This window comes from Faecalibacterium sp. 9 (genome assembly GCF_048320955.1).
In the GTDB taxonomy this organism is placed as follows: Bacteria; Bacillota; Clostridia; order Oscillospirales; family Ruminococcaceae; genus Faecalibacterium; species Faecalibacterium wellingii.
The window spans coordinates 1-53,057 of record NZ_JBLWGB010000002.1; the positions used below are offsets into that span (position 1 = coordinate 1).

Genomic DNA, 53,057 nt, shown 5'->3' on the forward strand with positions numbered 1-53,057 from the left:
CACGATGCCGAGGGCGAAGGACTGCACCTGCTGCTTCTGGTCGGCGGTCAGGCCGCTGTAAATGGTGCTTGCGACCCACTTGCCGACGGAGAGCCAGTCCTGATTCTTGACGGCGGTGTACAGGTCATCGAAGGTGCCCAGCACGCCGGTGTTGGCGCTGTCCTGCAGCTCCTTCCACAGGCCGTCAAAGGTGTCTGCGCTGGACTTTTTGATCTGCTCGGCCACATGCACGGTGCCGTCTGCGGCGATGGTCTTGACCCGCTCGATGGTCACGAGGGCACCGTCCACCACGTCGTCGTAGGTCTCGGTGATGACCTGCTTCTGGGTCTCGGTGCCGTCGGTCAGTGTCTCGGTGATGGTCTGGGTGGTGGTCTTGACCCCGTCTGCCAGCGTCTCGAAGGTGGAGGTGACCGTCTTGGCGGTCTCCCGCACTGTCTCCATGGTCTGCTTGACGGTCTTGGTGCCGTTTGCCGCCACTTCCGTGATGGTCTTGACATCTTTCAGCACGCCGTCCACCATCTGCCGGGAAGTCTCGGTGATGACCTGCTTTTGCTGTGTCTTGCCGTTGGAGAGCGTTTCGGTGATGTTTTCGGTGGTGCGGGTCGTCTTGCCGTCGATTTCGGTCGTGGTGTCCGAGATGGACTTGACCACTTCGGCGGTGGATTTTTTGGCGCTTTTCGATGCTTTTTTGCCGGACTTGTCGATGGCAGCAGCGGCGTTGTTTGCCGACTGAGTAATCAAATTATCCGTCTCCTCCGCCTGCGCGCTTCTTCCTGACGTTAATCCAGCTCTTATTGCTGATGCCTTTCCCCAGCAGCGCATCGGCATCCGCTGGTCGCGGTTACCGTCCCGGCGCTCGTCGAGCCGGAAGAGGTAGAGCCAGAGGTGCTCTGGGTGATGCCGTTGACGGCGGCATTGCTGGCCGTGCCCACCAGATTTGCAATCAGGCCGCTGACCCACGAGGTCAGCCGGTTCCACATCGACGCGATGCCGTTGATGATGCCCTGAACGATATTTCTCCGATATCGCCCCGCTCGTAGGTGTTCCCGTCCCAGACGCCCACCAGCTTTGCCGCGCCAGCAAGGGCGGCTTCGGCCAGATTTTTTCAATGCTGTAGAGGATCAGTTCCACAAGGGTGGTAGAGCATGGCCGCGCCGCACTCGAAGTTCTTCGGCAGCTGGAAGTGGCGGCAAACTTGGCAATCGCCGCGCCTGCCGGACTCGATTCGAGTCCCAAGTGTCGGTGATTTCAATGATCGACTATGTCGATCGTCTGCAGGCCGGCGGATCATCATTGCGTCTGTGTGGTCACCGGGGTCACCGATAAATCCGGCGATCGTCTGGGCGGCGCTGGCGGTCAGGGTCCGGGATGTTGTCGACGAGGCCCTGTGCCAGCGCGCGGCACTTCAGCGGCCGTGTCCGGCGTGGCCGGTGTCCTTCCACGATGTCCTCAGCCAGCTGGGTGATCGTCTCCACGCCGGTGTTCATCAGGCCGGGCAGCTGCTCGGTAATGCCTGCCGCCAGATCGAGAGAATCTGGCCTGCGGGCCTGAAGCATGGCTTCGGGTCCGCCATCAGACAGGGCGGTGGTCAGCTGGGTGAGGCAGTTGCCCCACTGAGTGGCATCGGCTGCAGAGAGGATTCCAGCGGCCATACAGGGTGATGCCGAAGTTCTGGGCAGCGCTGGTCTGCATGGTCTCCGCCTTGTGCTGAAAGGTGTCGGTCATGGTCTGGTCGGCGGTCTCGGTAGCGCCTGCGCTGTTCTGCATCTGGCTGAGCGCATCGTTGAAATGTTTGGCCGCGCCGCCGGTTGCCATAGTCGACGATGCACCGGTGCCTGCTTCCGCACTCGAGCCAGCAGACCTGCAAAGGCAGCGCCGCTGCCGCCGCCGACGCTCTTGATTACGAAATCTGCAGAACATCGCCTAGGCTCTCTGCCCTACGAGCATTCAGCTGAGCGAAGCTCTGTGCCGGTATCCGTTTCTGCAAAATTTTGCCGACAGTAGAACCGGCATCGCCAAGTTCGTTGAAGACATGGACTTGGTGTAGGTGGTGGCTTCTGCCGTGGCAATACCATTTGCGGTCATGACGGCCAGACCACTGGACAGATTTTCGACGGTCACGCCATACGCTGCAGCCAGAGGAATGACCTTGCCGATGCTGGACGAAAGCTCATCCACGCTGGTTTTGCCCAGATTCTGGGTGGTCAGCAGCACATCCGTATACGTGGATGGCCTGGTCTGCACTGAGTCCGTAGGCATTCAGCGCGGTGGTCAGGATATCGACTGCCCGGGGACTTGCTGGAAGATGAAGCCAGCAGCAGACCAGCTTGGAAGCCTGTCCGGCGAAAGCTACGGCGTTTGCCGTATCCTGTCCGGCACTGATGGCCTGATCAGGCTGCTTCGGCAATGTCTGCAGCGGCAACGCCCATGCTGCCGGATGTATCAGGAACCTGCTACGTTCAGTTCGCCCACGGAGACTGCTTGCTCGTGTCGGCGATGGTGCCGACCTTGGCAAGGGCATGTCTGAACGATATAGAAACCAATATCGACCGAGGAAGTCACCAGCTCGGCCATTTTGCTGCTGGCCGATTTTACAAAGTCAGCAAATCGATTACCAGCAGCCACCGTCATGCTGGAAATGCCATTGGTAAAACCGCTGGTATCCAGTTTGGTGTTGCCGGTAACGTCAAAATCAAATGCCACTGTGTCCACCTCTCTCCATTCCAAAAGAGCGCGGGCACAAGGGCACAGGCTGTTATAACTTGATCTTTACCTCCCGCTTACAGGCGGGATTTTTGCATTTTACCCACAGGCCATGGGCGGATGCGGCATTTTCTGCCCACACCGGCAGCGCCCGCCCGCAGTATGGGCAGGGCACCGGGGCGCGGCTAGTGCCGGAACCGCGCAAGGAACGCAGCATCATGCTCTTCGACGGACACGACACGGGCGGCACCCCCTCTTCAGCTTCAGCAGGCGAGGGCAAAGCGCTCCTGCAAGTCGGCATCAGTGGGCACGCACGCTGCCCTCGTACTCGGACAGGTCCATGGTGCGCCAGCTCATGACTCTTGGCCATGAGGGTCTCCTCCGGCAGGGCCGCGAACAGCGCCCGGAACCGGAACCAGTTGCACCCGCTCCCGGGTCAGGTCGATGCCGTAGGCCTGCTGGAACGCCGCCACGATGTAACCGGCATCACACTGGTAGTCGAAGGCAAGACCGGAAGAGGGCGCGGTACTGCTTTCAGCTGCGGCGCTTTCGGCTGCTTTTTCGCCCGCCTTATAAAACTCGATCATGTACCCGTAGGCGTCGATCAATCTTCTGAGGGTCGTTCAGAAAACAGTGTGGGTCTTTGTAAAAACGCCAGAGGGCGCTGACCGCAAAACCGAGGGGGTCATCTCCTGTCTGGCCGCGCACATAGGCGTTCACCAGCCAGACCATGGGCCGGAAATCCGGGATGATCTCGTGTCCGTGCCACCGGGTGGGCAACTCGTCCAGCAGCAGGTCAGACATGGCGCTCGGATGCCAGCTGCAGAGCGTACTCTGCCAGCTGCTGCATGGCATCGGGGTCGTCCCGCAGGGCATTCACAGCCTGCCGGGCATCGATTCAGCTGGTCGGTCTTGCGGCGGGTCTCGGCTTCCGTGTCCGGCCAGAAAGTGTTGGTCTGGGTGATAGGCTGCTGCGCCGGGCGGCTTGCCACCTGCGGGTGGAAACCCTCGCTGCGGGACGCGGGTTTCTGCTTGCGCTGCTGCTGCTTTGCCGCTGCGCGCCGCTGCTCGCGGTTCATGGGCATTGCAGCCGCCTGCTTTACGGTGGCCTGTTCTGCGGCGATGGCTTCCTTGATGGCGTTCGTCACACGGACACAGGCACCAAATGTTTTTCCGTCAAGACCCAGACGTTCAGATGCACCCTCGCCCAGCAGCTCGTCGAAGTAGCCCATCATAAGGCGGCACTGGCCGCGCAGGATGTCGGCGGTGCCCGTATGCGAGCGCTTGCTCTCGCGGTCAGAAGCCGCCTGCATGTGCTGCTGTGCCGCGTCCATACGGTCGAGGTCGTTGGCGTTCAGCGCCGAAAATTCAAATTCCTGTCCCACAAATAACCATGTTTTGGCTTCTTCTTGGGCCGTGCCCCGGTTCTGCCCCGGAGGAATAAGCTTTGTTCACGGCATAAAAAATCCCCGTTCCGGTGTGGAGCGGGGACTGTGTTTGAAAAAAATCAGCCCTTGACGGCCTTGGCAGGCTCAGCGGACTGGGTGGCGGGGTTGTAGTCAAACTCCTCCGGCGTGCCGATGACCTTCACGTCGCAGGCAAAGGTGGCCTTGGAACCGGCTGCACCGCCCACGTCGCTGGTGACGATGATGGAAGCGCTGCCCTTCTCGCCCTTGCCGGTGCGAAGGCTGAAATAGATGTACGGCCTGATGATATCGCTGCCGGTACCGTACACGATCTTGTGGCTCAGCACAAAATTCTGAAAAGCATCGCCCACGCAGCGGTCGCCGTTGACGGTAAGGGTGCGCTGGGTGCCGGTCTTTTCGGTGACGTTGCCGGTGCGGATGTACTGGGCATCCTCGGTGGTGGCGTTCAGGGAGCCGGAATGCTCCTTCACGTGGTCGGCGCAGACGATCCACTGGCTTTCCTTGGTCTGGGTGCTCTCGATCTGGAACGCCAGCACAAAATCGTTCGCCGTCTCAATACCGGTATACGACGCGCTGGGCGTGATGCCGGACTTGGTAATGGCTTCGGATACGGTCATATCAAAACTCCTTTCATTTTGGCATGTAGTAGGTCAGGCGCATTTGCAGCTGCATCTTACAGCTGCCCGCGCTGTTTGTGACGATGTAGCCGCTGTTTGTCACGGCAATGCCGGTAGGGGTCTTGCCCTCGCCGCAGGCCGAGAGGTCGGGCAGGTTGTGCCGGGCGTCCTGCCGCATGACCCACTCGGTGAGCTGCTCAAAAAAGCCGCTGTTCTGGATGCTGACGGCATCCACCTCGCTGTACTCCCGGCGGCTGAGGAAGAGGTAATTCTTCGACATTTCCCAGCCGGAGAAATGCTCGGTGATGATGGAGATCACCGGGGCTGTCCTCGATGGAAAAGGCGGTGGATTCTTTCTTCCAGTCCGGCAATGCGGAATGCTGCGCCGGTGGCTTCCTGCTCGTCGGCGATCGAGCGGGCAGGTCTTGAGCCATGCCCGCAGGGCGGCAATGGTGGGCTTTACGGTTTCGCTCATTTGTTCCCTCCCAGAAACTGCTTTGCGGCATCATGGGCGAACTTTTCCAGCTCGTCCTTGTGGTCGGCAATGGCCCGCTGGCCCCGATCAGGAGCCGCGCAGGCCGTTCTCACCATGCAGACCCTTGCCCTGTTCATGCAGATAATACTGCCTGCGGGCATAGGGCGTATTGTACACCAGCAGACCTTCCTTGAAGTCGGATGCCTGATTCACGCTGTTCTTCAGCGTGCCGGTGTCAAAGGGCACATAGGGGTCTACCGTTGCCGCCACTTTCTGTGAAAAGGCAAACTGCAGCTTTGCGAACCGTGCATCCATGTCGGCCTGAAAGCCGGGCCGGAACGTCACCTTGAAATCAAAAACCGGTGCGCTCATGCGATCAGCTCCCTTCCACATGCCAGTGGGGCAGCAGCGGCTCCCGGTCGTCCGAGACAGCCGCCGCTGTGCAGCACAGGTGCGTTTTTTCAAGCCGGGCATACTCTTCGGCGGTCAAGGCAGGCACCGCGCCCTGCACCAGCTTCCAGCCGCGTTTCAGGGTCCAGTGCTTGGTCTTTTCCGCCGCAGACAGCGCCGCCCACTGGGCATAGGGCAGGTAGCCCACCGTACACACGCTGGCCGGGATGCGGATGTGGGTGGTGCGCTCCGGGTCTTTGGCGGTGCCGGAGCCGGAGGTGGAGCGGCATTCCCGCCAGCAGCACCCGGGGAACACCCAGCACACCGGCCTGTCTGTCTCGGTGGTCACATCGTGGATGAGGTTCACCACAGTAACGGCTGTCTGCATCACAAAATCCCCCTGTACAGCAGGTCGTGCGGGTCATTGCCCAGCGCGGTGCGGAAGACCTCGATAGGCTTCCTGCCGGGCGGCGGCGGTCACACTGGCATTGCTGCCAAAGGTGACGCTGTAGCCGTCGTTGGAGACGCTGGCAGCACCCGGCACAGCACCCGCCGCAGATGCAGCGGCCAGCAGGCCGACGATCTGCCCGCAGGCGTCCGCCAATGCTTCCCGGCAGGCCTCGCACCCGGCGGCGTGGCTCTCGGCCCGGCCAAAGGTGGCGGAATCGATCATGCGGGAAGCCCGGCTGCACAGCACACCGAACGCCGTTTCTGGCACCATGCCGCCCGCCGCCGTGTACTGGTCATAGGTGCAGTAGAGCATGGGGCCTCCTTATGCTGCGACGGCAGCTGCGGTCAGGAACGCAAAGGGGACTTTGGAGCGGTCGGCGTTCATACGGGTGGCAGGGTTCGGCAGTGCCCAGCCCATGCGCATGACCACACGCAGGGCCACCATATCCTGCTGGGCGAGGTTGTAAACGATCTCCTTGGTGGAAGGATCCTGAATAACGCCCTGATCCAGCAGCTTCACGGTGACGTCCTGACGGATGGAGTACACCAGCTTCTTGAAGTTGCCTGCGATCAGCTGTGCCTTGGAAGCATCAAAGCCGCCGTTATCCGGGAAGTACATCGGTGCGCCGTCCAGCGCGTAGGTGGTGGCACCCTGCATATCGGAACGGAACAGGGGACGGCCAGTGGTATCCACAAGGCCGCGCAGCTCTGCCTTGGCGGTCAGGTCGCCCACCACGGCGTCCACGCCGAAGCCGCCAGCCTCCACCTTGGAGAACAGACCGTCCTTGCCCAGCAGCTTTGCGTAGTCGATGGGGCCGGTGACTTTGTTCTTGGCCGCAAGGGTCAGAACATCGGTCGTCCACTCGGTGGGACGCTCGCCGCCGAACAGGATGGCGTTGTCGATCTTTGCGCCCATGGCTTCCCGGACGCGGGGCTGTACCTCGCCCATGATGTCAAAGCTGGAATCTGCCAGCACAGCCTCGGGCACAGGAACGATGACGGCCAGCTCTGCAGCGGTCATATACACGTTGTCCCATTCCTGCTTGCTGGTCTTTTTCATGCCGGTGTCACCGTTGACCCAGTAAGCCAGCGGCAGCATGGACAGCACGGGGATCTTGGTCTGGTTAGAGGTCATATTGGCAAGGCGGGTGCCCAGCTGCATGACGGTGGAGCTTTTGGGCACGTCCTGCTGGATGGTGTTCACCAGCTGCTCCCGGATCAGGGCCTCAGCCTTATTGCGAGCGATTGCATCAGTAGCCATAAGAATCAACCTTTCTGGCCGAACGCTGCGCGGAATGCAGCATTTGCGGCCTCATGTGTGTTTGCGGGCTGGCCGGGTGCGCCGGTCGCCGATGCGGAAAAACGTGCCATGCCGCCGTCCGGCAGAATGGCGCTGGATTACTCTCTTTGAAAGCCTTGACATAATCATCAAAGCCCAGAATCTCGCCGTCCTTCATAGCAAAATTCTGGGCCTTTGCCTCGGCAAGGAACGCCTTGCGGGCGCTCTCGCTGGAAAATTTCAGGCCGGATGCCTTGCGTTCCAGAGCGTAGCCCTTTTCGAGGGCAGCGACCTGAGTCGCAGCATCGGTCTTGGCCTGCTCGGCCTTGGCCTTCCACTCGGGGTCGTAGCCTTCCAGTTTGCTGTTTGCAGTGGACAGCTGTTCGGTCAGGGTGGTTTTCTCGGCCTTGAGGGTGGTGATCTCGTTCACCTTGGCCGTGATATCCGCGCCGTGCAGGTTCATGATGCTGTCCAGCTGGTCCGAGGTGATACCCGGAATGATCTTGCTCACATCTTCGCGTTTCACTTGCGATGTGCTCCTTTCTTTTGTCTGTTGGGTGGATAAGTCCCTGCTGTTTTGTATCGCGGTTCTCATTCCGCACGGGACAAGACGGGGTACGCGCCGCCTTCCGCTGTGGTGCCGCTTGCGGGAGTTGAACCCGCCACACCCGGATTAAAAGTCCGGTGCTCTTCCAACATGAGCTAAAACGGCATGAAAAAACCACTGTTGTGCCTTTTTGATGGCATACAGTGGTTAAAATGGGGCATTTCCGTGAATGAAAGCTTACTTTTTGGGGTGCGGGTGCGGCGTGTATTTGTCGTCCTGCGCCTGCTGCACGGCGGATGCAATCATGAAGAACAGCCGGGCGCCGTTCAGCAGAACGATCTCCAGCAGCGCGAGGATCATCAGAGTGATAAGAACTGTAGTAACCATAGTGTACCTCCTGAAAAATTGGCAAAAGAAAACCACCGTCCGGGTGGATGGTGGTTAAGGTTATTCGATGCCGGGCGGGAGCTTGCCAATCCCTTTCAATGCATCATAGGCACAGCGCGATGCAAGTTGCTCAGGCGGAACATCATTGTCGTATGCTTCACATTCTTCATCATACGAGTGGTCAATCGGATGTTTCAGCAATGTTTCTTGAAGCTCTTTAATTACTTCTGGTGTGAAATAATCACTCATAGAACCGGATGCCATATTTTTTCATCTCCTTGATTGAATCACGAATTATGGATTCGGCTTCCTGAAGCAGTTGTTCGTCAGGCAATTGTTCCCTTGGAATGTCACTCAATGCATTTACTTTTGTGAAAAGCCGGGAAGAAATAGCCTTGATGGTATTCGAATCATACTCTGATGTTTTCTCAATCGCGTAAATGTGCCCGTTATGACCAACTGCGGTCAGAAGTTTTATAGAATCGTCGTGTGCGAAGTTGTACAAATCGCCCTGCGAAAAAATACTGCAATCGGGATGGGTGTGAATGAAGATATGCGGAACCGCTGTTTTTGGAGGTTTCACGCTTCCGCCACGAGCGGGCCCGATGATATCCTTCGTCAGCGGCTTCATCTTGATGTCGAACACCCTGCCCACTTCAACATTTTCCGGCTGCTTTGAAGCGACCATGAGAAGGCGCTTGTGGGCGTTTTTCAGCTGTTGCTGCCCGGCGGCATCCAGTGTGTCACAGCTGAACGCCTTAACATTTGCGATTGACTGCATTGTAACAGGTTTTGGCTCCATGTTCAAGCTCGAATAAACAGAGGAGTTTTTCTTCGCCGCCCAATTCGCCCTGCTGGCTTCACTCCTGCCGAACTTCGGCACGCTGACACGGGCGCTGTCCACACGGCCACCCGTGGCCTGTGCAAACTCTGCAAGGCTTTGGCGGGCCGCTCTCAGGCGCACGGCGGCGTCGGTGGTGTCCAGCCCGGCAGCGTCCTCGGCCAGATACCGCTTTTTCCAGCGGCGGACGTTCCGCTCCCGGGTCCGCTGCATCTGGGATATCTCGTAGGCGGTGTACTTTTTGCCGTTCCATTCGATGTTCCGGGCGTTCAGCTCCCGCAGCTGCTCCTGTGTCCATTGGGGCGGGTCGCCCAGCTCCGGGAACACCGCGAAAAAGGTGTGGCGGCAGTTCCAGCCGCAAAGGCCTGCGCCGGTGCCGTAGCCGGTGGCGGCTTCAAAATCCGGGTAGTGTCTGCCCTTGTAGTCCACCGCGCCGCCCCGGTGGAAGCGCCTGCCCTGCCACTCTGCATGAGAAGGACGGGCACCGCCGTGGGCTGTCGTCTCCACAAATTCGCAGCCCATTTCGTCCATGCGGGCCACCTGCAGCTTGCCAGTCGTCTGGTTCACACCGGTGAGCACGGCACGGCGGGCGGCCACCTCGATGCTGTCCTTGTGGCCGCTGGGATAGGTGACCATGGGCATCTCGTCTGCAAGGCTGTCCACAGCCTGTTTGACGGCTGTTTTGTAGTCGAAGGCACCGGTGCTCACCTTGAGCCATGCAGCGTCCAGCGTGCGCTCAAAGGCCCCTGTGACGGTGTTTGCCGTGGTAGCGGTGAGGTTCTGCCATGTGCCGCAGGTCTGCCGGGCACCGGCATCAAGCAGGTTGTTCAGGGCGGCGCTCTCTTCAAAGGGCGTCGGCTCCATGTCGTAGTGGTAGTAGATGGCGTCCTCCCGCTCCATGGCTTCGGTGGCGGCCTGCAAAAGCAGCCTGCGGATGGCCGTTTCGCTCTTGCCGGTGTACTTCGCCAGCAGCTTCACCACGTCGTTGCGCAGCGCCTCGGTCTGCTGGTAGCGCCACAGCTGCCAGTTAGCAGTAGCGGTCACTTTGTCCATCTTGCCGATGCGCCGGGCAACGTCCTGTAAGATCTCGTCCTCGACCTGCTGCCAGAGCTGCACAAAGGCGTCCGGCATCTGGTCGAGGTAAGACGGCGGCAGCATCAGGCACCCCCGAAGGTGAGGGCTTCAGGGCTGCGGTTCTCAGCAACCGCTTCGGCGGCAATGGCCTTGGCATCGTCCTCGCTGTAGCCCTCGAACTCCACCAGATACCGCCAGAAGGGGAACTTGCCTGCGGTAACGTAGCCCCAGTACATCTGCTTGCGCTCCTTGGGGTCAGAAATGATGCTATCGTCAAAGTCAAAGGTCACGTTGCAGTCGCCCGGCGGGGAAACGGCTGCGCCGCTGTTCCACTGGGCATCCAGCAGCTTGCTGATGGAGTATACCAGATCGGTCAGCGCATTGCCCAGCGCCCGCTGCAGGTCCTTGACGGTAGTGTAGCTGCGCTGCTTGCTGCTCCTGATCTCCTCGGCGGTCTTGTCCACGTTCTGCGGGTCGGACAGGGTGCCGTAGGCAAGGCCGCACTGGAACTCCACCCGCTTGAGCATGGTATCCATCCCCCGACGATAACTTTCATCCCGCAGGGCAGGGGCAAAGGCTTCGTAGAGGTTCCGGCCATTGGCCCCGATGCTGCCGTTCAGCCAGCTGCGGTAAAGGCGCTCAAGCCGCTCCGGAAGATGAACATTTCCGTCGGCATCGGTACGCAGGGCGGTCTGGTCAACGTCAATGGCCAGCTGCCCGCCGTCATACTCCCACAGCAGGCGTCCATATTGCTCGTCAACGTCCCGGATCGTCTCGACAGCCGCCGCATAGACGCTCACACCCAGCGGAGAATGCCGGTCGGAAGAGTTGCCGCCAGATACCCTGAAATAGCCCCAGAGCGGGCGGTCTACGCCGGAAAACTCAGTGTGCGGGGAGATCGCGGCCCATTCCGGCACATCGGTCAGCGGGACTTCAATGCCGAGGTCTGCACTGGTCATGGAACGGAATGCCTTGACCGTGATGCTGTACGTGCTGCCGGAAAACTCGTGATCTTCAAGACGAGTGTAAATGCGGTTGCCGCGCACCAGATGGTCATAAAAAATAGCCCCGGTCATGCGGCCAGAGCTGTCAAAGCGGGTAGGGCAGAAGCAATCCCCCTGCACAGCATCGATCTGGATGCGTCCCTCTGCATCGAGGAAGGGCCGGAACAGGATGCCGCCCAGCGCACAGCCGTATTCCACCGGGGTGCGCAGATCTGCAATGAAAGGCTGCAGCATAGTGTTGATGCTGTCGGCGCGGGCACTGCCAGAAACAAGACATTCCATTTCCAGCGTGGTCAGACGGGCCAGCTCCGATGCAACGCTTTTGGGCAGACCCAGACTGTGAAGGGGGTTCTTTCCACCATGACACCACGGCCCGCCACTGTCGTACATCTGCGCCCACAGGACAATGGCATTCTCCATGCTGTCGGACACGCTGACGCTGACGGTGGTATTTTCACCGAACAGCAGCCGCGCTTTCTCCCGCAGCCAGAAAAGCAGTCTGTCAAACATTACTTTCGTCTCCAATCTGCCCAGCGGATCAGCGGGGCCAGTATCGTATAGCAGAAATAGCGGATGTCGTCCATGGCGTGGTCGTTCTCCTTCACGACGCGGTCCTCTTTGGCTTTGTCATCCCACGAGTACAGGCCGAACTCCCGGCGGGATGCCGTGCAGCTTTCGTGGATAGTCACAAGCCCGGCCTGCATCAGGGATGCCACGCAGCGGATGCCGTTCAGTACGTCGTTATCAGCTGGGATAACCAGATACTTGCCGTGCCGCCGGATGGTCTCGATGAAGGAAGCAGCGGACGGGTCAACCACCACCGCCTGAATGTAATAGCCCTTGGTCAGGCGTTCCAGCTCGGCATAGTGCTCTTCGTCCGTGCGCTGCACACGCTCGGCGCGGCTGTCAAAATAGCTTTCCTTGATGCGCAGGGCCTTGCCATCATGAATGACCCACAGGCCCATGCTGCAGGGGTTGTGGGTGCCGTAGTCGATGGACACGTAAAACTGCCCGTCGATGTGGGAAGCATCACCGTGAAAGAGGTAGGTGTCCTGCCCGGCGGAGAAGAAGGGATACACAAGGCCCTCGGCAGCTTTCCTTTTACCGAGGATATCACGGGCATACCAGACTGTGCTGCGGTCGTAGGTTGCAAGCACGGCCCGGAGCTGCTCGTCCGAGATGCTCATATTATCGGCAATGGTGAAATGTCCGTAGTTAAAGCCGTATTTTGGGTTCTCCGTCTGCTTCTTTTCGTGCAGATTCAGGATGTTTTCGTAGTACCAGTGCCCCTCCGCCTTGGGATTCAGGTCGTGAAACACCTTTCTGTCCGGGCTGGACAGGGTACGGTCGAATACTTCCTTGATGAAAGTTTCGCTGCATTCATTGGCTTCGGTGATGTACGCGGTGCCGTAGGTGTTGCCCTTGATCAGCTTTTCGTCACCGGCTTTGCCACCACCAGACACCAGCACCACTTTTTCGCCGGTGGCAGTCTGGATGTACAGACAGTCGCGGTTCTGGTAGGTGCCCTCACGGCAGCGGCCCTCAAAATAGTTTTTCAGGCCGAAGCCGTCACAGTCCAGAATGTTCAGCCGGGCCGTCGCAGTGGATACGCCTGCAATGAGGTGTATTCTGCTGGGATGCTTTTCCAGAATGGTGCAGTAGGCCATGGTGATAAGAACGTTCTTGCCGCCACGTTTGCCGCCCTCTGCCACGTTGAACCAGTGGTCGAAGCAGTTCCAGAAGAAACGCATCTGGTTTTCAGAGAATGGTGCTGGAATGTTCATTCTTCAAAGTCCTTGATATCGCGGTTGGGAACGGGCCGCTGCAGCAAGTCGGCAAGGGTCTGCATCTCGGTCTTTTGAGCCTCGGCTGCACTCTCCACCGGCTTGTCCTTCCACTTGTCCGGCTTCCGGTTCTTCAGGTAGAAGATCTGTGCCGTGGTGTTGGCCGGTACAACGACCTCTTCCTCTGCATACTCGATGTGTTCTTTTTCCAACCGTTTCTTGCCGTCTACCTTTACGGTCTTGACTTTGACAGGCTTTTTGACCGTTATCTTGCGGGTCTGGCAGCTCTGGAACAGCTCATTCTCCACGATGTAGTCAGCGACGTCCCGGCCCTTTTTTAGTGCTTCCGAAAATTCAGGAAATCGGTTTTTCCATTCGCAGAGGGTCGATATTGAGCAGCCTATATTCTCGGCAATCTGCTTGTCTTTCAGGCCGTCTTTTGCCCATCCGCGAAGCAGTGCCAGACCTTCCGGCTCTAACCACTGCTCAAACTTACCTTTGCGGCCAATCGCAACTCACCTCCAAATGCTTTCAAGGCGCTTGCCCACCAGATGGTACAGCAGAGCGCCCACCAAAAGAGAAACAGCCTCGCCCGCTGCCACGCACACAGCATTCAGCAGGAACGGAGAACCGTACACGATGGACAGCTCTGCGCCTACTACGATACCGTTGAACACAGCGCCAAACAGGACAGTCGGCAGCGCCTTGCCGCACTTGCGAGCGAAGGAACCGACAATCAGATTTGCCAGAGAACCGACAATGACATCAAGGATGCCCAGCGGGGAGGTCAGGTTTGCCAGTGCGCATCCGAGGGTGTAACCATAGACTGCGAACGTGTTGTGCATACAGAACAGCAGGATAACCTCGGAAATCCTGCACTGAATCTGTCCATAACTCAGGGGCGCGATAGCCACGCACAGGACATAATAGATGGCCGCAGTCATGGCGGCATAGATAAGGGGCTTGATTTTACTGTGCAGCATAATCAGTACCCCCCCCCAGAGAATTTTTCAGTCGGGTGGTTGCAGTAAACCAGTAACGTTCGTAGTATTCCTGCATCTTCATTGCCTCCTTATATGCAGCTTCCCACTGCCGTTGCCGCATGATAGTGCGCTTCTCGGCAGTATCTTCGTTTTTCAGCTTTCGGCTTCCCAAACGGCCATATAGAACGCCCTGCGTCCAGCTGGAACTATCCACATAGTCAAAGGGAACCTTCTTCAAGATGTCCTTCCGGGTCATGCCCAGACAGTGAACACGGCAGTTGTGCTGCCACGCTATCTTCAAGAATTGCGCATACTGGTCATCTTTGATGTCCTCATTTTTGAACCCAGTAATTGCAATGACCCTGCCGCTGTACTCTTCGCACATCCGGTAGAAGTTTTCTATTCCGCGCCCTTTGTGCCAGACAGGAATAATCTTGTCCGTTTCCTGTTCCAGCCGTCTACGCAGCTTTATGACGCGCTCAAGGCCGATGACCTTGTCCACGTCCATCTCAAAGTAACCAACGATTTTGTTACAGTCATTTTCACGAATGAAACGCGCATAGGATTCCGTGTATTCTTCCCAGTTGAGTTTTGTCTTGCCCTTCTGGAAGGTGTGCGCACCGGAATCTATCATGATGCGCTCGCTCTGCTCGATGATGCCCAGTGCTCTTTTGGGGTTCTTCGGGATGTAGTAGTAGGACATCAGGTTATAGTGCATCGACCCCAGTTCATCCAGACGAGCGTTGTTGTTTTCCAAGGAGCTGAGAAATATTTTCAATCCTCACCGTTTTGTTCATCTCCAGCGACTCCTTCAAATTTTTTGAACTTGGCTTTCAGGTCGATGTGGCCGCAGCAGGGGCAGATCAGCTTGTCATCGTGCGGCTCGTCATAGCTGCTGCGAAGGTCGGTCGAATCGTCAAAGATATCGTCCGGGGCCTCGCTGTCGAAATTGAAGTCGAAATCTCCGAAATCAACCTCGGCAAGTTCCTGTTCCAGCTTGGAAAAGTCCCAGCCGGTCATTTCGCCGGTCTTGTTGGCAAGGATGCGGTACTTCTGTTTCTGCTCCTCGGTCAGACCGGTGTAGCGCACCACATCGGCGGTTTCCACATGGAGCTGCATCAGAGCCAGACGGCGGGTGTGTCCGCTGAGGATGACGTTGTTCTCGTCCACCTCGATGGGGTCCAGCGCGGTACACTGCCGCATACTTTCCGCACAAGCGTTCACAGCTTCCGGGGAAATGACGCGGGGATTGTTCTCATAGGGAACCAGCTCCGACACCGGCAGTTTCAGCAATTCTTTCGTAATCATTCTGCCATTGTCCTCCTTGCTTGCGGGTAAAACGAAACAGAGGGTCGCCCCACGATGGGGGCAGCCCTCTGTTTTTCGGTGCTGCCTTTCGGAATCGAACCTTCCATGTCTACACACATGAACGCGCTCCAAATTGCGCTAGGGCAGCATATAGAGCCGTTGGCCGGATTCGAACCGGCACCATTCCGCGCCAGCCCGCTGCGGTGATTGGTCGCAGTTGCCTGTCATGGAATGTATCATCAATGTTGACCCGCCTGCAAAAGCGGCGCTCTGCGTTGAGCTACAACGGCATATAATATCCCCGCGCCGCGGTGGTCGGGCGCAGCTTGGGGAATGGACACACACACCAGCGGGACCAACGTCATAACCCGCTTTTGGCGTTCCGGGGCCTCCGTCTGAAATGCGTGTTGTTTCTATCCGCGCTCCCTCGTGGGGGGTGACGGAAAGTCTAGGAGGATGCCTGTGTGAGAGAAAAAGAAAGGAATGTGCCGCGTATGGGTAACGCGGTCAGCTCCCGGTGGTTTATGAGGCCATGTGTCCACTTCTGCTTACGGGGTCGGCAGGATTTCAAGCGCCGTGCCGCATTGCGCGGTTGCGCTTATGTCATTCTATCATGCCTCCCAGTCTGTTGGAAGTCCAGAGACATAACAATATCAGTCCGGGGTGATGTAGAAAATTTGAGAGTTATTTTTGCGCGTATTGCTCATTATGCACAATCCTTGTTGATGTATGGCCAAATTTCGGCCAGCGCTTGCAGCCCTTCCCGGATTGCGTCCGAAACTGTAGAGCGAGAAATGCCCAGTTCGGCAGCCACGTCATCGTAGGTTTTGAGTTTGAAATAGCCGTCCTTGTCTGTTGTTTCGCACTCGATGTAGTAGGCCCGCACAGCATCGGCCATGCGCAGCGTACTGTCATCTTCGGCGCTCACGATGCAGAACACGCGGGAAATTGCCTCAATGCGGCGCTTGACCAGCTCCGATTCCATGCGGCTCAGTTCGCGGTTCTCACTGTCCATCTTGCAGACGGCATCCAGAATCTTGTCACCGTTTCCGGCAGACATGGGCATCCCGCTGAAGCTCTGGGTCACTCTGGTTGCTGCGTCACGCTGCTTGGCCATCATTTCGTGCTGGATGTTCATGCCCTCGGCCAGATCGCGCAGCTTGCGGAACCAATCCTTGACCTCCATAAACGCGGCCTCTCTTGCCGGGTCCTGTGCTCTCCATGCTCTAATCTCCATATACACCCCTCTTTCTGGTCATGGCTGCGAGCCGGTCACTTTGCGCCAAAGATTTCCCGCAGCGTGTCGCTGAAGGTCTTGCGGGTCTGTGCAGGCTGCACCTGAACGTTCTTGCCGGTGGACTTTGCGATGGCCTCCGCGATGTCCTGCGCCAGCTTTTCCGGTACGCAGCTCTCCGCGTCAACGCGAATCTGGCAGTCGGGCGCGGGCATATTCTTTTCCAGCTCTGCCACGCGGCGTTCCAGCTGTCGGATGCGCTTATTTTCTCTCTTGCTCATGTGGTAACTCCTTTCGTCACACAAATTCTTTCGGCGGGGTCTCGTAGGTCTCGCCGATTTTCTTCCACAGGTGGAGGCAGTACGGATGGGTGTCAACGTACTGGCTGCGCGGCGGGTGGAACTGCACCACGCATTCTTCCTCGTCCCAGAAGATGTCCTTGATAAGGCACATCTCGTCCCACGTCGGGCAGCGGCGCGGGAGGCTCACGCTGACGTGTTCCCAGCCGCCGCCCCACGATGCAACGATGCCCACAGTCTGCGGCTTATACTGTGGGTGGACGAGGTAGGCCATGAAGCCGTCCCAGCCCTCCCGCACGATCATCAGGCGATGGTTCTTCTTGATTTCTTCAATCGGGCGCATTCGTTTCAACTCCTTCCAAAAACAGCAGCACTCCCGGCGCTGCGACCCGGACGCGGTAGGCTCCTACATCTGCCGGGGTTATGTACTTCCGGCCAAACACGTTCTTCATGTCTTCCCAGATCAGCCACGGAATGCGGTAGAACTCCCGGCCATTGAATGAACACAGAACGAACGCGATACCACCCAGCCGTGATATCCGGCGCAAACAGGCGGCTTGCTCGGCTGATACGCGGTCGGACAACAAACGACCGGTGTCGGTGTGTTTCGCCTCGAAAACGACAGCTCTGCCGCCTGAGAGAACGCCCTTGTAGTCCGGCTGTGCCTGCTTGGTGTAGCAGGCGAGGAACCTGCCGGAACGATCTGCGCCGCCGAGGGGCTTCATCGGCTCCGGGGTTTTCTCGATGTCAGCCCGCCCGATTGCGCGGTAGTAGTCACAAGCAGAGCTGATGATAGCCTCAAAGCCCGCGCCCTCTGCCCGGCTGCGATCGCCGATATAGCTGCGGCGAATGCTGGCTGCTGTCTTAACCTTCATTGTCCTGCCTCCAATACTCCACGAAATAGGTCAGGGTGGACTTGCCGCCGCGCTTCTCCTTGCCCATGCGCACGGTGTAGCCGTTCATGGCAAGCACGACAACGAGCACCTTTCTGTCCTCGACCTTGTCACAGTCGATTTTGTAATGCTCTGCCATCTTGTCCTCCTTACTCCTTCAGGCAGCTGGCAGGCTGCTGGAGCCACTTCAGCGCCTCTTCCTCGGTCGGTACCCCATCCGCGCACATCTGGTTCACGACAATGGGGATAAGGCGCTTGGCCAGTTCCTCGTCGTCCATGTCGCAGATGGCATCCGCAATGGTGTCCTCGTTATGGGGCATGATTTTCAGCGACAGTCTGACCACCGTGCCGTCCCTGCGCGTCCAACTGCTGATGATACCGGCACAGCCCAGCTTCTCGCAGGCTGTCAGCATGGTATCGCGAGCCTCTTCCAGAATTTTGTTGTCCATTACCGATACTCCTTTCCGGTAACCCTGTCCCGCAGCGGGATGCGGCCAATGATGTCGAAGCCGGACCACTCTGCGATCTGACGCAGCATCGGCACCAGAATGCTGATTTGCAGCAGCCGGGCGGCCTCTTTCTGGTATTCTTCCTTGCGGATGTTCCGCATCGCGGTGCCGGGGGTCGGGTCAGCGTAGTGCTCGGCGTTCCGGCTCATGTTGTCATTGCTCATGTTCAAGCTCCATTCTCCAACAGGTCAAACAGAGTGGGTGCATCCTTTTCCGCATCCGCAGATTCCAGATAGCCCACGCCGTCACGGAAATAATCCGGGTTCAGCTCCACGCCCTTGCCTCTGCGGTTCATCTTCACGGCCTCATACGGCACAGTGAACAGCCCCGCAAAGGGGTCAGCTACCAGCTCGCCCTCGTTGCTGTACCGCTCAATCAGGCGCTGCACGATGTCGATCTGAAGCGGGCAAACGTGGAGGTTCTGCCGCCGCTGGCTCTGGGTGGTGTTTAGGGTGCGCATCCGGTTGATATCGTCCCAGACGGTCATGTCCCACGAGCCGGGAGCGACCACCATGAACGTGGACGGCAAACGGCCATCCTTGTCCAGACTTTCCGCGAGCTTGACGTGTTCCTCGTAGGAGTAGACGCTGTTCCGGCTGAACTTGCGGTATACGTTTTGCAGCTTGGAGGTCGGGATTTTTTCCAGTTCCTCGCGGGTGAAAGGCCGGTCGCCGCTGCTGCGCCAGAATGCGTGAGCGTCAATTTGCCACTGGGCGCGGGTGTATTCCTCTTTGGACTTCTTCACCGGCGTATCGGCATATCCACGGCTGCAATCGGTGGGCAGCTTGCGGAACAGCAGGATGTATTCTGGGCAGCCAACACCCATCTTCGTGCCGTCCTTGCACTGCTCCGTCCATCCCAGACGGTAGGTCTGGTTATTCTCCCGGACAACGTCCGTGACAACCGTAATCATTCCGAAATAGGCGAACCCATGCTTCCGGAAATGAGCGATACAGTCCGCGTGAAACGGCTCAATGGTCGGCGCTGCAAGGCCGGTGACGTTGGCGAACTCCACGCGATCTTTCACATGGATTGCAGCCACGCGACCCGGCTTCAGGGTGCGCAGCAGTTCCGGGGTCAGATAGTCCATCTGACGGAAGAACTCTGCATCATCCGGGTTATGGCCGAAGTCATTGTACGAGGGCGAATATTCGTAATGGTTGCCGAACGGGATACTAGTCACATACAGGTCAATGCTGTCCGTTGGCCAGTTCCGGACTTCTTCCACACAGTCGTTGTTGATGGCCGTGTAATTGTTTCCCTTGACTTCCACTCTCTCACATCCTATCGTTCTCTTCAGGGTCTCAAGCGCAAGGCTACCGAGACCGTATTCTTTGATGATTTCCTCCATCTGCTCGCTCAGTTCATCGTACTGTCTCCACTTGCGTTGCAGCGCCAGCAGCACCTCCGTCTCCGTGTCCATGTACAGGATGTCGATGATGACCGGGGACTTTTGCAGGAAACGGTAGATGCGGTGAATGGCTTGAATGAAGTCGTTGAACTCGTAGTCGATGCCCATGAAAATGGCGCGGTGGCAATGGCGCTGGAAATTGCAGCCGGAACCGGACAGGCTTTTCTTGGTTCCGAAGATGCGGGTGCGGCCCTGTGCGAAGTCCATGACCCGCTGCTCTCTGGTTTCCAGCTCCATGCTGCCGTAGATATCGACCATCTCCGGCACGGCCTTTTTGAGCGCCTTGCGCTCGTCCTCCAAATCGTGCCAGACCACAAAATGCTCGTCCGGCGGTGCCTCCGCAATGATGCGGGCTACCTCGGCGGCGCGAATATCGATGCTGTCCCTTTTCTCCTTGGCTGCATCCGACAAGCCCATGGCGGCATCATGGCCGAGCTTCATCTGGCCGTCCGCTTCAAACTCGGCGGGCCGGTCAAGGCTGTTCAGCTTGTGGTATCGGATATCCATCGGCGGCAGTGAATAGCCGTCATCCGAGAATCCGAGGTCGCTCGGCTTTTGCAGGAAAAGGCCCCAACTGGCGCACCAGATCCAGAACTCGCGCTCGCGGCCAGGATACAAGGTCAGATTGTTGGCCTTGGTGCTGTCCCTCTTGAAAAAGCGGGTCAACGCCTGTCCGGTGTCCATCACTTCCAGAAAGCCCGCATAGTGAATCAGCTCTTTGAACCGGTTCGGGGCCGGGGTCGCGGTGTTTGTCAGCTTATATTTCACGCCCTTGAACTTGAGCATGAAGCTCTGGTAGGTCTTGCTGCCGAAGCTGCGCAGCGTTGCAGCCTCGTCCAGACTGACCGCCGTGAAGCGGTGCGGGTCAATATCGCCATCGCGAACCCTCTCGTAGTTGGTCAGGATGATGGGGGCCGTGCTGGCCTCCACCTCGGCCATGGTCTTGCAGTAGGGCGGTTCTTCCATTCCCAGCAGATTGACCGCATCTGCCCGGAACTCCGGCATTACGTTCAGCGGCATCACAATGAGTGTCTGGCCTCCCTCGTGCTTCTGAAGGATTCTGCACCATTCCAGCTGCATGACCGTCTTGCCCAGACCGAAGCGGGCAAAGATGCTGCGCCGACCGCCGCGCAGCGCCCACAGGACGCTCACGCGCTGGTGATCTTTCAGCACCGGGTTGACCTCTGCGGGGTCAATCTCAATGCCTGACAGGGGCGCAATGTCGATTTTGCGCTCCAAAAATTCTTTGTATGTCACGTTTTCATCTCCCATATATTGCGAGCCGTTACGCTTTGGCTCTCCCCACAAAAACGCCCGAAAACAGGCGGTTCCCGATTGTGTAGTGATAATACCTGTGTCCGTCCGGAATGGTTTCTTCCGTGCTCTCTGCCGGTCTGAGCACCAGAGGATGGCCTGCCACCTGCACAACGTACTCGCCGCCGGGGACAAGACGCTGCATCCAGCTTTCGGCGGGTGCAGCGTCCGCCCGGTCGCCGTCCATACAGCAGACCGCCACAGCGGGCAGCGCCGGGGCCAGCATGGTGAAGAATGAAAGCTGTTCAACGTCCATTGCAGTGGGCCACCTCCACCTTGCGGATTTTGCGGACCGTGATAGTCCAAGCATCTGGCCAGCGGTCGCGGGCGTGGTAGATGCCCTGAATCGCTGCGTCGCCCTCGTCGTCGGCCTCCAGCTTCAGGCAGTGGATTTCATCCCTGCCGGGTGTATGGCATTCGACGGACACCTTGAACTTAGGCATTTGCGGCCTCCAGTCTCACCGGTTCCGGGCCGCCGCGCAACTGGGCGGCCTCCTTTGGCGCAGTCTCGATCTCTTCCCGCGACTGTTTCAAGAACTCAATGCGCCGGTATGTAAGATCGGGAGTTCGGGCCAGCTCCTCCAGCCCGCCGACGCTTCCGATGTAGACCTTCGCCGCCGTCGGGAGCTTGTCGAACAGCTCTTTCAGCTCCTCGCGCCCGTCGCTGCGGATAGGCCGCCCGTTGTCGTCAACTCCGACGACCATCGGGCATGTGCGCCAGTACAGATACCTTTGCGCCTTATGCGAAGCTTCCGTTATAGCATCCCACTCCGCCGCCGGGTCAAGGCTCTTGGAAAGCTGCTTGAAGATATCCGCGACCGAGATCGGGTAGACGCAGACGCGGCGCGCCGCGAGATACGCCTTCTTAACGACCTCGCCGGGGTAGTCCCTGAACTGGTATGTCCACTCGTCGATCGTATCTTCCAGCTCTTCGTCGGTCAGTGGCTTCATCATCTGCTTGTAAAGCGTCGCGTTCCTCAAAATCAGCTCCGCCACCTCTTCCTTGGTCATGTCTCAAAACCCCTTTCTTTGTCCATGTTGCCCAGTACGCGGGCAAGCTGGTCTCTCGTGCTTTCTGACGGCTGCCGTGGGCTGCTGCCTCTTCCGGTCGGCCTCTTGTGGTTCTCGTCGCTCGCGGCTGCATCTCCGGGTGTATGTATTCCGCTATGCTGCCAGTTCGACAAGATCCCGTTGATATAGTTCCATGAGCGCTTCCCGGATTCTGCCGCCTTATTGATAGCCAACAGAATCATCTCGGTGCCGAATACCTCTCGCCAGCCTTGCAGCTTATCCAGAGCAGAGCGCGGGAAAGTTCCAATAACTGCTTCATACTGCTGGACTATCCTTGCAAGGTCTACATCCGCCGAACTCTGCGTAACAACAACAGTAGTAGTATCTGATACTTTAGTATCAGTTGTACTTTGTACTTTGTACTTTGCACTTTGGTTTTCATGGGTTTCTTTGGGTTTTGATGGGTTTTCTTCGGTTTCCATGGGTTTCTCCAAAAACCCATCGGTTTTTTTGGGTTTTTCCGATAACCCACCGGTTTCTGCGGGTTTTCTCGGTCTACCACCTTTGCGGCCATTTTCACGGTTTGCTTCAACAGTACGTTGGTAGGTTTTTACATTTTCGTCCAGAAACTGGCGCATAGATTCAAAGGCCAGCTGTTCGATAGGCTCCGATAAATCCGGCTCTGTGCCGCTCTGGACATACCCGGCCATTGCAAGGAACACTTCCCGGAACGCCTTATCATCCAGAATGCTCAGGAGCTTGAGCTTGTCGAACGGTATCAGCAACCCTTTCGGGCGGGCATTCTCGGCTTCGTCCGCCATCTGCTCACCTCCTTTCTCTCAACGGTGAATCAGAACGGCAAGTCGTCCGTGTCCGAGATCGGGCGGTCATCGCCGTTGTAGTCGGGCACTGCCGCCGGGGCGGGTTGTTTTGCCGGTTCCGGCAGGGAAGCGCTCTGCGGCGGCTGAGAGCCGGTATCAAAGGGTGTGTCGTTCTCCACCGGTGCAAAGTCATTGGTTCCTGCCTGTCCGGTCGGCTGCATCATGTCGATTGCCATCTGAACCCATCGGGCAGCAACAAGCCCACCAACGACAACGCCCTCGACGTTATGCAGGTTCCAGTAGGTTGTACCGTTCGCGCCGGTATTGCTTTTCAGCTCGCCGCCGCAAATCTCGACAAAATCGCCCTTCTGAAGGAGGCCGTCCCACTTGTCGAGATCGCTCCAAATACAGCACTCGACAAACATATTGCTCCGGTTGCCGGAGGCATCTTTTGTACTATGAGCCTTGACGCTCAAGCTGAGGAACGGCTTTCCGGTCTTCGTTTCCTTTAGACTAGGGTCGCGAGAGAGGGTTCCTGTGATCTTCGTCCCGGTCTTTGTCTGAATAATCATTCTGCATCACCGCCAAACGGATCATCGTTGGTGTCGGTGGTTTCAACTGCAAACGGTTCGGGCTGCTCTTTTTTCGGCTTCAGCTTGCGGGGCTGCATAGCGCCGATTTCGGGCTGCTCGTTCTCGACCTCGCGGTAGGATGCTTCTGCAGCTACCGGAACCTCGCTCTCATCGTAGAGGCTGCCAAACGTGGCCGGGAAGGATTCGCGCAGCGCGTGGACAAGGGCTACCTTACGAATCATCGTTGCAGGCTTCGTTACCCACAGGGATTTCTTGGTGTCGTACTCGCTCAGTTTCACTTCCTCGTAGAAGGGGCGGCTGCGGTCCTTACGGTAGGCTTTAGCCCAGCCGCCGACCAGCTTCTCGTCCTCGTAGACGATGGATCCTTCGCGGTGGATGAGCTCACCAACTTCAGGAACAAAGACAATCACGCCAGCCTCAAAGCCATCATACTGCGGGTGCGCCTCTGCCATCTTCATGTAGCAGGTCTTGCCCAGAACAATGGTACTGGCCGTATCACCGTTCTTGTTGTCATAGTGGATGAGGTAGGCTTCCTTGGTGAAAGGGTTGAGGTGGTACTGCTTGCACGTTTCCAAGAAGATACGGCACTCTGCAATGGTAGCTTCCTTGCAGATGAAGTCGCGCACATCATCAAAGGTGACGGTGAGGTGCTGGCCGTCCATGCTCTCGATTTCGACCGGCTTGGATTCTGCGACCGGCTGCATCGCTTCGCTCTGCTTGACCTGAGCAGCGAAGGAGCGGCTCTGAACTGTGGTAGTGGTATTCGGCGCAGCAGCGCCAGCGCGTGAAGTGAAACCCATTTTTGTTACCTCCTAGAATGTTGAAGATTATTTGATGCTGCCGAAATCGAACCCGCGTTCCTTGGCAGCGCTGCGGAACCATGCAATGTCTTCTTTGGTGAACTCGACCCAGAAGTAATAGCGCTTGCGGGAGGAAGTCTCCTGCGCAGCGGTGAAGCTCTGCATCGCCTCCATGTCCAGACGGCCCTCCGGCGTGATGAATGCGGCGGCTTGCGTTGCTGCGGCGGCTTGCGCCCGCATCTCGCGTTCTTCAGCCGTCGGGGGAACGATTACCGGAGCCGACATCCGCGCCCGCTCTGCCGCTTCTCTGGCGGCCTCTGCATCTCTCTGTGCTGCGCGGGACTTCTCGCGGCGGGTATGCTCGCGGACAGCCTCGTTCACGCTCAGGTTGCGCAGGTATTCGGTGGTGCAGGGTTCGACGTCCTCTCCGCAGTTCTCGCGGATAAAGTCGAGGTCGCTGCGAACGCCCTCAATGGCCTTGCACAGTGTCTTTTTCGCTTCAGCGAGGTCAAAGGTCTTGTTCAGCCAGCGGGTGTCCAGCAACCGGTCAAAAGGAATGAGGGGTTCCAGCTCGCCAATGCAGTCCCGGTAGACCAGCTTCAGCGTGGACGCCTTTTCATCTTTTTCGGCCTGTTCGACGGCCTTGACCTGCTCGTCGATTGCACCGGAGACCTTTTTGCACTGCTCCCGCATCACCTTAATGTCGGCCTGAAAATCTTCCAGCGGCTTCAGATAGAGCTTCCTTGCAGCCGTTACCGCTGCGCCCAGTTGCTTGTCCCAGTTGTTGATTTTGGCTCGGTCGTCCTTTGCTCCTTTGATGCTCTCCGGGGTGTAGACGCGGCCTGTGTAGGCCGCCAGCTTTTCGTCGATGTTCTTCTGGACCTCGTCCTTGTTCCAGCGCATCGCCGGGATAACCGGGCGTTCCACCCGGACGGTCAATTCATTTTCCACGCTGTTCATCCTCCTGTTCTTCTTCAGCCTCCCGCTCGGCCAGCTCTGCCATCTGGGAATCCGTCAGGAAGTAGTACTCATCCGGCGGCTCCAGCGGCGGGCCGTAGCCGTCAAGCGCGAGATTATACATCGGGTTCATCCTCAGCCCGCCTTTCTGCTGCTGTCGTTCCGGCTCTCGCTGTGCTGAACTTGGCCATAAGGGCTGCTGCGCTTGTACCGCTGGCAGTCCTCGTACATTCCGTACAGAGACATCGCCAGCCCGCTTGCCAGTGCGAGCAGGATCCACGGTGCCGACTTTGCAGCCGCCTCCGGCTCCCAGGATCCGCGGTTGACCAGCAGCCACACAGTTCCTTCGCACATCCAGCTTGCGACCTTCCATGCACCGACCAGAGCCAGCGCAGCAGTCGCCAATTTCACAACCTTACGCATCTTTCATGTCCTCCCATCTTGATATCTTACGCGCTGTCCTTCTCTGCGCCGACCGGGCGCAGCGGGGGCAGCGGCTTGGCATCGTTCTTGTGGAGCTTGTAAAACTCCACATCTTCAACGCGGAAAAAGAACTTGCTCTTGCTGCCCTTCTCGCCGTGCGAGTAGGCGGTCAACTTGCCTTCTCGCCTCATCTGAAGCACTCTTTGACGGCATACGCCGAGCGCTTCCGCTGCCTGTTTGGTGCTGTAATATTCAGACACATTCTGTGCCTCCTTCCTGCGGTAGGCTCCCGCGACACCCTTTCGGGTGTTTCGGCTGCTGCCGGGCAGCCATCATCAGGCGGGTTTCAAGCAACTTCGTTGCTGTCGATGTGCTGGACGTTCTTGCTTTCGTCCACCCACATGGTATGGCTCCAAGCAGTTTCGCTGTGGGCGGCATCTGTGCGGTGCCAGCCATTGCCGCGATTGGTGATCTGATCGATGTAGGTGTTCTCCCTGATGCCGGGCAGTCCCTTGACCTTGTGGCCCGCCTTGTCTGCCTGCATGATGTTCAGCAGGTAAACCTTCTCGGTGTCAAGATAGCTCTCTGCCTCGCTCATTGCGTCCAGCAGGTTGTCAGCTTCCAGAACCTTGTAATCGGTGGTCATGGGCTTGTAGGTTGCGCGGTAGTCGATTGCGACGATGTAGGACTTCTTCATTTTCTTTTCCTCCTGTTTTGTGGAGTGTCATTCTCTACGCTTGTTATTATACTAGCTTTTGGCTAGTTTGTAAATAGCTTATCGCTATTTCTGGAAAAATATTTTAGCCATAAGCTAGAAGCGTTTGCCAAAAAAATACCGGTCGCACCGGTTTCGCATATCAAAACAGGGTTTGCTGCCCGAAATCCTCCGGGGAGGGAGCTGGGGGCTTTGCGACCCTCGGCTGGTACGTCCGCGTCTGGGTCAAAACGTCGATTTCGCAGAACCGGAAGCCTTTGCAGTGGTTCAGCCGCCGCAGGGCAGGGCCGTCCAGCATCTCGTCTTTGTAGCTGCAATAGGCCAGCTCGTCATCGTTCAGACAGGCGTTGCGGCAGTACCGGCAGTATTGTTTCATCGAGGTGCCTCCCAGAATCCAAAGGCCGCCGGAAGTTCCATCCAGTGCGTTACACGGCTGCCAGACCTCCCGTCTGTGTTTTCTGGGTCGAGCAGGGCGTTCATTGTCGTTGCGCCGCTATCCCAGCCAACAGAGAAAATTTTCTGCTCGGTGTCATACATCGCGGGTGAAACGTACTCCCCATAGCTTTCATCTGGATAAAACGGTGAGCACTCCAAATCCCACGTTATGACATTCACAAGGCATGGCACGAATATTTCATCTTCCTTGTCAGATTCGGGAAGCCGTGTCTTGATGCTGACCCACTGTCCAGCAAGCTGACCCTCTTCGTCACCAGCTAAGAGACCAACAGGAACTTTCAGTCCAGTTGCGAACTTAGCCAGCATCTTGGCCGTCGGGTTGACCCCGCCATTCTCGTACAGGCTCACCGTCTGCTTGGTCACGCCCATTCTTTGGGCAAGCTGAATCTGTGTGAGGTGAGCGTCTTTTCGCGCTGCACGAATTTTATCTCCGATAGAATCAGACATCTTTCAATTCCTCCACATAGCGCCAGCTCTGGGGAGGCCGCTGTACTTCCACAGGCCGTGTACCAAACCGCGTATTTTGCAAGCCTGTGAATACCCGCAGCTCGCGCGGCTGGTCATAAATCTTCAGGTCGGAGATATGCCACGCCCAGCCGTGACACTTGTTCAGGTAGCGGACAATGCGGTCTCTGTCCATGCAAGCCATTTCTTCGACATCATCCGGGGCGCGGCATATCGGTGCAAGCTCCCAAATCTTGTCGCAGACGAACTCGCCAATGACCGTACCATCCAACCGCTGCCAGCCTTTGCCGGGGACGATTCGCAGCCAGCCCATCTTCGACTGTTCTTTCGTGCAGTAGATGTAGCACTTGAATGGAGGCTTCACGCCCTCCGGCTTCGTCTTGCGTACCTCCACGGTCTTTTCTTTCAGGACGATCTTGCTGCACCATACCGGCTGGATGCTCAACAACACAGCTTTCACGCTCGCGCCTCCTCTCAGTAATACTCGATTTCTACCAGAGAGGTGGACACCAGCTCGAAGCGGCCATCTCCAAGAGGAATGCGCAGAAGCTGGTACTCTTTCTCGTAGGAGTAGGAACTCGGCACCAGTTCGCTGAAGCTGTCAACGGTGATTGTATATTTCGGAGACCGTGTGCCAGCATAGCCGACCTTTTCAATTTCCGGGGAATAGACCGTGACGTGGTAGCACGGCTCGACGGTAGCTTCAGCCTCAGCAGATGTAGAACCGCAGGCGGTAAACCAGAGCGTCAGGGTCAGCAGCAGAGCCGCGACAACAAAACAGGAAATTCGATTTTTCATTCTTCCGCACGTCCTTTCAGGTATTCTTTGGCAGTTTCTTTGATGGCCGTATCCCGGAGGAACGTCCACGAATCATCGTCGTCAATGAGCTTCCGCATCTTGGCCGCAGCAGTTTGAACCAGTTTGCAAAGGGCTTTGCGCTCCATCCGGTACTCCTGCCGGATTTCATCATCTGTGAGCTGGTCAATGTACGACTGAACATCCTCTATGTCGTTCTGTTTCTGGATGTCCCAGACGATTTCGCACCGGCGGCCATCAGCCTGAATGCCGTACAGCAGGAACGAAACTCCTTTGCTGTAACGATCATCGAACCAGTGCCAGACCTCCAGCCGGTTTGTGCCAGCCGGGAAATGTAGGAATGCAGCTTCTAGCTCTTCCGTTTCGGGGTTCATTGGAACATCGTCAAGCTGCTTCCACAGCGCTTCCAGAACAGCATCGCGCTTCTGCAAGGTTGCCATGCCCGCGCCGTTCACGGCCCGCTCGTTCCAGAGCTTCGCGGCCTGACCCTGCGCAATGAACTTCGTACTGTGCCACCGCTTGACCCATACAGCGCCGCCGGTAGCCCCACAGCCGGAACAGGAAACGCGGTACCTGCCGCCAAAGTCCCGAATGTGCGCCGTGCCGCTGCAGAACGGGCAGGGCTTCAAATCAAAATTCGCCATCTTCATTCCTCACTTTCTGCCGATAACTTCCATGAGCAGATCCTTGTAGGTGTCACGCTGCACACGGAGCTTTTCCAGCTCTTCCTTGGTGTCTGACACCGAAGGAGAGGCGACCGGAACCGGTGCTGCTGCAACGCCGGGAGCTTCAACCGGCTTCGGCTTGGACAGGTAGTTGTCAAGGCCGAGACTCACCATCAGGCCAAACTCGATGTCCTGCATTTCCTTATCGCACAGCTGGCCGATGTAGTCATTCAGCCGCAGCTTGTCCACAGTAAAAATCTGCTCACAGAGGGCAGTGGATTCCTGCAGCTTCCCAGCAGCATTGATGTGAACGTGGGTCTGCATGGGCCTCTTCTCCCGCGTGGTCAAATAGACAATCTCCAGAGTGGAGGAGTTCTTGTTATTCTGACTGTTGCTCACAATGATGGCCGGGCGGCCAGCGTGCTGCTCGCTCCCAATCTCATTGCCAGTGGGGTAAACATAGTAGACCTCACCGCGATAAAACATTCCATTCATGAGAAAATCTCCTTTCAATTCTGGCGCTGGATATAAGAATCAGGCTGCGCCTACCGCCTGAACCATCTTGATTTCTGCGAGCGCTTTCTGTGCCGCTCGCTTGCCGTTCTCGTTCAAAATCCGCTGCCATGCTCGCTGCGAATATGACCAGCGGAAAGCGTTTCCCTTGAGGATGCCGCGCACCTCCGGGCCGGGGTCATTCTCAAACGTGAGCTGCACCCGCATCAGAGCGCCGTTCTCGTAATAGGTAACGCCGGGCAGTCCTTCGACCTTGACCGGCTGCGAACCGGCTGCAATTGCCGTTTCTGCGTCCCTGATGCGGGCCTGCAACCGGCGAATGCGGTCTTTGGAACTGCTGAACTGCCACGGAAGGAACGGCGAATGGTCTCCCATTTTCAGCCGTCCTTCAATCATGGCCTTTTCGCAGCTACCAACGCCCTCGCAGCCATTGACCGTTCCACGTTCTCGGAAATACCTGTTGACCGCAATCATGTGGGCATGGCGGGCCTTTTCTTCTTCCAGCTTGCCCTTCAGGTCAACAAGCGCGTCCGGTTCCTTGGTCGTGCTGGGTGCTCTGCTGTTCATCTTCATGCTCCTTTCTGCTGCGCTGCCTGCGGAAAGAAGAACTTCCCAATGTCCTTCTGCTGGATTTCCAGCAGCTCGCAGATGGCGGCAATCTCACAGCTTGTCCACGCGGAATGACCTTGCATCTTAGTGGAAAGGGTGCTGGGGCTGATTCCGATAGCCTGCGCGACCTCCTGATCCTGATACCCGCAGACATGAAACCACCCGCGAAGGGCAAAATACGGAATGTTTTTGTAGCTGCCTCTCGGCGGGTTCGTTTTGACAATACGCTTTCTCATTGTTTCTCACCTCCATCTTGTGAGCGCCCGTAAGGCCAGATAGCACAGCCCTTATATTTACCGGGAAACGGCCTTTGCCATGGCATCCATCAGCCAGTGGCCGTTCATGACGTTGTTCCAGTTGTTCGCCTGATAGTCCTTCGTGTTGCGGTGCGGGGCGCTGTGAGTGACGAAATCGCTCATTGCGTTCACCGCGCCCCATGCGGTGTTGCGGAACTTCACGAGGTCCGGAGCCATCATGCAGACCATGTAACCGTCCTTCATGTCCTGCACATGGCGCTTCTGGCGGTCGGTCATATCGTCAGCTTCCGGGAACAGGCCGTCCAGAATCTCCCGCAGCCGGGCATCGCTGACCGTGGTGTTTGCCATCTGGTCGGCGCGGGTTGCAAGTTCGTCCATGTACTTGTTAGCCATGTCCAAGCACTGCCGGGCCTCTACCAGCTTGGTGTTGATATCGCCCACATGACGGACGCTCCATGCCCGCTGCGCAGTGTCCAGCGCAAGGTTCAGCGTGTTGTTACAGACCACGCGAACCGGGGTCATGCAGACACGGACAGCGCCGGATCCGTCATGCGTGTTGGAAAAGCACATATAGGTTTCAGTCTTGTCCCCGCAGATTTCGGAATCGGGCAGCTTTGCCAGCAGCCAAATCTTCTTACCGTCCAGCAGGCTGCCAGCGGTCTCATAGTGGACATCGCCGCCGATCAGCGCATCCGTGAACGCGAAAGCCTCTGCGTTCTGGACGATGCGGTACTTGTTGCTGACCACGCCCAGAACCTTGTTGTCCGAGCTGCGGACATTGGCCTTGTAGCCGGGAATCGGCTCGTAACCGCCGTTCAGCCACATATCACGGGCCTCGACCGTCCAGTCCAGACCGGCCAGCTTCAGAGCCTCCGCGCTGGTTGGCGCTTCCTGCACCATCTTCCCCAGACCGTGCCAAGGCTTCTCCCGGACATAGAACATCGTTTCAACGTTTGCAGACATTTTTCATACCTCCGAAAATTGATTGTTGGTTGCGGTGGTTCCCGCGACCTCCCCGGCTGGCTGCCGGGTGGTTTCGGCTGCTGCCATGCAGCCATCATCAGGCGGGGTTATTCAGAGCGAGTATTCCACGCTTCAATAGTTCGTTGCCTGCCCAATTCCCCGCGATGTTCATAAAAATCGCGTGTAAATGTGATGCTGCAATGCGGACATCTAATCCGAATGCCCTCAGTATTAGATTCAGTGATGGTCGTATACTCCTGCCCGCAGAAAGGGCACGGTTTCAGCGTTTCCTTTTTCATCGTTCAGACCTCCTTGACCTCAACTGTCTTGATGCTATCGGACATATACTCCCGGCCTCTGGCGCGTTCGCAATACTTCACGAATCCGTTTACTGCATCGCGGAGGTCGTATGCCTCCCGCTTGGAGAGCAGCTCCGACTTCTCAAAAGCCGCCTTGATTTTGTTGGCCTGTGCATCTTCCATCGGGATGAACACACACGCTTCGCCGACCTCGCCGTTCTGCATGGTGTCGTAGGTAATCGTCAGATTCTTCATCACGTTGTCCTCCTTAGTGCAGCTGGGCGCTGTGCTGGTTGTAGGTGACGGTATACACGCCGCTCTGCTTGGTGATCTGGATGTTGCTCACCACGACACGCTTCAGGCCGAACTTCCGGCGAACGAATTCCTTGACCAGCGGAGAAGCCTTTTCGGGAAGGTGCTTCTTGATGCGGCAGTCACGGCGGCAGTAGCGCTCGAAGCGCTTTTCATCGGCTGCGGTGGCCTCCTCTCGCGTTCCGTAGAACACGGAATCGTCGCGGTTGCTGCTCAGCTTGTAGAACCTCTCGCAGGAGATGACATCCAACCGGTTGTTCCAGATGACATCGCGGCGCTGGTTGTCGTTCGGCTTGACGTCGTCGGTGGCGATGCCGACCACGAGCTTCAGACCTTCCAGATTGTTGCAATCTTCCCACTCGGTGAAGCTGTCCAGCAGGACACGGACAATCTGCTTGCCGTTGGTCAGGTCAATGTGGGCGACTTCGCCCTGACTGCCGGACATCGAAGCGGTGTTGATGATGTAGCCCTGTGCGATGTAGCTGCTGACGGCTGCGGTGAACTTTGCGTTGATGTCGATGAACTTCATGTTTTTTACCTCTTTGTTATTGATTTCTGGGTTCTCAGATGTTATTATTTAGCTAGCATCTAGTTTTCCTTTGCATAGCTATTATACTAGCTTTTGGCTAGTTTGTAAAGAGCTTTTCGCTAATTGTTCCAAAAAAATTAGCTTATGAATAGTTTGGAGGCTGTATCATGGGTTCTTTCATGTTTGATCGACTTGATTTTTTGCTAAAAAGGAATGGACTGACGAGAAAAGCATTGTGTCAGGCTTCCGGTCACGCAGACAACTATATTCGGATGTTTGAGAAACGCAACACGGAACCGCCTAGAGCTTTTGTCAATTTTTGTGCCGATCGGCTAGGAACAACTAGCGAATACCTATTTGGCGAAACAGACGACCCGACAGCACCCAGCGTTCAAGCTGCGCAGCCTGAAAAAGAAAAAAGCCCCGCAGCAGATAGCCGCGAGGTAACAGATGACGATATCAAATTTGCACTCTTTGGGGGCGGGGACGTGACCGACGCTCAATTTGAAGAGGTCAAGAGCTTCGCTCGTTTCGTAAAGGAGCGAGATGCGAATGGACAGACTAAATGAACTTTATGACGTGGCAAATGAAAACGGCATCGACATTTACAATTTTCCGCTGCCAAACACCGGCAGCATGAGCATGGAAGTGAACGGTCATTGCTGCATCGGCATGGACAGCACCCGGCAGTTCACGAGGGCTGAAGAAACCGCCCGGCTTGGCCATGAGATAGGGCATTGCATATACGGTGGGTTTTATACCCGGCTCACGCCCTATGATCTGCGAGAGCGCCACGAGGTCAGGGCTGACCGATGGTACATACTTCACGCGATACCGGAAGAAACGCTGCTGGCGCTGCTGAAGCGCGGCATGGATGCTTGCGAGATTGCGGAAGCGCTGGACACCACAGAGGAATACGTCCGGAGAGCCTACTACTTTTATAAGGACATGAGGGGAGGCGTGTTTCATTGAAGAAGCGAACGAACACTGCCGAGTGGCAAGAATGTACAAACCGCTGGCGAATCAGGGTTCAGAAGAACGGCGTGATGAAGAGCTTCTACAGCTCCACGCCGGGCAGAACTGGGCAGCGTGAAGCAAACGCCAAGGCGGACGCATGGCTTGACGACAGCATCCGGGACGGAAGGAAAAAGGTCTCTGTCCTCTATGCAGAATGGTTGGAGGACCTTTCCCTCACCAGCGGCACGTCCTATCTGGAACAGTGCACAAAATACGGCGCCTATTATCTTCTGCCGGTCATCGGGAACCTGCGCATTGAAGAACTGACCGAGGGCGATCTGCAAAAGGCTATTGATATGTCGTTCAAAAAGCGCTGCTTGAAGAAAGAACGGCAGCGCAGCTCGCTCAACAAGCCATTGAGCCGCAAAACGCTTATGACCATCCGTTCCACGGCCAACAGCTTCTTGAAGTGGTGCAGGAAAAACCGGTACACCACGCTCAATCCGGAGCTGACCATCCCGAAAAATGCCCGCATGGGTGAGAAGAAGATTCTTCAGCCGTCCGGGTTGCGTGTTCTCTTTTCGGTTGATACGCGGCTTTTGTACTCAAAACGTGTTTTCGATGACTACATTTACGCCTACCGCTTCGCCGTGTCTACCGGTGTCCGGCCCGGAGAGCTGGTCGGCCTCTGGTACGGCGACATCAAGGGCAACACGGTCAACCTTCGCCGCAGCATCAACACGCATGAGGAAGAAACGACCGGCAAGAACGAAAACAGCATCAGGTCATTTGATATGTGCCAGCAAGCGCGGGAAGCATACGAGGCACAGGTGCAGCTCCTCAAAGATAGCGGTGTTGAGCTAAACTATAACACGCCACTGTTCCAGATTCCTTGCCAGCGCAGCCTCAAACGCCGGTGGGAGAAGTATCAGGCATCGAACGGAATCACGCCAGCGGTCACGCTCTACGAGATGCGGCACACCTTTGTCAGCATGGAGGCTGGAGCCTTGACGGACGGCCAGTTGAAGATGCTGGTTGGTCACAGCAAGAACATGGACACCTTCGGGGTGTACCGTCATGAGATAAAGGGCCAGCGGGAAGAGCTGGCAGCGGCTACGACTGCGGCCATCAACAAGGCTCACGGATGACCATTCAGTTGACCCATTTTTTGACCCAGAAAAATATCCTAGAATGAAAAAAGCGCTTGCTGGTTATGGCAAGCGCTTTTCTGGTTTTTTTATGATGTTTCGAGAATAAAGGTTGTGTTTTTGCAGATTGATGAAGAGAAACCGTTGTTCGATTCCCATTGCCCGCTCCATGCAGAAGAGACGCTGGTTCGTTCAGAACCAGCGTCTTTCTTTATACTCTGGCCCCACTTTTGGCCTCACTTCGGATTTTGAAAGTCAAAAAGCCCTTGCGAAATCCAAAAAGAAAAGAGCCGGGCGGCTGCCTTCCAGCAGCTTCCCGGCTCGATTTTTTCTCGATCCCAGATATGGCAAAAGGGGAAAGCTCCGCTTTTGCGATGGAAATAGAAGGAGTTTTTACTCCACGCTGATCATATAATAGTAAACGGGCTGGCCGCCGCGGATGTGGCTGACCTCCACGTGATTGGGGCACTTTGCCTTTACGATCTCGGCGACCTTCTCGGCATCCTCATCGCTGACGTCGCAGCCGGAGATGATGGTGACAAAGCTGGAATCCTTCTTGCACATGCTGCGTGCCAGACGATAGGTGGCCTTGGTGATGTCGTTGGAGGTGGAGACGATCTTGCCATTCTCCAGCGCCATGATCTCGCCCTTCCGGATGCGCTTGCCGTCGTACTCACTGTCGCGGGCTGCATAGGTGATCAGGCCGGTGGACACCTTATCGGCAGCAGCCATCATGTTGATGGTGTTGGTCTCGGCGTTCACAGAGGGATCAAAGTTCAGCATGGCGGTAATGCCCATGGGCACGGTGCGGGTGGGCAGAACGACCACCTGACGGTCAGCCAGCTTCTGGGCCTGCTCCGCAGCCATGATGATGTTCTTGTTGTTGGGCAGCACGAACACGGTCTTGGCGGGCACGCTCTGGATAGCCGCAAGGATGTCCTCGGTGGCGGGGTTCATGGTCTGACCGCCGGAAACGACCGCGTCCGCAGACAGATCGGTGAACACAGCCTTCAGGCCCTCACCGGCAGCAACAGCCACAAAGCCGTAGTCACGGCTGGGGTCCACGGCAGCATAAATGAACTCGCTGGACTGGGAAGGAGCCTTCTCGGCAGAAGCCTGCTTTTCCAAGCTCTTGCCCTGCTTCTGGCGGGCCAGGAACTGCTCGTGCATGTTCTCGATCTTAAAGTTGGTCAGGTAGCCATACTTGATGGCCTCGCTCAGGATCTTGCCGGGGTCGGCAGTGTGAACGTGCAGATTGATGACGTCATCATCCTCAATGCACACCACGCTGTCGCCGTTGGATTCTGCAAAGGCACGCATCTTTGCGGCGCTTGCGCCCTCATACTTGTTGATGAGGAACTGGGTGCAGTAGCCGTTCTTGATGTCTTCCACCTTCATCAGGTCGTCGGTGAACACGCCCTTGCCGGCGTTCTCGGTGGACAGCTTTGCCTTATTGGGGGCAGCTTCGCCGCCAGCCACGATGCCTTCACCGTGGAACACCTTGCCCATGCCCTCGAAGATGACCATGATGCCCTGACCGCCGGCATCCACAACACCGGCCTTTTTCAGCACGGGCAGCAGGTTGGGGGTGTCCTCCAGAGCCTTCTGGCCGGCGGCCATCACCACATCCCACAGGGCCGGCACATCCTCAGCGCCGCAGGCAGCAGCTTCCTCGGAGGCAACGCGGGCCACGGTGAGGATGGTGCCCTCGGTGGGCTTCATGACGGCCTTGTAGGCACCCTCAACGCCCTTCTTCAGAGCCTCGACGATGTCGGCGGCGGTAGCTTCCTTCTTGCCTTCCAGAGCCTTGGAGAAACCACGGAACAGCAGGCTGGTGATAACGCCGGAGTTGCCGCGTGCGCCGCGCAGCATGGCAGAAGCAGCGGTCTTGGAGGCCTCGCCCACAGTGCAGCTGTCGTCCAGAGCCTCCAGCTCGCGCACGGAAGCACCCACGGTCATGCCCATGTTGGTGCCGGTATCGCCATCGGGAACAGGGAAAACGTTCAGCTCGTCCACACGGGAACGCTGATTGTTGATGTTGTTGGCGCCAGAGATAATGGCGTCACGCAAAATCTTACCAGAAATCATTCTTTTTTACTCCTTGTACTTGCCGGAAAAGCCCGGCGCTTTCAGACACACCCTGGGATGGTCAGACAAAAATCAGGCGATCACATCGTCTACGGAGACCACAACGCGTGCCACCTTCAGGCCGGTAGAATGCTCTACCTCGTCCTTGACGCGGTGGGAGATGCTGCGGGCGGCTGTGGAGATATTCAGGCCGTAGCTCACGGCAATGTGCAGTTCGATCACCAGACGGCCATCCTCCTGCGTGACACGGACACCCTTTTCCGGGTAATCGGAACCGTGCACCATGCTCTTGACGGCATCGGTCATATCACGGGGTGCCATTGCGGCAACGCCGTAACACTGTTTGGCTGCTTCACCTACCAGAGTAGCAAAGTACCCGGACGTAAAGCTGACATCCCCCAGAGGGAAACGGGAAGTGATCATAGTCGCTCTGCTCCTTTATGTTCGTTTTCGTAAAACACATTCAAGGTCTGGGGTACAGCAGGCATCTGCACATGCTGCACCGAGAAACACCCACCTTATTATACAACTTCCGGGGACGGTTGTACAGTTCTAATTGCTGGGATAGCCACTTTTTGCACAGTTTTTTGCGGCTTTTGCAGAGTTCGGGCTGTTTCGCAGGAGGCCGATGCTAAGATGCTGAACGTGAGTCGCTTTTTTATCAAATACGAAAGTATGACGAAAGAAAGCAAACAATCTGTTAAAAAATTATAAAAGATGGAAGGAGATGCTTTATCTGACTATGAAAAAGTGCTAAAATAGAATCAAGGATAGGGACTGCGGCGCAGGGTTCCCGCTTGTGCGGATGGACTGCGTTATTTTTTGCGCACGGCGCATGGATCAATGTTTAGGAGCTGTTGTCATGAATATTCTGTTCTTCCTTTCCCCCAAGCAGGATCTGATGTACGTTTACGACGATTTCACCCTTCGGCAGACACTGGAAAAGTGGGAGAATAACCGCTACGCCTCCATTCCGGTGCTCAACCGTCAGGGCAAATATGTGGGCACTCTGACCGAGGGCGATATCCTCTGGGGCCTGAAAAAATACCACGGGCTGGATCTGGAAGCGGCTGAGGATGTGCCCATTTCCGCTTTTCCCCACAAACGGGACTACAAGGCCGTCACCGTGACCACCAGCATGGATCAGCTGATCGAAGCGGCTATGAACCAGAACTTTGTGCCGGTGGTGGATGACCGGGGCATCTTCATCGGCATCGTGCGGCGGCAGGCCATCATCCGGTATTGCTACGATAAGACCCGTGCTGAGCAGCACGAGGAAAAACACATTTTGGAATATGCGGCAGCCCATTGAGAAAGGAAAGCTGCGTCACGCTATATTATAATATGTAGGAGACCGCCCTGTTCGGCTGAAGGAACAGGGCGGTCTTTGTTCTGAAAAACTTTGAAAATCCGGTTTATGGTACCTGAACTGTGCGATAATACAGCCATGGAACCAAAAAGGTTCCAAAAATCTGCAAAAAACGGATATGGGAGGGAACCCCTATGAAGGATTTTGAAATGCGTTATGTAGGAAGCCATGTGGAAGTATACAGCGGCAGCGGAGCGTTCCTGTTCTCGGCAGATACCGTGCGGGAAGCCATGGAGGAACTGGCAGAGTAAGAAGCTGCGTTCCCTTGTGATACGGAAAACCGCCTTGCCGGGCCGGATAACTCGGGCCAATCGGTATACTCTTCCTGCAAAAAACAACTTCTGTGTATGGAGCGACTACAGTCGTTTACGGCTTTAATGTAAAATCAATGTAAAATAATTGAAAAAAGAAAGAGCGAAACTATTAAGAGACGGAAAAATGTGTAGAAAAAGTGATTTTCTTGTAAAATAAACCTTGTTGTGACGGGATAAAAAATGATATAATAAATCCAAGCGCGGTCATTGTGCGCTGTTCTGTGCAGCAGAGCGGCAGACCGCGGCATCTGCCAGATAAAGCAGGCCCGGTGTGCGGGCAGGGCAGATGGACAAGGATCAAAAGGAAGATCATTTTTTAGGAGTATCGTTATGGATATCACACACATTACCTCTCTGTTGGGTGGAATTGCGCTGTTTCTGTACGGCATGTCCATTATGGGCGCTGGTCTGGAAAAGCTGGCTGGCGGCAAAATGCAGGGCGTGCTGCAAAAACTGACCTCCTCTACGCTCAAAGCAGTTATTTTCGGCACCCTGATCACGGGTGTCATTCAGTCCTCGGCCGGCACGGTCGTGATCTGTGTCGGTCTGGTCAACTCCGGCATCATGACCCTTACGCAGTCCGTAGGCGTCATCATGGGTGCAAACATTGGTACGACTGTTACCGGTCAGCTGATCCGCATGGCGGACATCTCCGGCGACAGCCTCTGGCTGACCCTGATCCAGCCCAAGACCTTTGCACCGGTGGTGGCGTTTATTGGCTGCATTTTTTATGTGTTCCTGCGCAGCGCCAAAAAGAAGAACATCGGCCAGATCATGCTGGGCTTCGGCATCCTGTTTACCGGCATGAGCCTGATGGACACCGGTGTGGCTCCCCTGCGTGAGAGCGCCGTGTTCCAGAACCTGTTCGTTACCATGACGAATCCCATTCTGGGCATTCTGGTGGGCGTGGTGGTCACGGTGGTCATCCAGTCCTCCTCTGCATCGGTGGGTATCCTGCAGGCGTTGTCCAGCACCGGCCTTGTCACCTTCAGCTCGGCCATCCCTATCATTCTGGGTGCCCACATCGGTACCGCGTTTACGCCGCTGCTGACCATCGGCGGCTCTTCCAAGGACGGTAAGCGCGCTGCACTGATCCACCTGTACTTCAACATCATCGGCAGTGTGATCCTGCTGGCCCTGGTGTATGCGGTGCAGTTCACCGTTGGCATCCCCATGTGGAACGACGTGATGAACAAGAGCACCATCGCAAACATCCACACCCTTTCCAGCGTGTGCGCCATGCTGCTGTTCCTGCCCTGCAGCGGTGTGCTGTCCAAGCTGGCCATGCTCACTGTGCCGGACAGTGCCGAGGAAGCACAGGAGCTGAGCATGCCGGTGCTGGACGAGCGCCTGTTCAAGAGCCCTGCGGTTGCCCTGCAGCAGGCCAAGAGCGCTGTGGTCAAGATGTCCCGCCGTGCTGCCCGCAATGTGAATCTGGCCGCACCGCTGCTGCTGAAAATGGACGAGGATACGGTCAGCGCCATCCGTGTGCGTGAGAACCTGATCGACCGGATGGAGGTGGCAATCTCCAACTACCTGATCAAAATGACCGATCAGGAGCTGGGCGACGACGAGAGCCACACCGTGACGGAGCTGCTGAACTTTGTTACTGAGTTCGAGCGCATTGGTGACTATGCGGTGAACATCATGGAAAAGGCAGAGGAACTGGAAGAGAAGGAAGCTTCGTTCAGTGAGAGTGCCACCAAGGAGCTGCTGCTGCTGGAAAATGCACTGGAACGCATCCTGACCCTGACCAACGATGCCTTTGACAACAACGATATGCGCATGGCGGCTCAGGTGGAACCGCTGGAAGAGGTGATCGATGTGATGGCAGAGCGCCTGCGCGACCAGCACATCCTGCGCCTGAAGGACGGCGTGTGCTCCATCGACACCGGCGTTGTGTTCCTGGATGTGCTGAACAATGCAGAGCGCATCTCGGATCACTGCTCGAATATTGCCGCGCGTCTTATTGGCATGGATGCCAGTGAGGACTACGACTCCCATACCCTCAAGAGCATCATGCACCACAACCCTACCAAGGATTACATGCTGGAATACGAGGAGTGCCGCAAGACCTACCTTGTTCCGCTGGAAGAAATGGAAGCCTGAACCTGAATGAGAAAAGGACCTCCGGAGAAGCATCCGGAGGTCCTTTTTGCATCACAGTGAAATGGAGTACTCAGGCACTTTTGGGCAGAGACACAATGACCCAGCGGTGCGGCCCATGGAAGCCGTCCACCTTGGCAGCTTTGCTGCAGGTACCGGGGCTGGGCGGGCCGAGGTGGATGCCGCGGTCCAGCTGCTTGCCGCAAAGACGGCACTGGTAATGGAGGGTGATCTGTTCTGACATAAGGACGCACTTCCTTTTATAACTGCTGAAACGGGTTAAAAACCTTTACCTTACATCCCTATTATATGTTTTTCATATCGGAATGTCAACAAAAACAATTGCAAAATTAGAATAAAAAATGGGCAAAATGCGCTTATTCTCCCAGATCTTCCAGCAGCAGGTCCAATTCCCGTTCGCTGTACACCGTCACGCCGCGCTTGATGCGCAGAGCATCGTTCTCCGGCAGGAGATTCGTGTAGATGCCGGTGATGGTAATGAGCACTTCCGGCTGACCGTCGGTGCCGCAGCGGTACACGGCCACCCGTCCGCCTTTGTCGCACAGACGGTAGCTCTGCGCGGCAAGCTCCGGCAGCGCCTGCGCGGCAAGATCTGCTGCAGAGGAGGGCGGGGCTTCGCTGCCGGGATCGGGCACCGGCAGGCGCAGCTTTGGCAGGGCCATCCAGAACAGGCTGAACACAATGGTAAATACGCACAGCCCGTAAAACAGGCAGACACACAATTTGCGCATGGGGTAACACGCTCCCTTCTGGCACAAGTATGCCCAAAAACAGGGGAGAACAGTCAATTTTCACACGGGAATGCTGTACTTTGCATGGCAGAATGTGCTATACTACAATTGATTAAACCTGTTATGGCCGAAGATTGGTTCTTGCCCGCATTCTGTGTGCGTGCTATAATATGGTATTGTGTGCAGCTGTGTGCGCATGGATGAAAGGTACCAGCGCACGGCGCTGAAATGCAGCCTGAAATGTTAGGAGGCGATTCCTATTTCCAATATGAAGAAGATCAACCGCTCCGACAACGGACGCCCTGCTGCGCCCAGAGGCCGGAGGGTGAATACGAGCAACAGCCGCCGGGAACCTCAGCATGCCCCCCGGTCCGGACGGGAACCGGAGGAGCTGCAGGAATCCTGTGAAAAGAAAAAGCATCCGCTCCTGCGGTTCATTGGCCGGACCATTGCCACCCTGCTCTGTCTGGGCGTGATGGCAGGCAGCCTGCTGGCTGTGGGTGCCGTCTATTACGTGGTGCAGGCCACGGCCAATGACGGCGATTTGCTGGATCTGGATAACATTGAGCTGAGCCAGTCCAGCGTGGTGATGGCCACCGACCCGGACACTGGTGCACAGGTGGAGTACGCGACCCTGCGCTCCTCCAACAGCCACCGCGTGTGGGCAGATCTGGAACAGATCCCTGCCAACCTGCAGTATGCGTTCATCTGCACGGAGGATAAGGATTTCTACAACGAGCCCGGCGTCAACTTCAAGCGCACCATTGGCGCAATGGTCAATGAGTATCTGCTGCCCATCTACAGCTCCAAGCAGGGTGCGTCCACGCTGGAACAGCAGCTCATCAAAAACCTGACGGATGACAACAGCGCCAGCGGCATCGATGGCGCACTGCGCAAGCTGCGTGAGATCTATCGTGCCCTCTGCCTGAGCCGCAGCTATTCCAAGGAGACCATTCTGGAAGCGTATCTGAACACCATCAGCTTTACCGGTACTATTCAGGGCGTGCAGACTGCTGCCAACGAGTACTTTAATAAAGATGTCAGCCAGCTGACCCTGTGGGAATGCGCATCCATTGCGTCCATTACCAAGAACCCCACCAACTACAACCCCTATACGAATCCCGAAAACCTCATCAACCGCCGCAACTTCCTCATGTACAACATGTGGCAGCAGGGCGTGATCAGTGAGGAAGAGTACCGCAATGCAGCTGCCCAGCCGCTGGTGCTGGCCGAGGAAGAGGACAGCAAGAAGAACTCTTCTGTTACCTCTTACTTTACCGATGCACTGTTCACGGAGCTGGTGCAGGATATCATGGCCAAGGAGAACATCTCCGAAGCCGAAGCCCAGAAGCTGCTGTACACCGGCGGCTTTACCGTGGAGGCTACGGTGAACACCAAGGTGCAGTCTGCCATGGAGAACCTGATGCTGAATGCCAACGACGCATATTTCCCGGCGGGCTGGCATGAGGAAGAGGTGACCTCCATTTCCGATGACGACGTTCAGGTGATGAACGACGACGGTATCCCCAAGACCCGCACTGGCGATGACGGCACGGTCTACTATTATCGCAACGTCCGCACACAGGCGGCGATGGTCACGTTGGACTACGACGGCAACGTGATCGCCATTGTGGGTGGTCTGGGCGAAAAGACCAGAAGCCTCTCGCTGAACCGCGCTTACAGCGTCACCCGCCAGACGGGTTCTACCATCAAGCCCATTGGCGCGTATGCACTGGGCATTGAATATGGTCTGGTGAACTGGTCTACCATGCTCAACAATTCCCCCCTGTACCAGAAGCAGGACATGGTGATCCGTGACGAGGACTACTGCCGCAAGAACGGCCTGATGGGCCTGTCGGACAAGCAGCTGCGTGCTTACCCCAACGCATGGCGCAGCTGGCCCCGGAACTACGGCGGCAATTATGGCGACCACAGCGATATCCCGCTGTGGAACGGCCTTGCCCGCTCGCTGAACACCATCGCGATCCGCGTGGGCGATCTGGTGGGCGCAAGCAATATCTTCAACTTTGTTTATAACACCCTGCAGCTGAACACGCTGGACCCGGTGAACGATGTGGGCCTTGCCCAGATGGTCATGGGCAGCCAGACCCATGGTGTTACGCCCACGGCTCTGGCGGCTGCATTCCAGATCTTCTACGATGGCCAGTACACCACCCCGCACCTGTATACCCGGGTGCTGGATCGTGACGGCAATATTTATCTGGAAAACAATGCCACCAGCTATCAGGCACTGACGCCGGACACCGCTTACGTGATGAACCGCCTGCTGAAGAATGTGCTGTACTCCAGCGTGGGTACCGCAGGCGGACGCTACCCCAATTCCAACGGTATGGAGTCCTTTGGTAAGACCGGTACGGCCAGCGACGAAAAGGATCTGTGGTTCGTGGGCGGCACGCCGTATTATGTCACCGCTGTGTGGTGGGGCTACGACGCACCCTACGATATGACCAAGACCCTTGGCAAGCAGCAGGCAAAGACCCGTACCTGTGTTATGGCGTGGAAGGCACTGATGGAACAGGTGCAGGCAAACCTGCCTTATAAGGCATTCCCCAGTTCCGCTGGCGTTGTGGAGCGCCGCTACTGCACCCAGAGCGGTCTGCTGGCCGGCGGTTCCTGCCCCAGCACGGCCGTGGGCTACTACCGTGCAGATGATCTGCCCGCCGCCTGCAACTATTCCCATGCGGCAGCACCCGCTGCGCCTGCAGCAGATGCAGCAGATGCAGCAGATGCAGCACCGGAGCAGACTGTCATCCCGGCAGATACAAGTAATCTGGATACCGAGTGATCTGTATTCGGCGGGAAAACAAAATGCAAAAGGCGTACTTTCAACACAGTCCCGGGGTGAATCCGGCAAGGAAACACCGCACTTCACACAACAAAACTGGGTAATCTGACAAAAACGCATCCGACCCCTTGCATTGCAGGGGGCCGGATGTTATTATATTCACTGCAAGAACACTTGTGTTTGTGAGGTGAACAAGTTGGAACGCCGCTTTTATCTGGTGGACGCGCAGGTGCTGCCTGAGGTTTTTCTCAAGGTGGTACGCGCCAAAGAGCTTCTGGCCAGCGGGGAGGCACGCAGCATTTCCGCTGCTACCCGTGCAGTTGATCTTTCGCGCAGCGCTTTTTATAAGTATAAGGACTGCATCTTTGACTCCGAGAATGGCCGCGAAGTGATCACCGTCATGGCCACTCTGCGGGATGAGACCGGTGCGCTGCAGAGCCTGCTGGCAGGCATCAGCGCTGCAGGTGCCAGCATTGTGACCATCAACCAGTCCACGCCGGAAAACGGTGCAGCACTGGTGGCAGTCACCATCCGCACCGACACCATGCAGATGACTCCGGAAGAGCTGACCGAAAAGCTTTCGCGTCAGCGCATGGTGGTGGGTGTGCACTGCGGATACAATCTGTAAAGTAGATATCAAATCAGGAAAACTCAGGAAAACGAGGGAGAGCAACAATGGCTAAAATTGCAATTCTGGGCTTTGGCACGGTGGGCAGCGGCGTGTACGAGGTTTTGTGCCGCAACGCTGCAAGTGTCTCCCGCCGTGCAGGTGAGCCGGTAGAGGTCAAGTATATTCTGGACCCGAAGGATTTTTCCGGTCATCCGGCCGCAAACCTGTTTGTCAAGAACTTTGATGTCATTCTGGAGGACCCGGAGATCAGGGTGGTGGTGGAGACCATCGGCGGCACCCGCTTTGCCTACCCGTATGTAAAGGCCTGTCTTGAGAGCGGCCGCAGCGTGTGCACCTCCAACAAGGAAATGGTGGCTACCTACGGAGCCGAGCTGCTGGGCCTTGCCAAAGAGCACGGCTGTGCCTTCCTGTTCGAGGCTTCTGTGGGCGGCGGCACCCCCATCATTACGCCGATGCACCAGTGTCTGGCCGCGAACGTCATCACCGAGGTGGAAGGCATCGTGAACGGCACCACCAACTTCATGCTCACCAAGATGGTGCGTGAGGGTCTGGGCTTTGACGATGCACTGAAAATTGCGCAGGAACTGGGCTACGCGGAAACCAAGGACCCCAGCGATGATGTGGATGGCCGCGATGCCTGCCGCAAGATCGCCATTCTGTCCTCGCTGGTCTGCGGCCACCAGATCTACCCCCAGAATATTCCCACCCGCGGCATCCGCGATATCACCGCCGCCGATGTGGCAGCAGCTGAAAAGCTCGGCTGTGTCATCAAACTGATTGCATGGATGAAGCGCGGCAAGGACGGCAGCGTGGCGGCGGGCGTGGAGCCCTGTCTGGTGCCCAAGGCAAACCAGCTGGCCAGCGTGGACGATGTGTTCAACGCCGTGCTGGTCAAGGGCGATATGCTGGGCGATGTAGTGTTCTACGGCAAGGGTGCCGGCAAGCTGCCCACCGCCAGCGCCGTTGTGGCCGATGTGGTGGACTCCCTGAAGCATGGTGCCAAGGTGCACGACAGCCTGTTCTGGCAGCCCGCTGAGCCGGTGGACGGCATGCTCACCGATCCTGCTCCTGCCGCATATTATGTGCGTGTGGCAGGCATTGCTCCCGCAGTGGTGGAAGCTATCTACGGCTACGGCAAGGTGGTGGATGAGCGCTACGAGGGCTGCGCCTACTTTGTGGAACGTGCCGACGACAAAGCCCTGTCCGAAGCGGCCCGCAAGGTGGAGGCCGTGGGCGGCAGTGTGAAGCTGGTGCTCAAGCGTCTGCCGGAAGAAAAATGATAACGGAAAAAGAAAGGTGCAGCGGCTATGAAGATCAAGGTTTCTGTCCCGGCCACCAGCGCGAACATCGGCTCCGGCTTTGATGCGCTGGGTCTGGCGGTGACGCTGTATAATACGGTCACCTTTGAAGACAGCGAGGTGCTGGATATCTCGTCTGCGGACGGTACCCGCATCCCGCGCGGTGAATCCAATCTGGTGTACCGCTCGGCAAAGGGCCTGTTTGAAAAAGTTGGCAAGCAGATCCCGCCCCTCAAGATCACCCAGACCAACCCCATTCCCATGGCCCGGGGTCTGGGCTCTTCTTCGGCCTGCATCATCGCGGGCCTGCTGGGTGCCAACCGGATGCTGGGCGATGTGCTCAACACGCAGGAGCTGCTCACGCTGGCTACCTCCATCGAGGGCCACCCCGATAACGTGGCCCCGGCCCTGCTGGGCGGTCTGACCAGCAGCGTGTTTGAGGAGGGCAAAGTGTACTCGGTCAAGCGCAATGTGGACGAAACACTGTGCTTTGCCGCCATCGTGCCGGACTACAAGCTGCTGACGGAAGCCGCCCGTGCGGCACTGCCCAAAGAGGTCTCCCACAAGGATGCGGTATATAACCTTTCGCGTGCAGCGCTGGTGCCTGCCGCCTTCTGTGAGGGCAGACATGACCTGCTGGCCATTGCCACGGAGGATAAGCTGCACCAGCCCTACCGCATGCCGCTGATGCCGGGCTCCAAGGAAGTGTTCGACATGGCGCGCCTGTGCGGTGCAAAGGCGGTCTATGTTTCCGGTGCAGGCAGCACCGTGATGGCGGTGGCCGAAAAGGCTGAGGCCGAAAAGTTCTATTCCAAGCTGGAAAAGGGTCTGGAGCTTCTGGAAGGTCTGGACGGATGTGAAGCATTTACATTGCTGCGTTTGGATGCCGATAACACCGGCGCAACGGTGGAATGATAAATGGGATAGGGAAGTGCAAGGTTCTGCCTGCTGCTTCCACCCGGTGTACCCCTTTTGATCAAGGGACAAAAAGAGGAGAGTGACAAGATATGGCGTTGATCGTACAGAAGTTCGGCGGTTCTTCGGTGAAGGACCGTGACCGTATCTTCAACGTGGCACGCATTGTGGCAAATACCCACAACGCGGGCAATGACGTAGTTGTGGTGGTGTCTGCTCAGGGCGATACCACCGATGACCTGATCGCCAAGGCTGGGGAGATCACCCACAACCCTTCGGCTCGTGAAATGGATATGCTGCTGGCTACCGGCGAGCAGATCAGCATTTCGCTGCTGGCTATGGCGCTGAATGAGCTGGGCTGCCATGCCATCAGCCTGACCGGCTGGCAGGCAGGCTTCCGCACCGACCGCGCCTATACCAAGGCACGCATCAGCCGTCTGGAGACCGAGCGTATCTCCTCGGAGCTGGAGCGCAACCGTGTTGTTGTTGTGGCTGGCTTCCAGGGGCTGAACAAGCTGGACGACATCACCACTCTGGGCCGCGGCGGTTCCGACACCAGTGCAGTTGCCATTGCAGCAGCCCTGCACGCAGACCGCTGCCAGATCTATACCGATGTGGAAGGCGTTTACACTGCCGACCCGCGCAAGGTGCGCAACACCCGCAAGCTGGAGGAGATCACCTTTGACGAGATGCTGGAGCTGGCATCTCTGGGCGCACAGGTGCTGAACAACCGCAGCGTGGAACTGGCGAAGAAGTATAATGTGGAGCTGGAGGTGCTCTCCAGCCTGAATCCCGTGCCCGGTACGGTGGTCAAGGAGGTTACGAAAGACATGGAAGGTATGCTGATCAAGGGCGTCGCAAAGGACGCTGATGTTGCTGTTATCACGATTCTGAACGTTCCCGACGAGCCGGGCATGAGCTTCAAGATCTTCGGCCTGCTGGCACAGAAGAACATCAACGTGGACATCATCCTGCAGTCCACCGGCCGCGACGGCAAGAAGGATATCAGCTTTACCTGCTCTGAGGGCGAAGCCGATCTGGCCATGCGCGTGCTGAAGGAGAGCGCACACTTCAATGATGTGAGCGTGGACACCACCTGCGCAAAGGTCTCCATCGTGGGTGCCGGTATGCAGAGCCACAGCGGCGTTGCTTCCAAGATGTTTGAGGCACTGTCCAACAACAACATCAATATCAAGATGATCTCCACCAGTGAGATCAAGATCTCCTGCATCATCGACCGAGGGGATGCCGACAAGGCCGTTTCCGCCATCCACGATATGCTGTTTGACTGATTTGTAAAAAATGAATTTTGTGCGCTGTACAGTTTCTTTTGAAGCTGTACAGCGCTCTTTTTGTTAACGGCCTCGCCCTCTCAGTCGCTTGCGCGACAACTCTTCCAAAGGGCGAGCCTCTGGCGAAGAGAAAAACTTTCTGGTTCTGCCAAGGCCTCTCACTTTGGGAGAGGTGGACGCGAACAGCGTGAGCGGACGGAGAGGGCAAGGCCGCTGACGAGGACGGTCATACTTATTTTACACTTCCGGCGTTTACACAAAATGCAAAGGGGTGTATAATATACACTGTATCTGTGCGGCGCAGCGCGCTGCAAATTCTGCCAAAGGAGCTGCAACGCACCATGGAACCAACCAGCAAAAAAACTGTAAAGCCCCGTATGACCCGTGAGCAATACATGCGCCGCAAGCGCCTGCGTCTGGCCCGCAACTGGGCGCTCCTGATCCTGATCTGTGCTGCCATCGTGGCCCTGATGACCCGGGGCATCCTCTGGCTGCTGCCCAAAGCAAACACTCTGCTTGCCGGGCCCCGGAGCTTTGAAGCTGCCAGCTACAGCGGCACCGACTACACCTTTGACGCCGACGATGCGCGGCTTATACTGGTAAACGCCAATCTGCCCTTTGCCGGGGAACCGTCGCCGACGCTTGCCCCGGCCAATGAGGATGGCACCATCCAGCTGGAAGCGGAAGCTGCCGATGCCTACCGGCAGATGTCTGCCGCAGCGGCAGAGGATGGCGTTGCGCTGGTTCTGTCCGCAGGCTATCAGGACGCAGATGCCCGGACCGCAGCCTATGAGGCACAGAAGCAGCAGTATCTGGAAAAGGGCAAGACCGAGGAGGAAGCCGCCAGCCTGTCCGCAGACATCCAGCTGCCTGCGGAATGCAATGAGCATGGCACCGGTTATGCGGCGGATATCCTCAGCAGCGACTACCCGGACCGTGACACCGGCTTTGATACGACCCGCGCCTACGAGTGGCTGACCGCTTATGCCGCGGAATACGGCTTCATCCTGCGCTACCCGGAAGACCGGCAGGCCGCGACCGGTGTGGTGTTCGAGCCGTGGCACTGGCGGTATGTGGGTACAGAAAATGCCCTTGCCATCCGGGCCAGCGGCTTGAGTCTGGAAGAATTTCTTGCCTTGCAGAAGGCATCATAAAATAAAAAAGCTCCCTGCAAAAGCAGGGTGGAGGAACAAATTGGAACGTACTCTCATTGCGCCGGGCGTGCACCTTTCCTGCGACCCGGCGGAAAAATTCAACCGCTGCCGCATCAGCATCCATTTTGCCTTTCCGGCAAAGAGGGAGACTGCCACGGCACATGCACTTTTGCCCCTTGTGATGGAGCGCGGCTATGCCGACTGCCCGGACATGACCCGACTGACCAAAAAGCTGGCCAAGCTCTACGGTGCAGATCTCACGGTGGATGCACGGCCCATGGGCTGCAGCCACAATCTGTGCGTCAGCGTCACCGGCATCAAGGATAAATTTGCGCTGGAAGGCGAAGAACTGACGCGGGAATATGCATCCATTGCGCTGGGCGCGGCCTTCCACCCCTATTTTGTGGGCGGAACCTTTGACCCGGAGGCTGTGGGCATTGAAAAACAGATGCTGAAAAAGGCGCTGGAGGATGAGATCAACGATAAGCGTCTGTACTGCCTGCATCAGGCCAACCGGGAATTCTTTGGCGACAGCCCGGCAGGCGTGCGGCAGGAGGGCTATCTGGAAGAGGTGGACGACCTGACGCCGGAACAGCTCACCGCGGCTTATTACGAGATGCTGCGGACCGCGAACATTGAGCTGCTTGTGCTGGGCTGTGACGCCGCGCAGACGGCAGCCGTGCGGGATGCCCTGCTGGCCGAACTTGCCGCCATCGACCGGGCTCCGCTGCCGCTGGCCGAGAACATTGCCATGCCGCGCCGCGAGCCTGTGCACAGGGTAGAAACCTACGATATGGTGCAGGCAAAGCTGTGCATGCTGTTTACGCTGGGCGAGCCCATGCGCACCGAACAGCTGGCAGCAGTCCGCCTTGCTATGGCACTGTATGGCGGCAGCGTGACCAGCCGCCTGTTCCTGAACGTGCGCGAGCGTGACCATTTGTGTTACTACTGCTCGTCCTCGTTCCAGAGCTTTACCGGCAGCATGGCTGTGAACAGCGGCGTGGAGCACGCCGACGCTGTCCGCGCAGAGCAGGCTATCCTGAAGGAGCTGGCCGACCTGTGCAGCGGGCCCATCACCGATGAGGAGCTGGAGGACTGCCGCCGGGGACTGCTGAGCGGGATGCAGGGCGTGGAGGATACGCTGGGCGGCATTGAGACATGGTATTACATCGAGGTGCTGCGCAGCGGCGGCGACCCTGCCAAAGTCCAGACGCCTGCCGGGGCCCGCGCCGCCCTGCAGGCCGTGACCCGGGACGATGTGCGCGCGATCCTGCGTAAGCTGACCCTCTCGGTCAGCTATCTGCTCACAAAGGAGGTAGACGCCCATGCCGCAGAATGATCAGACCCTGCTGGAAAAGACTGTGGCCGATCAGTGGAAGATCCTGCCCTCCGGCCTGACCGTCATCGTGCGGCCTATGCCGGGCTATTCCAGCACCCATGTCATTTTTGCCACCCGCTTTGGCTCCATCGACCGGGATTTCCGGCTGGACGGAAAAGAAGTGCACCTGCCCGCAGGCGTGGCACACTTCCTCGAGCACAAGATGTTCGAGGATCAGGACGGAGATGCCTTTGCAAAGTACGCAAAGACCGGCGCGAACGCCAATGCCTTCACCAGCTTTGACCGCACCTGCTATCTGTTCACCGCGACCCAGCAGCTGGACGAGAGTCTGGATGTGCTGCTGGGCATGGTGACCCACCCCTATTTTACCGAGCAGACCATCGCCAAGGAACAGGGCATCATCGGGCAGGAGATCAAGATGTACGATGACAGCCCGGACTGGCGGCTCATCACCGGCCTGTTCGAGTGCCTGTACCACAGCCACCCCATCCGCAGTGATATCGCGGGCACGGTGGAGAGCATTGCGGAAATTACCCCGGAAATGCTCTACGACAGTTGCAAAGCGTTCTATGCACCGGGCAACATGGTTCTGGCAGCGGCTGGCAATACCACCATGGAGCAAATTTTAGCCGCCTGCGAGCGCCATGGCCTGACGGAGCCCCGCACGGCAGAGGGTGTGCGGCGCCTTTGGACGCCGGAGCCCATGACGCTGGCCGCAGCGGAAAAAACGCTGAAGATGCCGGTGTCCAAGCCCTGCTTCGGCGTGGGCTTCAAGGAAGAGCCGCTGCCGTCCGGCGACCTGCGCACCGAAGCGCTGTATGATCTGATCCTGAGCTGCATCACCGGCGGCATGTCGCCGCTGTACCGCCGCCTGTACGACGAGGGTCTTGTGAACCCGGGCTTTGGCGGGGAGGTGCTGCGGGTGGACGGCTGCTGCTGCATCCTGTTCACCGGCGAGAGCGACGCCCCCGATGCCGTGAAGCAGATGCTTCTGGACGAGATCGCCCGCATCCGCGCAGAAGGTGTGGACCGGGAGATCTTTACCCTGTGCAAGAACGAAAAATACGGCCAGCTGATCGAAAACCTCGAAAATGTGGAGGATTCGGCCAGTCAGATGGCAGATTTTGCCCTTTCCGGCCAGACGGTGGCCCAGCAGATCGCCATGCTGGCGGGCCTGACCGCGGAGGATGCGGATGCAGCGCTGCAGCACATCCTCAGCACAGAGCGCATGGCTGTCATGTATATCCAGCCGGACGGCACTGCGCCGCTGGCAGAGGACGAGGAGGAAGCAGAATGACAAATCTGGTACAGTTCCCGGGCCTTGGCCTGAGCTTTGAGCTCAACCGCGTGGCCTTTTCCATCGGTGGATTCAGCATTTACTGGTATGGCGTGTGCATCGCGTTCGGCATCTGTCTGGCGCTGGTGTTCGCGTTCCGTCACAGCATCGAGTTCGGCGTGGACCCGGACAGCATGGTGGATGTGATCCTGATCGGCATCGTGCTGGGCATTGTCAGCGCCCGCGCCTACTATGTGGCCATGGCACCTTTTAAATATGAGAGCATCTGGGAGATGATCGCGGTCCGCGACGGTGGTCTGGCCATCTACGGCGGTATCATCGGCGGCTTTGTGTTCGGAGGCCTTGCCTGCAAATGGCGGGGCGTGCCGGTGCTGCCCATGTTCGACCTGACCGCCATGGGCTTTCTGCTGGGGCAGGGCTGCGGCCGCTGGGGCAACTTCTTCAATCAGGAGGCCTTCGGCTGCAATACCACCCTGCCGTGGGGCATGTACAGCGAGGCCACCAGAGCCTACCTCATGGGCAGCACGGTCACAGCCCAGAGCGGCGTGACCATCGATCCGAACCTGCCGGTGCATCCTACCTTCCTGTATGAGAGCATCTGGTGCTTCGTGGGCTTTCTCCTGCTGTTCCGCTACATCAAAAAGCGCAGATTCAACGGCGACATCGCCCTGCGGTATATGATCTGGTACGGTGCAGGCCGCTTCTGGATCGAAGCACTGCGCACCGACAGTCTGATGCTGGTGCCTTCTATTGGACTGCGGGCGTCCCAGCTGGTGGCAGGCATCGCCGTGGTGGCAGGCCTTGCGGCAGAGATCTACTTTACCCATAAGTTCAAGGACAAGCCCCTGATGGTGGAGCTGGCTTTGAACGCTGATAATAAAGCGGCCATGAAAAAGCTGGACGGGCCCATCGCCTTTGCAGGCAGCAAGACCCAGCTGCTGGCTTCCAGCCCGCGCAAGCTCTTCGTGGAGCGCACCGAAGCGTATAACGCCGAAGTAAAACGCACCATCGCGGAAAGCGGAAAGGCGGAAAAATAAAAAATCTTTCGGAAAGAGGAAAATTCCTCTTGCAATCCCGGCATTTTTTTGCTATACTATTCTAGCCGCGTGGTGTGGGCGCCTGAAATGGCCCAGTGTAAGGGCCTGCCTTTACGACCAGCGAGTACAACGAAAAGGAATGAACAAAATGTACGCAATCATTGTTACCGGCGGTAAGCAGTACCGCGTGGAGCAGGGCGACATCGTCTACATCGAAAAGCTGGACGTTGAGGCCGACTCCGAAGTGAAGTTTGATCAGGTTCTCGCTATTGGCGAGGAGGGTTCTGTGAAGGTTGGCGCTCCCGTTGTTGAGGGTGCTACCGTTTCTGCCAAGGTCATCAAGAATGGCAAGGGCAAGAAGCTGAACATCATCACCTATCGCGCAAAGAAGCACAGTGCTCGCCGTATGGGCCATCGTCAG

Annotated in this window: 73 protein-coding genes and 2 tRNA genes (1 of these 75 running past the window's edge); 15 read left to right on the top strand and 60 right to left on the bottom strand. The window is 57.2% G+C overall.

Features of this window, described 5'->3' with window-relative positions:
* The 56 genes from ACKXF9_RS08525 to ACKXF9_RS08800 all read right to left on the bottom strand — a co-directional run.
* Positions 1-741 (bottom strand): hypothetical protein (locus tag ACKXF9_RS08525; protein WP_418265878.1); only part of this gene is annotated, 741 nt, incomplete at its 3' end.
* A gap of 575 nt (positions 742-1,316) precedes the next feature.
* Positions 1,317-1,652: a hypothetical protein gene (locus ACKXF9_RS08530; RefSeq protein WP_418265879.1), complete on the bottom strand. Its 336-nt coding sequence runs from the start codon at positions 1,650-1,652 to the stop codon at positions 1,317-1,319.
* Positions 1,573-1,815, bottom strand: a complete 243-nt coding sequence (locus tag ACKXF9_RS08535; protein ID WP_418265880.1) for a hypothetical protein — start codon at positions 1,813-1,815, stop codon at positions 1,573-1,575. Before ACKXF9_RS08535 ends, ACKXF9_RS08530 begins: the two co-directional genes overlap by 80 nt.
* A gap of 132 nt (positions 1,816-1,947) precedes the next feature.
* The gene (locus tag ACKXF9_RS08540) at positions 1,948-2,259 is read right to left on the bottom strand and encodes a phage tail tape measure protein (protein WP_418265881.1); all 312 of its coding nucleotides are present in this window, start codon (positions 2,257-2,259) and stop codon (positions 1,948-1,950) included.
* 183 nt (positions 2,260-2,442) lie between these two features.
* Complete coding sequence (locus tag ACKXF9_RS08545) at positions 2,443-2,703, bottom strand: hypothetical protein (protein ID WP_418265882.1); 261 nt, start codon at positions 2,701-2,703, stop codon at positions 2,443-2,445.
* A 353-nt stretch (positions 2,704-3,056) separates the two neighbouring features.
* Positions 3,057-3,290, bottom strand: a complete 234-nt coding sequence (locus ACKXF9_RS08550) for a Gp15 family bacteriophage protein (protein ID WP_418265883.1) — start codon at positions 3,288-3,290, stop codon at positions 3,057-3,059.
* A 129-nt stretch (positions 3,291-3,419) separates the two neighbouring features.
* Positions 3,420-4,088: a hypothetical protein gene (locus ACKXF9_RS08555; RefSeq protein WP_418265884.1), complete on the bottom strand. Its 669-nt coding sequence runs from the start codon at positions 4,086-4,088 to the stop codon at positions 3,420-3,422.
* Between the two features lie 122 nt (positions 4,089-4,210).
* Positions 4,211-4,747 (bottom strand): phage tail tube protein, encoded by a 537-nt coding sequence (locus ACKXF9_RS08560; protein WP_418265885.1) that lies wholly within the window; start codon positions 4,745-4,747, stop codon positions 4,211-4,213.
* A 13-nt stretch (positions 4,748-4,760) separates the two neighbouring features.
* Complete coding sequence (locus ACKXF9_RS08565; protein WP_418265886.1) at positions 4,761-5,222, bottom strand: hypothetical protein; 462 nt, start codon at positions 5,220-5,222, stop codon at positions 4,761-4,763.
* A gap of 87 nt (positions 5,223-5,309) precedes the next feature.
* Complete coding sequence (locus ACKXF9_RS08570; RefSeq protein ID WP_418265887.1) at positions 5,310-5,594, bottom strand: minor capsid protein; 285 nt, start codon at positions 5,592-5,594, stop codon at positions 5,310-5,312.
* Between the two features lie 4 nt (positions 5,595-5,598).
* Positions 5,599-6,000, bottom strand: a complete 402-nt coding sequence (locus ACKXF9_RS08575) for a hypothetical protein (protein ID WP_418265888.1) — start codon at positions 5,998-6,000, stop codon at positions 5,599-5,601.
* Between the two features lie 33 nt (positions 6,001-6,033).
* On the bottom strand, positions 6,034-6,375 hold the full coding sequence (locus ACKXF9_RS08580; RefSeq protein ID WP_418265889.1) for a hypothetical protein: 342 nt from the start codon (positions 6,373-6,375) through the stop codon (positions 6,034-6,036).
* Between the two features lie 9 nt (positions 6,376-6,384).
* Positions 6,385-7,323: a phage major capsid protein gene (locus tag ACKXF9_RS08585; RefSeq protein WP_418265890.1), complete on the bottom strand. Its 939-nt coding sequence runs from the start codon at positions 7,321-7,323 to the stop codon at positions 6,385-6,387.
* Positions 7,313-7,867 carry a hypothetical protein gene (locus tag ACKXF9_RS08590; RefSeq protein ID WP_418265891.1) on the bottom strand — a complete coding sequence of 185 codons (555 nt, stop codon included), beginning with the start codon at positions 7,865-7,867 and terminating at the stop codon, positions 7,313-7,315. The genes ACKXF9_RS08585 and ACKXF9_RS08590 overlap by 11 nt, the downstream gene beginning before the upstream one ends.
* Positions 7,868-7,976: 109 nt before the next feature.
* A tRNA-Lys gene (locus ACKXF9_RS08595) sits at positions 7,977-8,053 on the bottom strand.
* 72 nt (positions 8,054-8,125) lie between these two features.
* Positions 8,126-8,275 (bottom strand): hypothetical protein, encoded by a 150-nt coding sequence (locus ACKXF9_RS08600; RefSeq protein WP_154259740.1) that lies wholly within the window; start codon positions 8,273-8,275, stop codon positions 8,126-8,128.
* Between the two features lie 60 nt (positions 8,276-8,335).
* Entirely contained in the window at positions 8,336-8,524 is a 189-nt protein-coding gene (locus ACKXF9_RS08605) for a hypothetical protein (protein ID WP_418265892.1), read from the bottom strand.
* Positions 8,517-10,274 carry a phage minor capsid protein gene (locus tag ACKXF9_RS08610; protein WP_418265893.1) on the bottom strand — a complete coding sequence of 586 codons (1,758 nt, stop codon included), beginning with the start codon at positions 10,272-10,274 and terminating at the stop codon, positions 8,517-8,519. Before ACKXF9_RS08610 ends, ACKXF9_RS08605 begins: the two co-directional genes overlap by 8 nt.
* Positions 10,274-11,704, bottom strand: coding sequence for a capsid protein (locus ACKXF9_RS08615; protein ID WP_418265894.1), 1,431 nt, complete (start codon positions 11,702-11,704; stop codon positions 10,274-10,276). The genes ACKXF9_RS08610 and ACKXF9_RS08615 overlap by 1 nt, the downstream gene beginning before the upstream one ends.
* Positions 11,704-12,945: a PBSX family phage terminase large subunit gene (locus tag ACKXF9_RS08620; protein WP_418265895.1), complete on the bottom strand. Its 1,242-nt coding sequence runs from the start codon at positions 12,943-12,945 to the stop codon at positions 11,704-11,706. The genes ACKXF9_RS08615 and ACKXF9_RS08620 overlap by 1 nt, the downstream gene beginning before the upstream one ends.
* 29 nt (positions 12,946-12,974) lie before the next feature.
* Positions 12,975-13,286: a hypothetical protein gene (locus ACKXF9_RS08625; RefSeq protein WP_418265896.1), complete on the bottom strand. Its 312-nt coding sequence runs from the start codon at positions 13,284-13,286 to the stop codon at positions 12,975-12,977.
* A 207-nt stretch (positions 13,287-13,493) separates the two neighbouring features.
* Positions 13,494-13,961, bottom strand: a complete 468-nt coding sequence (locus tag ACKXF9_RS08630) for a QueT transporter family protein (RefSeq protein WP_097775550.1) — start codon at positions 13,959-13,961, stop codon at positions 13,494-13,496.
* Positions 13,948-14,718 carry a hypothetical protein gene (locus ACKXF9_RS08635; protein ID WP_418265897.1) on the bottom strand — a complete coding sequence of 257 codons (771 nt, stop codon included), beginning with the start codon at positions 14,716-14,718 and terminating at the stop codon, positions 13,948-13,950. Before ACKXF9_RS08635 ends, ACKXF9_RS08630 begins: the two co-directional genes overlap by 14 nt.
* Before the next feature lie 17 nt (positions 14,719-14,735).
* Positions 14,736-15,269, bottom strand: coding sequence for a ParB N-terminal domain-containing protein (locus ACKXF9_RS08640; protein ID WP_418265898.1), 534 nt, complete (start codon positions 15,267-15,269; stop codon positions 14,736-14,738).
* A gap of 154 nt (positions 15,270-15,423) precedes the next feature.
* Positions 15,424-15,559: transfer RNA gene (locus ACKXF9_RS08645), tRNA-OTHER, on the bottom strand.
* Positions 15,560-15,975: 416 nt separating this feature from the next.
* The gene (locus ACKXF9_RS08650; protein WP_418265899.1) at positions 15,976-16,506 is read right to left on the bottom strand and encodes a hypothetical protein; all 531 of its coding nucleotides are present in this window, start codon (positions 16,504-16,506) and stop codon (positions 15,976-15,978) included.
* A gap of 35 nt (positions 16,507-16,541) precedes the next feature.
* Positions 16,542-16,784 (bottom strand): hypothetical protein, encoded by a 243-nt coding sequence (locus ACKXF9_RS08655; protein WP_418265900.1) that lies wholly within the window; start codon positions 16,782-16,784, stop codon positions 16,542-16,544.
* A gap of 16 nt (positions 16,785-16,800) precedes the next feature.
* The gene (locus tag ACKXF9_RS08660) at positions 16,801-17,145 is read right to left on the bottom strand and encodes a DUF7694 domain-containing protein (RefSeq protein WP_418265901.1); all 345 of its coding nucleotides are present in this window, start codon (positions 17,143-17,145) and stop codon (positions 16,801-16,803) included.
* Positions 17,132-17,677, bottom strand: coding sequence for a Holliday junction resolvase RecU (locus ACKXF9_RS08665; RefSeq protein ID WP_418265902.1), 546 nt, complete (start codon positions 17,675-17,677; stop codon positions 17,132-17,134). The genes ACKXF9_RS08660 and ACKXF9_RS08665 overlap by 14 nt, the downstream gene beginning before the upstream one ends.
* A complete protein-coding gene (locus tag ACKXF9_RS08670) occupies positions 17,667-17,834 on the bottom strand; it encodes a hypothetical protein (protein WP_418265903.1) in 168 nt (55 codons plus the stop codon). Before ACKXF9_RS08670 ends, ACKXF9_RS08665 begins: the two co-directional genes overlap by 11 nt.
* Before the next feature lie 10 nt (positions 17,835-17,844).
* Positions 17,845-18,144, bottom strand: a complete 300-nt coding sequence (locus ACKXF9_RS08675) for a hypothetical protein (RefSeq protein ID WP_242915779.1) — start codon at positions 18,142-18,144, stop codon at positions 17,845-17,847.
* Positions 18,144-18,368: a hypothetical protein gene (locus ACKXF9_RS08680; protein WP_242915778.1), complete on the bottom strand. Its 225-nt coding sequence runs from the start codon at positions 18,366-18,368 to the stop codon at positions 18,144-18,146. The genes ACKXF9_RS08675 and ACKXF9_RS08680 overlap by 1 nt, the downstream gene beginning before the upstream one ends.
* Before the next feature lie 2 nt (positions 18,369-18,370).
* Positions 18,371-20,872, bottom strand: a complete 2,502-nt coding sequence (locus tag ACKXF9_RS08685) for a DNA methyltransferase (protein WP_418265904.1) — start codon at positions 20,870-20,872, stop codon at positions 18,371-18,373.
* A 28-nt stretch (positions 20,873-20,900) separates the two neighbouring features.
* On the bottom strand, positions 20,901-21,185 hold the full coding sequence (locus ACKXF9_RS08690; RefSeq protein ID WP_418265905.1) for a hypothetical protein: 285 nt from the start codon (positions 21,183-21,185) through the stop codon (positions 20,901-20,903).
* Entirely contained in the window at positions 21,175-21,372 is a 198-nt protein-coding gene (locus tag ACKXF9_RS08695) for a hypothetical protein (RefSeq protein WP_418265906.1), read from the bottom strand. Before ACKXF9_RS08695 ends, ACKXF9_RS08690 begins: the two co-directional genes overlap by 11 nt.
* Positions 21,365-21,940: a hypothetical protein gene (locus ACKXF9_RS08700; protein WP_418265907.1), complete on the bottom strand. Its 576-nt coding sequence runs from the start codon at positions 21,938-21,940 to the stop codon at positions 21,365-21,367. The genes ACKXF9_RS08695 and ACKXF9_RS08700 overlap by 8 nt, the downstream gene beginning before the upstream one ends.
* Entirely contained in the window at positions 21,937-22,761 is an 825-nt protein-coding gene (locus ACKXF9_RS08705; RefSeq protein WP_418265908.1) for a DUF6291 domain-containing protein, read from the bottom strand. Before ACKXF9_RS08705 ends, ACKXF9_RS08700 begins: the two co-directional genes overlap by 4 nt.
* A 29-nt stretch (positions 22,762-22,790) precedes the next feature.
* Positions 22,791-23,333 (bottom strand): hypothetical protein, encoded by a 543-nt coding sequence (locus ACKXF9_RS08710; protein ID WP_418265909.1) that lies wholly within the window; start codon positions 23,331-23,333, stop codon positions 22,791-22,793.
* Positions 23,330-24,154, bottom strand: a complete 825-nt coding sequence (bet, locus tag ACKXF9_RS08715) for a phage recombination protein Bet (protein ID WP_418265910.1) — start codon at positions 24,152-24,154, stop codon at positions 23,330-23,332. Before bet ends, ACKXF9_RS08710 begins: the two co-directional genes overlap by 4 nt.
* A gap of 27 nt (positions 24,155-24,181) precedes the next feature.
* Positions 24,182-25,105: a DUF1351 domain-containing protein gene (locus tag ACKXF9_RS08720; RefSeq protein WP_418265911.1), complete on the bottom strand. Its 924-nt coding sequence runs from the start codon at positions 25,103-25,105 to the stop codon at positions 24,182-24,184.
* Positions 25,095-25,244 (bottom strand): hypothetical protein, encoded by a 150-nt coding sequence (locus ACKXF9_RS08725; RefSeq protein ID WP_418265912.1) that lies wholly within the window; start codon positions 25,242-25,244, stop codon positions 25,095-25,097. The genes ACKXF9_RS08720 and ACKXF9_RS08725 overlap by 11 nt, the downstream gene beginning before the upstream one ends.
* 2 nt (positions 25,245-25,246) lie before the next feature.
* Positions 25,247-25,534 carry a hypothetical protein gene (locus ACKXF9_RS08730; RefSeq protein ID WP_418265913.1) on the bottom strand — a complete coding sequence of 96 codons (288 nt, stop codon included), beginning with the start codon at positions 25,532-25,534 and terminating at the stop codon, positions 25,247-25,249.
* Positions 25,535-25,560: 26 nt separating this feature from the next.
* Positions 25,561-25,794 carry a helix-turn-helix domain-containing protein gene (locus ACKXF9_RS08735; protein WP_418265914.1) on the bottom strand — a complete coding sequence of 78 codons (234 nt, stop codon included), beginning with the start codon at positions 25,792-25,794 and terminating at the stop codon, positions 25,561-25,563.
* Positions 25,795-25,880: 86 nt separating this feature from the next.
* Positions 25,881-26,231, bottom strand: a complete 351-nt coding sequence (locus tag ACKXF9_RS08740) for a hypothetical protein (protein ID WP_418265915.1) — start codon at positions 26,229-26,231, stop codon at positions 25,881-25,883.
* Between the two features lie 160 nt (positions 26,232-26,391).
* Entirely contained in the window at positions 26,392-26,625 is a 234-nt protein-coding gene (locus ACKXF9_RS08745; RefSeq protein ID WP_418265916.1) for a hypothetical protein, read from the bottom strand.
* Positions 26,622-27,152 carry a helix-turn-helix domain-containing protein gene (locus ACKXF9_RS08750; RefSeq protein ID WP_418265917.1) on the bottom strand — a complete coding sequence of 177 codons (531 nt, stop codon included), beginning with the start codon at positions 27,150-27,152 and terminating at the stop codon, positions 26,622-26,624. Before ACKXF9_RS08750 ends, ACKXF9_RS08745 begins: the two co-directional genes overlap by 4 nt.
* Positions 27,145-27,630, bottom strand: coding sequence for a hypothetical protein (locus tag ACKXF9_RS08755; RefSeq protein WP_418265918.1), 486 nt, complete (start codon positions 27,628-27,630; stop codon positions 27,145-27,147). Before ACKXF9_RS08755 ends, ACKXF9_RS08750 begins: the two co-directional genes overlap by 8 nt.
* A 14-nt stretch (positions 27,631-27,644) precedes the next feature.
* Positions 27,645-27,968 (bottom strand): hypothetical protein, encoded by a 324-nt coding sequence (locus ACKXF9_RS08760; protein WP_418265919.1) that lies wholly within the window; start codon positions 27,966-27,968, stop codon positions 27,645-27,647.
* A complete protein-coding gene (locus ACKXF9_RS08765) occupies positions 27,965-28,636 on the bottom strand; it encodes a Lar family restriction alleviation protein (RefSeq protein WP_418265920.1) in 672 nt (223 codons plus the stop codon). Before ACKXF9_RS08765 ends, ACKXF9_RS08760 begins: the two co-directional genes overlap by 4 nt.
* Before the next feature lie 3 nt (positions 28,637-28,639).
* Positions 28,640-29,146, bottom strand: coding sequence for a type II toxin-antitoxin system PemK/MazF family toxin (locus ACKXF9_RS08770; RefSeq protein ID WP_418265921.1), 507 nt, complete (start codon positions 29,144-29,146; stop codon positions 28,640-28,642).
* Positions 29,147-29,185: 39 nt separating this feature from the next.
* Positions 29,186-29,731 (bottom strand): hypothetical protein, encoded by a 546-nt coding sequence (locus ACKXF9_RS08775; RefSeq protein ID WP_418265922.1) that lies wholly within the window; start codon positions 29,729-29,731, stop codon positions 29,186-29,188.
* A gap of 2 nt (positions 29,732-29,733) precedes the next feature.
* Complete coding sequence (locus ACKXF9_RS08780; RefSeq protein WP_418265923.1) at positions 29,734-30,009, bottom strand: DUF739 family protein; 276 nt, start codon at positions 30,007-30,009, stop codon at positions 29,734-29,736.
* 57 nt (positions 30,010-30,066) lie between these two features.
* Positions 30,067-30,993 (bottom strand): DUF932 domain-containing protein, encoded by a 927-nt coding sequence (locus ACKXF9_RS08785; RefSeq protein WP_418265924.1) that lies wholly within the window; start codon positions 30,991-30,993, stop codon positions 30,067-30,069.
* 107 nt (positions 30,994-31,100) lie between these two features.
* The gene (locus ACKXF9_RS08790; protein WP_418265925.1) at positions 31,101-31,292 is read right to left on the bottom strand and encodes a Lar family restriction alleviation protein; all 192 of its coding nucleotides are present in this window, start codon (positions 31,290-31,292) and stop codon (positions 31,101-31,103) included.
* 3 nt (positions 31,293-31,295) lie between these two features.
* A complete protein-coding gene (locus tag ACKXF9_RS08795; RefSeq protein WP_418265926.1) occupies positions 31,296-31,547 on the bottom strand; it encodes a hypothetical protein in 252 nt (83 codons plus the stop codon).
* Positions 31,548-31,560: 13 nt separating this feature from the next.
* Positions 31,561-32,133 carry a hypothetical protein gene (locus ACKXF9_RS08800; protein WP_418265927.1) on the bottom strand — a complete coding sequence of 191 codons (573 nt, stop codon included), beginning with the start codon at positions 32,131-32,133 and terminating at the stop codon, positions 31,561-31,563.
* A gap of 167 nt (positions 32,134-32,300) precedes the next feature.
* Here ACKXF9_RS08800 and ACKXF9_RS08805 point away from each other — a divergent pair, with 167 nt between their 5' ends.
* From ACKXF9_RS08805 to ACKXF9_RS08815, 3 genes are read left to right on the top strand one after another with little or no spacing between them, the layout of a single operon-like run.
* Positions 32,301-32,702, top strand: coding sequence for a hypothetical protein (locus ACKXF9_RS08805; protein WP_418265928.1), 402 nt, complete (start codon positions 32,301-32,303; stop codon positions 32,700-32,702).
* Entirely contained in the window at positions 32,686-33,105 is a 420-nt protein-coding gene (locus tag ACKXF9_RS08810; RefSeq protein WP_418265929.1) for an ImmA/IrrE family metallo-endopeptidase, read from the top strand. Before ACKXF9_RS08805 ends, ACKXF9_RS08810 begins: the two co-directional genes overlap by 17 nt.
* Positions 33,102-34,238, top strand: coding sequence for a tyrosine-type recombinase/integrase (locus tag ACKXF9_RS08815; RefSeq protein ID WP_418265930.1), 1,137 nt, complete (start codon positions 33,102-33,104; stop codon positions 34,236-34,238). The genes ACKXF9_RS08810 and ACKXF9_RS08815 overlap by 4 nt, the downstream gene beginning before the upstream one ends.
* Before the next feature lie 393 nt (positions 34,239-34,631).
* On the opposite strand, the gene ACKXF9_RS08820 is transcribed toward ACKXF9_RS08815, so the two are convergent.
* Complete coding sequence (locus ACKXF9_RS08820; protein WP_418265931.1) at positions 34,632-36,326, bottom strand: DAK2 domain-containing protein; 1,695 nt, start codon at positions 36,324-36,326, stop codon at positions 34,632-34,634.
* Positions 36,327-36,398: 72 nt separating this feature from the next.
* Entirely contained in the window at positions 36,399-36,749 is a 351-nt protein-coding gene (locus ACKXF9_RS08825; protein WP_249236920.1) for an Asp23/Gls24 family envelope stress response protein, read from the bottom strand.
* Positions 36,750-37,188: 439 nt separating this feature from the next.
* On the opposite strand from ACKXF9_RS08825, the gene ACKXF9_RS08830 reads away from it, so the two are divergent.
* Together ACKXF9_RS08830 and ACKXF9_RS08835 are read left to right on the top strand one after the other, a co-directional pair.
* The gene (locus tag ACKXF9_RS08830; RefSeq protein WP_348583227.1) at positions 37,189-37,638 is read left to right on the top strand and encodes a CBS domain-containing protein; all 450 of its coding nucleotides are present in this window, start codon (positions 37,189-37,191) and stop codon (positions 37,636-37,638) included.
* A gap of 701 nt (positions 37,639-38,339) precedes the next feature.
* Positions 38,340-40,118, top strand: a complete 1,779-nt coding sequence (locus ACKXF9_RS08835) for a Na/Pi cotransporter family protein (RefSeq protein WP_249236918.1) — start codon at positions 38,340-38,342, stop codon at positions 40,116-40,118.
* Between the two features lie 70 nt (positions 40,119-40,188).
* On the opposite strand, the gene ACKXF9_RS08840 is transcribed toward ACKXF9_RS08835, so the two are convergent.
* Positions 40,189-40,359 carry a hypothetical protein gene (locus tag ACKXF9_RS08840; RefSeq protein WP_154255643.1) on the bottom strand — a complete coding sequence of 57 codons (171 nt, stop codon included), beginning with the start codon at positions 40,357-40,359 and terminating at the stop codon, positions 40,189-40,191.
* A gap of 133 nt (positions 40,360-40,492) precedes the next feature.
* Complete coding sequence (locus ACKXF9_RS08845; RefSeq protein ID WP_339395130.1) at positions 40,493-40,867, bottom strand: hypothetical protein; 375 nt, start codon at positions 40,865-40,867, stop codon at positions 40,493-40,495.
* A 268-nt stretch (positions 40,868-41,135) separates the two neighbouring features.
* On the opposite strand from ACKXF9_RS08845, the gene ACKXF9_RS08850 reads away from it, so the two are divergent.
* The 10 genes from ACKXF9_RS08850 to rplU form a co-directional block, all read left to right on the top strand.
* Positions 41,136-43,673 (top strand): transglycosylase domain-containing protein, encoded by a 2,538-nt coding sequence (locus ACKXF9_RS08850; protein ID WP_418265932.1) that lies wholly within the window; start codon positions 41,136-41,138, stop codon positions 43,671-43,673.
* A 187-nt stretch (positions 43,674-43,860) separates the two neighbouring features.
* Positions 43,861-44,301 carry an ACT domain-containing protein gene (locus ACKXF9_RS08855; RefSeq protein WP_005945891.1) on the top strand — a complete coding sequence of 147 codons (441 nt, stop codon included), beginning with the start codon at positions 43,861-43,863 and terminating at the stop codon, positions 44,299-44,301.
* Positions 44,302-44,348: 47 nt separating this feature from the next.
* On the top strand, positions 44,349-45,584 hold the full coding sequence (locus ACKXF9_RS08860) for a homoserine dehydrogenase (protein WP_418265933.1): 1,236 nt from the start codon (positions 44,349-44,351) through the stop codon (positions 45,582-45,584).
* A gap of 27 nt (positions 45,585-45,611) precedes the next feature.
* Positions 45,612-46,517 carry a homoserine kinase gene (gene thrB / locus ACKXF9_RS08865; protein WP_249236910.1) on the top strand — a complete coding sequence of 302 codons (906 nt, stop codon included), beginning with the start codon at positions 45,612-45,614 and terminating at the stop codon, positions 46,515-46,517.
* A gap of 92 nt (positions 46,518-46,609) precedes the next feature.
* A complete protein-coding gene (locus ACKXF9_RS08870) occupies positions 46,610-47,809 on the top strand; it encodes an aspartate kinase (protein WP_249236909.1) in 1,200 nt (399 codons plus the stop codon).
* A gap of 377 nt (positions 47,810-48,186) precedes the next feature.
* A complete protein-coding gene (locus ACKXF9_RS08875) occupies positions 48,187-48,963 on the top strand; it encodes a M15 family metallopeptidase (RefSeq protein WP_418265934.1) in 777 nt (258 codons plus the stop codon).
* Between the two features lie 40 nt (positions 48,964-49,003).
* On the top strand, positions 49,004-50,302 hold the full coding sequence (locus tag ACKXF9_RS08880) for a M16 family metallopeptidase (RefSeq protein WP_418265935.1): 1,299 nt from the start codon (positions 49,004-49,006) through the stop codon (positions 50,300-50,302).
* Complete coding sequence (gene yfmH, locus ACKXF9_RS08885) at positions 50,289-51,599, top strand: EF-P 5-aminopentanol modification-associated protein YfmH (RefSeq protein ID WP_339395125.1); 1,311 nt, start codon at positions 50,289-50,291, stop codon at positions 51,597-51,599. Before ACKXF9_RS08880 ends, yfmH begins: the two co-directional genes overlap by 14 nt.
* On the top strand, positions 51,596-52,636 hold the full coding sequence (lgt, locus tag ACKXF9_RS08890; RefSeq protein WP_418265936.1) for a prolipoprotein diacylglyceryl transferase: 1,041 nt from the start codon (positions 51,596-51,598) through the stop codon (positions 52,634-52,636). Before yfmH ends, lgt begins: the two co-directional genes overlap by 4 nt.
* A gap of 148 nt (positions 52,637-52,784) precedes the next feature.
* A protein-coding gene (gene rplU, locus ACKXF9_RS08895) for a 50S ribosomal protein L21 (protein WP_120120768.1) crosses the window boundary here: on the top strand, positions 52,785-53,057 show its 5' portion. 39 nt of this gene lie beyond the right edge of the window; the window shows 273 of its 312 coding nt (coding positions 1-273); the start codon lies at positions 52,785-52,787; its stop codon lies beyond the right edge, outside the window.

Coding starts and splice junctions, on each gene's coding strand:
- ACKXF9_RS08650 (WP_418265899.1), bottom strand. CDS start 16,506: ATGGAGATTAGAGCATGGAGAGCACAGGACCCGGCAAGAGAGGCCGCG.
- ACKXF9_RS08665 (WP_418265902.1), bottom strand. CDS start 17,677: ATGAAGGTTAAGACAGCAGCCAGCATTCGCCGCAGCTATATCGGCGAT.
- ACKXF9_RS08825 (WP_249236920.1), bottom strand. CDS start 36,749: ATGATCACTTCCCGTTTCCCTCTGGGGGATGTCAGCTTTACGTCCGGG.
- ACKXF9_RS08745 (WP_418265916.1), bottom strand. CDS start 26,625: ATGAAACAATACTGCCGGTACTGCCGCAACGCCTGTCTGAACGATGAC.
- ACKXF9_RS08785 (WP_418265924.1), bottom strand. CDS start 30,993: ATGTCTGCAAACGTTGAAACGATGTTCTATGTCCGGGAGAAGCCTTGG.
- lgt (WP_418265936.1), top strand. CDS start 51,596: ATGACAAATCTGGTACAGTTCCCGGGCCTTGGCCTGAGCTTTGAGCTC.
- ACKXF9_RS08575 (WP_418265888.1), bottom strand. CDS start 6,000: ATGCAGACAGCCGTTACTGTGGTGAACCTCATCCACGATGTGACCACC.
- ACKXF9_RS08870 (WP_249236909.1), top strand. CDS start 46,610: ATGGCGTTGATCGTACAGAAGTTCGGCGGTTCTTCGGTGAAGGACCGT.
- ACKXF9_RS08585 (WP_418265890.1), bottom strand. CDS start 7,323: ATGGCTACTGATGCAATCGCTCGCAATAAGGCTGAGGCCCTGATCCGG.
- ACKXF9_RS08565 (WP_418265886.1), bottom strand. CDS start 5,222: ATGAGCGAAACCGTAAAGCCCACCATTGCCGCCCTGCGGGCATGGCTC.
- ACKXF9_RS08560 (WP_418265885.1), bottom strand. CDS start 4,747: ATGACCGTATCCGAAGCCATTACCAAGTCCGGCATCACGCCCAGCGCG.
- ACKXF9_RS08630 (WP_097775550.1), bottom strand. CDS start 13,961: ATGCTGCACAGTAAAATCAAGCCCCTTATCTATGCCGCCATGACTGCG.
- ACKXF9_RS08845 (WP_339395130.1), bottom strand. CDS start 40,867: ATGCGCAAATTGTGTGTCTGCCTGTTTTACGGGCTGTGCGTATTTACC.
- ACKXF9_RS08605 (WP_418265892.1), bottom strand. CDS start 8,524: ATGAGTGATTATTTCACACCAGAAGTAATTAAAGAGCTTCAAGAAACA.
- ACKXF9_RS08775 (WP_418265922.1), bottom strand. CDS start 29,731: ATGAACAGCAGAGCACCCAGCACGACCAAGGAACCGGACGCGCTTGTT.
- ACKXF9_RS08795 (WP_418265926.1), bottom strand. CDS start 31,547: ATGAAGAATCTGACGATTACCTACGACACCATGCAGAACGGCGAGGTC.
- ACKXF9_RS08580 (WP_418265889.1), bottom strand. CDS start 6,375: ATGCTCTACTGCACCTATGACCAGTACACGGCGGCGGGCGGCATGGTG.
- ACKXF9_RS08610 (WP_418265893.1), bottom strand. CDS start 10,274: ATGCTGCCGCCGTCTTACCTCGACCAGATGCCGGACGCCTTTGTGCAG.
- yfmH (WP_339395125.1), top strand. CDS start 50,289: ATGCCGCAGAATGATCAGACCCTGCTGGAAAAGACTGTGGCCGATCAG.
- ACKXF9_RS08675 (WP_242915779.1), bottom strand. CDS start 18,144: ATGGACAACAAAATTCTGGAAGAGGCTCGCGATACCATGCTGACAGCC.
- ACKXF9_RS08860 (WP_418265933.1), top strand. CDS start 44,349: ATGGCTAAAATTGCAATTCTGGGCTTTGGCACGGTGGGCAGCGGCGTG.
- ACKXF9_RS08680 (WP_242915778.1), bottom strand. CDS start 18,368: ATGAGCAATGACAACATGAGCCGGAACGCCGAGCACTACGCTGACCCG.
- ACKXF9_RS08640 (WP_418265898.1), bottom strand. CDS start 15,269: ATGATTACGAAAGAATTGCTGAAACTGCCGGTGTCGGAGCTGGTTCCC.
- ACKXF9_RS08810 (WP_418265929.1), top strand. CDS start 32,686: ATGGACAGACTAAATGAACTTTATGACGTGGCAAATGAAAACGGCATC.
- ACKXF9_RS08550 (WP_418265883.1), bottom strand. CDS start 3,290: ATGATCGAGTTTTATAAGGCGGGCGAAAAAGCAGCCGAAAGCGCCGCA.
- ACKXF9_RS08730 (WP_418265913.1), bottom strand. CDS start 25,534: ATGCGTAAGGTTGTGAAATTGGCGACTGCTGCGCTGGCTCTGGTCGGT.
- ACKXF9_RS08850 (WP_418265932.1), top strand. CDS start 41,136: ATGAAGAAGATCAACCGCTCCGACAACGGACGCCCTGCTGCGCCCAGA.
- ACKXF9_RS08615 (WP_418265894.1), bottom strand. CDS start 11,704: ATGTTTGACAGACTGCTTTTCTGGCTGCGGGAGAAAGCGCGGCTGCTG.
- ACKXF9_RS08770 (WP_418265921.1), bottom strand. CDS start 29,146: ATGAATGGAATGTTTTATCGCGGTGAGGTCTACTATGTTTACCCCACT.
- ACKXF9_RS08620 (WP_418265895.1), bottom strand. CDS start 12,945: ATGCGTTTCTTCTGGAACTGCTTCGACCACTGGTTCAACGTGGCAGAG.
- ACKXF9_RS08830 (WP_348583227.1), top strand. CDS start 37,189: ATGAATATTCTGTTCTTCCTTTCCCCCAAGCAGGATCTGATGTACGTT.
- ACKXF9_RS08655 (WP_418265900.1), bottom strand. CDS start 16,784: ATGAGCAAGAGAGAAAATAAGCGCATCCGACAGCTGGAACGCCGCGTG.
- ACKXF9_RS08780 (WP_418265923.1), bottom strand. CDS start 30,009: ATGAGAAAGCGTATTGTCAAAACGAACCCGCCGAGAGGCAGCTACAAA.
- ACKXF9_RS08835 (WP_249236918.1), top strand. CDS start 38,340: ATGGATATCACACACATTACCTCTCTGTTGGGTGGAATTGCGCTGTTT.
- ACKXF9_RS08765 (WP_418265920.1), bottom strand. CDS start 28,636: ATGAAGATGGCGAATTTTGATTTGAAGCCCTGCCCGTTCTGCAGCGGC.
- ACKXF9_RS08875 (WP_418265934.1), top strand. CDS start 48,187: ATGACCCGTGAGCAATACATGCGCCGCAAGCGCCTGCGTCTGGCCCGC.
- ACKXF9_RS08740 (WP_418265915.1), bottom strand. CDS start 26,231: ATGAAGAAGTCCTACATCGTCGCAATCGACTACCGCGCAACCTACAAG.
- thrB (WP_249236910.1), top strand. CDS start 45,612: ATGAAGATCAAGGTTTCTGTCCCGGCCACCAGCGCGAACATCGGCTCC.
- bet (WP_418265910.1), bottom strand. CDS start 24,154: ATGGGTTTCACTTCACGCGCTGGCGCTGCTGCGCCGAATACCACTACC.
- ACKXF9_RS08820 (WP_418265931.1), bottom strand. CDS start 36,326: ATGATTTCTGGTAAGATTTTGCGTGACGCCATTATCTCTGGCGCCAAC.
- ACKXF9_RS08805 (WP_418265928.1), top strand. CDS start 32,301: ATGGGTTCTTTCATGTTTGATCGACTTGATTTTTTGCTAAAAAGGAAT.
- ACKXF9_RS08705 (WP_418265908.1), bottom strand. CDS start 22,761: ATGGCGGACGAAGCCGAGAATGCCCGCCCGAAAGGGTTGCTGATACCG.
- ACKXF9_RS08800 (WP_418265927.1), bottom strand. CDS start 32,133: ATGAAGTTCATCGACATCAACGCAAAGTTCACCGCAGCCGTCAGCAGC.
- ACKXF9_RS08690 (WP_418265905.1), bottom strand. CDS start 21,185: ATGGACGTTGAACAGCTTTCATTCTTCACCATGCTGGCCCCGGCGCTG.
- ACKXF9_RS08750 (WP_418265917.1), bottom strand. CDS start 27,152: ATGTCTGATTCTATCGGAGATAAAATTCGTGCAGCGCGAAAAGACGCT.
- ACKXF9_RS08540 (WP_418265881.1), bottom strand. CDS start 2,259: ATGCCTACGGACTCAGTGCAGACCAGGCCATCCACGTATACGGATGTG.
- ACKXF9_RS08535 (WP_418265880.1), bottom strand. CDS start 1,815: ATGGCAACCGGCGGCGCGGCCAAACATTTCAACGATGCGCTCAGCCAG.
- ACKXF9_RS08530 (WP_418265879.1), bottom strand. CDS start 1,652: ATGGCCGCTGGAATCCTCTCTGCAGCCGATGCCACTCAGTGGGGCAAC.
- ACKXF9_RS08695 (WP_418265906.1), bottom strand. CDS start 21,372: ATGCCTAAGTTCAAGGTGTCCGTCGAATGCCATACACCCGGCAGGGAT.
- ACKXF9_RS08840 (WP_154255643.1), bottom strand. CDS start 40,359: ATGTCAGAACAGATCACCCTCCATTACCAGTGCCGTCTTTGCGGCAAG.
- ACKXF9_RS08725 (WP_418265912.1), bottom strand. CDS start 25,244: ATGAACCCGATGTATAATCTCGCGCTTGACGGCTACGGCCCGCCGCTG.
- ACKXF9_RS08670 (WP_418265903.1), bottom strand. CDS start 17,834: ATGGCAGAGCATTACAAAATCGACTGTGACAAGGTCGAGGACAGAAAG.
- ACKXF9_RS08790 (WP_418265925.1), bottom strand. CDS start 31,292: ATGAAAAAGGAAACGCTGAAACCGTGCCCTTTCTGCGGGCAGGAGTAT.
- ACKXF9_RS08600 (WP_154259740.1), bottom strand. CDS start 8,275: ATGGTTACTACAGTTCTTATCACTCTGATGATCCTCGCGCTGCTGGAG.
- ACKXF9_RS08570 (WP_418265887.1), bottom strand. CDS start 5,594: ATGAGCGCACCGGTTTTTGATTTCAAGGTGACGTTCCGGCCCGGCTTT.
- ACKXF9_RS08710 (WP_418265909.1), bottom strand. CDS start 23,333: ATGATTATTCAGACAAAGACCGGGACGAAGATCACAGGAACCCTCTCT.
- ACKXF9_RS08660 (WP_418265901.1), bottom strand. CDS start 17,145: ATGCGCCCGATTGAAGAAATCAAGAAGAACCATCGCCTGATGATCGTG.
- ACKXF9_RS08700 (WP_418265907.1), bottom strand. CDS start 21,940: ATGACCAAGGAAGAGGTGGCGGAGCTGATTTTGAGGAACGCGACGCTT.
- ACKXF9_RS08760 (WP_418265919.1), bottom strand. CDS start 27,968: ATGAAAAATCGAATTTCCTGTTTTGTTGTCGCGGCTCTGCTGCTGACC.